The organism is Candidatus Melainabacteria bacterium, assembly GCA_003963305.1.
Lineage (GTDB): Bacteria > Cyanobacteriota > Vampirovibrionia > Obscuribacterales > Obscuribacteraceae > PALSA-1081.
On sequence record RXJR01000010.1, the window covers coordinates 1 to 57,671 of the forward strand.

Here is a 57,671-nt window from a genome sequence, read left to right on the forward strand (position 1 = left end):
GGCTCGACATCGCCCTCTACAACGAGGGTCTCGACCACCTCGCCGACATCGTCGCCGAAGGTCGCCTCCACTAGGCACCGTCTGCACAAGGCGAGCACGAGTCTCTGCGTAAGCAGAGCCTCATCCCCTATCCGCACCATCCTGCGGTGGGGCCGGTGAAATTCCGGTGCTGGTCAGACCAGGTACGGGGTCTGACTGGGGAAATCCCTTCCCAAACGAGCCAGAGGTCGACATTCAGTCGGCTGAGACTGGCTCGCATTTATCAACCCACCTGCAAAAGCAGGTCTTTCCGAAAGGAGTGTCTTGTCTATGAACGAGTCCAAACCCGGGGCCACGGCCCCACCCGACGATAGCGCCTCGGCGCTGTCGAGTCTCACGTCCGCAGTCGAACCCAACAACAACAACAACAACAACCCCGAAACCAGCAACATCAACCCGAAAGGAACCATGAACATGACCACCACCACCAACACCACCCCCGCCGCCACCACGCTCGTCGAGGGCGCCACCGTCACCGGTGTCGTCGAGAGCAAGAACCAGCACGGCGCCAGCGTCAACATCGACGGCACCTCGGCCTTCCTGCCGGTCGGTCTGCTCGGCGACACCTCGCTCAGCGACCTCGCCAAGGGCACCGAGATCGCGGTCAACGTCGTCGACACGAGCGGTGCCAAGCCGCGCGTCGCCATCGCCGACACCGCCCCCGCCGCCACGACCGAGGTCACCGAGGTCACCGAGGTCAACGCCGAGGTCGTCACCGAGACCGCGCAGGCGGAGACCGAGGTCGAGACCGGTGCCGACGACCTGCAGGACTCGATCGCCAGCCTCGCCGCGAAGTGGGGCGCCAGCGTCAAGTTCGAGAGCGGCAGCCGCAAGCCCAGCTCCAAGCCGGGCAAGCCCAAGGCGGCGCGTGTCGTCGAGGCGCCGGTCGCCAAGGTCGTCACCGAGACCGCTCCCGCGGTCGAGGAGAAGACGGTCGCGGTGGTCGAGCCCGAGACGGCGCCCGTCGTCGAGGTCAGCGAGCCGGTCTCCGAGAAGGCGGCCTTCTTCGGCACCGTCAAGGTCGGCGACGAGCTGACCGCGACCGTGAAGTTCAAGAAGGACTTCGGCGTCCACCTGGTCGTGGGCAAGCTGGGCTTCGGCCTGCTCCACGTCAGCGAGATGCCCGGCACCACCATGGAGGACCGCAAGGCCTTCCTGACCGGTCTGAAGTACAAGCAGGAGCTCAAGGTGCGCGTCATCAAGGTCGACGCCGCCGCGAACCGCCTGGGCTTCAGCATGGTCGCCGACGAGAAGGCCGAGTTCTTCGCGAGCCTGAAGGTCGGCACCGTGGTCGAGGGCACCGTCAGCGGCACCAAGGAGATCGGTGCCTTCATCAACCTCGGCAAGACGGTCGGCTTCCTGCACGTCAGCGAGGTCGACGGCAAGTCCCGCGAGGTGCGTGACGCGAAGCTGGCGGGCTTCAAGCGCGGCGACAAGCTGGAGCTGGTCGTCGTCGACGTGAACCGCGACAAGCAGGAGGTGCGGCTCAGCCAGCGCCGCCTGTCGCTGGCCACCCTCACCCCCGGCGCGTCGGTGACCGGCACCTTCTCGAGCGTGCGCGGCAACACCATCGTCGTGGACCTCGAGGTGGGCGGCCGCGGACTGCTGGCCAAGAAGGGCAGCAAGCGCTACGAGTACGGCGAGACCATCGTCGCCTCGGTCAAGTCGGTCAACGTCGCCCAGGGCACGGTCGAGCTGGTCTGACCAACCAGCGATAGTCGGGGCGATGAGGGCGCAAGCTCTCGTCGCTTCGGCTAGCGTCCGCGTCAAGAGATACGGCTGACGCCGTGAACACAGTGGTGCGGGCGGCGTCCTGGTCAGCTTGTGCAAGCAAGCGCCAGGCACGTCGCCTGCATCACTCCCTGTTCAAATTTGTTGCTATCACCTGCGGTGGCAGCAAATTTGAGCTGGGTGCAAAAACCACTGGCGTGTGCCAGGGGTTCTTTTTTCAAAACCGGAGCGCAAGCTCCCAAAAACAAAAAGGAGTCTTTATGAACACGACAAACTTGGAATTCAACCAGGGCAAACTCGCCCTCATCCAGTCCATCGCAAAGCAGTGCGCCGAGCCCGACGCGGAAAGCCGCATCTCCAACGAGTGGGCCGTCTTCGTCACCCTGCGCGACTGCTGCTCGGGCTTCACCGCCGACGAGCTGGTGGTTCTGCACCACATCGCCGAGGAGTGCCAGCGGCGCAACGCCGGTGCCCTGAAGGTGTACGAGTGCGCTGTCGAATTCGCGCGCCTCTACAGCGGCGAAGCCTTCGGCATGGAGCTCGTGGAAGTGATCGGCAACGCCATCAACAACTGCGTGCCGCTCAACCCTGACACCGCCCGCCCCGCAGGCATCATCCCCGGCTACCTCGGTGGTGCCATCGTGGACGCGCGCCGCCACCGCCAGACGACCGACGACGACCGCCCCGGCTTCTTCGGTCCGTTCAGCCTCAACTAGGCGCAAGCGCAGCACAAGAACCCGCAGTCGCTCTCACTTCCGAGGGCACTGCGGGTTCGGGCGTGAGGTTCACACCTCTGCCTTGTGGGTTCTCAAAACAAACAAAAACAAGAAGAGAGGAAACAATGCAGAAGCGCGAATTCTTCAACAACGGCCAGCTCACCCTGCTCGCCACCGCCGCAGTCGTCTGCGCCGAGCCCTACGACGGCGAGACGACGCTGTCTGATGAGATGGCGGTCTACGACATGATCGCCAATTACACCTCCGGGTGGACTGCCGAGCAGCTCGCCGTGCTCAAGTTCTGCGCCGAGGAGTGCGAGCGGCAGCGCAGTGGTGCCATCTCGGTGTACTGCATGGTCAACGCGTGGAACCACGCCATCGACTGTCAGCACGCCGGCGCGCGCCTCAACGACGAGATGGTTCTCAAGCTCGCCGAGATGGTGGAGCCGAACCTCAAGGCCGGCTGGCGCACCACCACCGTCACCATCGGCGGTATCGTCGCGGGCTCGCAGCCCGAGTACATCACGCGCGACATGACCGAGCTCGGGCTGATGCTGGATGCTCACGCTTCCGGCCAGAACCCCGAGCACTTCGGTCAGCCGCTGACGGCGCAGTGGCTCTACGAGCGCTTCGAAGACATCCACCCCCGGGAGGATGGCAACGGGCGCACCGGCAAGATCATCTTCAACTGGCTCACGGGCACGCTGGACGCCCCGCAGCTTCCCACGGAGCCCGACCGGTTCAGCAACTAGTACCAGTACCGAATGACGCGTGGGCGATCTGTAGTGCGATGGTGACATCGTTCTGCATATCGCCCCGGCGTTTCGCGGCGTTTCGACGCCAGTCCTTAACCCCGGCCCGCACTACTTCAAAGCGAGCCCTTTCCACATAAAGAGGTGGAATATGCTTTCTTCATCCCCAACCCAAACTGAAGGGATCCCAGTCGTTCTAGGCGGTGGCGGCATGAGGGGCGTTTCGCTTCTCGGCTTCCTCGACTTCCTGGAAGAAGAGTCGGTCATCTGCAGCGACTACACCGGTGTCAGCATCGGCAGCATCGTTGCGACGTTCTACACGAACGGCTACACGACCGCACAGATTCGGCAGGTCTTCCTCGAGGAGCTCTGCAAGCCGAGTCTGTCGCTCATGTGGCGGTCGCTCATCCCTCCGGTGTTCAACCCGCTGCGCATGTTCTGCGGCGGCTTCGTCAACCTCCTGCCCTTCATGACCTACCTGGTCGAGAAGTATCAGCTCGCGCATAAGCCCAACCTGCAGATCATCGCCTTCGACTTGCACACCCGCAAGCCGGTGATGATGAGCGACTTCCCTCTCGATGTCGCTCTTACGGCTTCGTGCGCAGTTCCCGGGCTGATGCGTCCCGTGCCGTTCGAGAAGGATGGGCAAAGCTACATGCTCGTCGACGGTGGGGCCTTCCATCCCCATCCCGGCAAGTTCTGTGCTACGCCCGCGATCATCGCCAAGCTGATCGACCTTCCCGGCATGCAGCTGCTCTTCCCCGACCGGCGCGAAGATTTCGTCGCCTCGGTCGGTGACCCGCTGTCGCGCTTCTTCACTCGTCTCAACGACAAGGACGTCGACAAGCTGCACCAGTACGGTTACCGCAAGGCGCAGGAAGCCCTGGCGGCGTTCATTCGCTGCGGCGAAATCCCCGTCGCCCAGGCAGTCTAGGTTCAGCGCAACCCGGCTGCCTGCGTTCACCACAGGCGGTGCCTCGAGTTTCGGCTCGAGACGCCGCCTGTACATCGCGCTGAAAGGAGCGCCAATTATGGCAAAAGACCCGATTGTTTTGTCGGGCAAGGTCTACGTTGGCGATTACCTTGCCCCTTACTACCCGGAGCGCAAGCTTCCGGCTCAACTGCAAGTCGGCGACATCAAGGTGGACAGCCACCTCGATGAGCGTGGACGAGCCAACCGCGAAGCGAAGACGGCAAAGGCGCGGAAACGCGGCTACTCCGGCTACTTCACCGGTTTGCTCTGGGACGGCACTGGCTGGCGACGGTTCTCCATTCGCGCCATCGTCGGTGCGGATGGTTGGTACACCAGCCAGAAGTGGAAGCGCGAAAAGATCTACGGTGTCTTCTGGAGTCTGGAAGGCATCGGCGGTCGCATCGCGGTTTTCGGTGACGGCACCTACGAACTGGCTCCGAAAGGAACGGTCATCGAGGCACCGCCGCCGGCACCACCCAGCACGCCCGAACCAGTCGTCGCAACGGTCGTCGAAGCAGTGCCCGAACCGGCAGTCATCCCGGTTGCAGAGCCTGCTTCCAAGAGCGACAAACGAGTCGATCCGGTCGCCAAGCCGGTGCAGCTCGAGCTGTTCTAACCAGCAATCGCTCGGCATTCGCTTCCGCGTCTGCCGAATTTCTCTATCTCCCAACCCGCTAAGCGGAAAGGAAGGCAGTGATGATTGACCTCACCGGTAAGGTTCTGGTTGTGGTGGACATGCAGCCCGGTTACGGGAAGAGCATGCTGCCCGGAGTGATCGAGTCGGTCGAGCTGCTCATCCGCGAAGCGCGGGAGGCAGACTCGCTGATCGTCTTCCTCGAGTTCTGCGACGAGCCGACGTTGCCGCGCCTGATGCGTTGGGTGCGCGCCTACGATCAATACGTCGTCGAGCAGAAGGATGGCTGCGATGGTTCCGACGAGGTTCTCGCCGCATGCGAGCGGGGACTCTACGACACCAGCGCCTTCGTCATCTGCGGCGTGGAGACTCATGCCTGTGTACGCGACACCGCCCGCGAACTCGCTGACAAGATGCCCGGCTCACAGGTCGAGGTGGTCAAGGAAGCGTGCGGTCAGGAGAGCGGCAACCACTGGCGGATGTTCCCGCGCGCTCGCAACCTGCACGTCGTCTCCATCGGAGAAGTCGAGCAGGAGACGGAGGGCGAACTCGAGACGGCGTGACGGTCGACCCCGGGGTCTGGATGTAACAATTCAGACCCCGGGCTGAGACCAGGGAAAGGTGATGAAGACGAGCTGCATAGCCCGTTTCCGCTGCTTTTTCCTTTGCTCAAGCCTACTAAGCTATATAGTGCCAAGGGTCAACCAGCCAAATACTCTCAACAACTATATGCATGAATAGATGCGACCAAAAATCAAACCCCTGAAGAGGGGTTTGATTTAAGTGAAGCGTCAGAGCGGAAGCGGAAACGGCCACTCCCGCGTTGCAGATTTGATTGCACCGAATTTGGTGCGGGCTTCGTCGACCTGCTTGTCGATTTCGCGCCGAGATGGCGGGAAGAGCACGTTCCACCCAGGCATGACGCCAATGTCGATGATGTCGTCGCCTTCGCTGTCGGGCCAACACCAGTCGCGTCCCGGAAATGTCATGCACTTCACGATCGCTGTCTTTCGCCCCTCCACTGTCGGATGGCAATGAGCAATGCCACCGTCGATGAGTAGATGGCGGGTGCCCTCCGCGTCGATCCAGAGAACCGGGGAAAAGACCAAAGGTACAGCCATCGTGGCGCTGAGTGCGATGTGCAGCGGCATGCCTGAATCCTTATCCGCGACGATGGGCTTGCGCGAGATCAAGTCGAACAGTCCAAACTGAGCATTGTTCCACTCGAGCCCTTTGCACCACTGTTCGATGTGCTTGGTCTGGTCCAACAAACCAAAGTAGGTTGAAAGCTTCTGCAACTCGCTCTCAGTGCCCTTCAGCAACTTGAACGGATTGATCAGCTTGGGCGCGATCGCATGGAGCGCACTACGCATACTGGGACGCCAAAGTTGATACATCGCGTTCTTCATCGCTTGTTCGGAAAAGCCATTGGCGATCAAAATTGCAATGAAGCCTCCGATCGACGTGCCCATCCAACAAGCGATATTCTTGTCGCGGTAATGCTCTGCCACTGGAATGTGACGACCAGCACCGCATCTACCGCCACCGCCGAAGCTGACAGCGGTAACTTCTGCTTGGTTCTTACTCACTTCGACCCCTCTTTGGGTCAGGCTCAAACAATCGAGCAGTTAACACTGGACGAAGCGATGACGCGCCTGCAAAAGCGCGTCATCACTCGTATTGGGGAAGCTGGTCGTTGAGCAAACGCGCGCTCTATCTCAAGCCTCTGCCCGAACTTGTTCAGTTGGGCCACTGCGAGATGGCGCGGGCGCGCGCACGGTGACCGTGATGTCCTGGCGTCACCGGCATGGGCTTGCATGCCGAGACACCTCCTTGCGCGTCGAGCACCATGCCCGGTCCGCAATGCTTGACACTGGCGTCGGCTATACCGCTTCCGGCACCAATGGCAATGGCGATCATGATCAATCCAGCGATGATTGAACGCTTCATTGGTATTCTCCTAATGGTCTGGTCAGGCGCTTTTCGCCTGAATCATTGTGCTGCAGCCGACGATCACATCGGAAAATTTAGCAATCAGATCGGGTAAATCATTCGCCGTAGAGTTCCCCGGTCGCATCGATCGACTTCGAGGGACGGAGGCTGGTCATCAGAGCTTCGAACTCGCTGTCGATCTGACTCTTCGACATCGTGGAAACAGGCAGAACAACATTCGCCCGAGCGCGCGCACGCGACTCAAACATGCTGTCAACGGTGCCGATGCGAGCACGCACTGCATCACTGCGCAGCCGCAAATTCGTCTGAACTTCCGGCGCCACACCTTGACCAACGGCGAAGAGTTCGAAATCAATGTCTTCTTGTTGAGAGACGAGATCTGCTCTCATTTGCACCAAATCTTGATCTTGCATGAAACTCACCTTTCACTTAAAAAGTTGGGTTGTCACCCGTGCGGTCCTATGTATGCTCGCGGACCAGCGCAGACAGTTCAGCGAGAAAGGCGTCCCGCAGTGGATACAAAGACCCGTCGTCGCGCAACGCTTGGCTGGTGCCGTCGTCTGCGACTCGCATGGCGTTGATGGCATTGCGGTATCGCTGGATAGCTGCAGAGTGGGCCTCGCTACGTGCGCCACCAGGTGCGCTAGCGACGTCGGTTACTGCGAAATTGATGTTGGCAGACATTGTTTCCCTTTCAAACATTAGAAGCTGGTGCGCATGATGACCAAACGATGCTTGCCGAGCAACACGAGAGTTACAGACGGCGATGCAATGTTTTGATCAATGCTGAATGGCTGGTTGAGACGACTCAAAAAAAAATGCGGATGAAACAGATACTTAACTATGCCAGCCACGCCTTATCAAGAGCAATGACAGAAGCCAGTCCATTCACCGAATTGGTCAAATCAAACACATTGTCAAGTAGCGAAGTCGGAATAGCGCGCCGGCGGCACTGAGACGGGAGCGATCCGCCCAACGGCATCTAACCCACTAGCTGAAGGAACTGTTCTTTGCAATGACAAGCGCGCCATACACAACTGAAGGGCGCAGCTAGCCGATTCCGGCAGTTGTCGAGTCATCGCTTATTTCATTAGCAACGAGCTGCTGAGCGGATTGATGATGAAATTATAAATTCGACGTTGGTCAATGCCGCCCCGTGCCAAAGATTAAGAGAACAGCCATAACGTCCGAAAACCCTGACTCCACGCTACTTTTCGAAACATTTCGACGGTAATTATTGATTTACTCATTCTCAATAAGCAAATCCAGGAGAACCCGTCAGGTGCTCGATTAAGAAACTTAACAGGGCAATTTCAGCCCACCTGTAATGATTTCGATAAAGTTGAGCCTGTTTTGCGCTGCGAAGCGTTCTCAACAAGGAAGATGGTGTAGTATTCTAGGCAGTTCAATCGCAGCAGGTGTGGACCGCCCGGTCCGGCACACTGCTTTACAGTCCACTGGAGGGAGTTAGAAACATGCGTTATTTGGGCTCGAAGTGCAAAAGATGCCGAGCTGTAGGTCAGAGCGTTTGCGGTCGAGTCAAATGCGCCATCCTGCGCAAGCCCTCTCCTCCCGGTCAGCACGGCGCCGCTCGCAAGAAGAAAAGCGATTTTGCTTTGCAACTTGCTGAGAAGCAAAAAATTCGTTGGACTTATGATGTATCTGAACGCCAGTTCTACAGCGTGTACGAAGAAGCTTCGCGCGCCAAAGGCGTCACCGGTACAATCATGTTGCAAATTTTGGAATCACGTCTCGACAACATCGTATTCCGTTCAAACCTGGCTGGCAGCCGCGCTCATGCCCGTCAATTGATCAGCCATGGTCATGTCCTCTTGAATGGCAATCGCGTCACAGTGCCTTCCATCCGCACCAAGCTGGGTGACAAGATAACAATTCGCGACAAGAGCAAGTCTCAATTGAAGGACGCTCACAAAGCTGCAGTTATCGTTCCAGAATGGATCGCTGCTGAAGAAAAGAGCATGGAAGCTTCCATCACAATGATTCCAACTCGCGAACAGCTCGATCAATCATTCAACGAACATCTCGTGATTGAGTACTACTCACGCTAACGAACAGATGCAGGAGTGGTCACCATCCTCTCTGGATGGTCAGAAAGCTCTTGTCGTGTTTGCGCATCCTGACGACTCCGATTTCTATGTCGGAGGCACGATTGCGCGCTTGACAGCGGCGGGCGTCAATGTCCACTACTTGTGCGCGAGCTACGGAGAGAAAGGCGATGCGCAGGGGTTCACGCCCGATCAGATTGCGCGCATCAGATTGGAAGAGCAACTGACTGCTGCCGAGATTCTGGGCGTATCTCGAGAAAACGTTGAATTTCTGGGGTTGCCGGATGGCGGCATTGTCTGCAATCGCGAACTTATTGATGCCATCGTCAAGGTAATTCGCCGAATCAAACCAGAAATCGTTATCGCTCTCGACATAAACACCCTGGACCCAGCCTGGGGAGTCAACCACGCTGACCATCGTGCGATAGGACAGGCAACCATCGACGCCGTTTACCCATACGCTCGGAACAAGAATGAATTGCCGGACCTGCCACCACATGAAGTGCGGACCCTGCTCGTTCTCAACTATCGCGACCCTAACTGTTTCGTCGAGATCTCAGGCACGGCCTGGCAGTCGAAAAAGGCAGCGCTGTCAGCACACAAAAGCCAATGGGGCGATGCCGAACACGTAATTGAAAAAGCAAATCAAAGATCGCGGGAAAGCTTTACGCGCATCGACTGGTAGGGTAAACCCTATTTCCGGAATATCACACCATTGGTTAGCATACTTCTTATGGGTGAAAAAATACGCCGTCTACCTCTGCTTTCAAACCAGCGCGCACGTATGTCGGCGTGCATACAGCTGTCGGTAATGTTTCATGCCTGGGTATTTTCAGGTTTCAGTGCAAACGCTCAAGCACAGGCGATACGCAGCGAGAAGGCTCAGCTGATGCAAGCCCTGGCCTACGCAAGACGTGCAGGAATAGATATTTCAACATACCAGAAAACGTTGAAAGAGCCTCCATTTGAAGCAGGATTCGAAAATCGTCCGGAGCTAGCCAGGGCGGCCCACAGCCTTCTCGAACAGATGCTGGATCAAGTCAGTCGCCAACTTTCAAATGGTGATCCTGACGTCGTAGCTGCCAATCGCGACGGTATCTTGATTGTAGACAGCGGCGACAGCAAGGTGGCAAGCCATTCTCTTCTTGTCAGACGAGATGGATCAGTGCAATACACTATCGACAACAACGTACCTGGTCTGAGAGCGTCAGGCCAACAGTATCGTTTCGGAGGCAAGACCGGTTCAATAAAGATTTCCACGGCACAGGCGGCACGCCTTTTCGAACTGACTGGCGACGGCGGCAAACTGTATAGGATTGCCGCTACAGCCCTGCTTCCCGATCGTGATGACGGAAATTTTCTGATACCACAGATGGTTTACGTCGACTATAACGATAACACCTCTCCTAATCTGCTTTGCGCCAGCAATGAGCACGGTAAGGAGCTGGCTGAGTGCTGCAAATCCATCCAGGCGTCCACCCAAATAAACAAACTTGCGCAAATCAAGAACCTCTAACGCTCAGACATCAGGGTCTCCGACAACCCTGTTCCTGACAAACTCCAGGCGCGGTGAGCGAAATTCCGGTATTCCTTCAAGCTCTTGAGAGAGCTTATTGTCCACCCAAAGTTTCTTTATCGACCGATTAGCTAGAATCCTTCGAACATCTTTAGCAGAAAGCGAACCGCAATCGATTGTCACTGTCTCAAGCTGATTACTTGCAGCAATCCAATCAATCAGTGCCGGCGGCGGTTTGAAATCATCCTTCCGCAGCCTCAAAGTTTTTAATCGCGGCAGTCGTCGCAGCCCCCTCAATACCTCTGGCGTGATAACGCAATCGACTGTCAGGACCTCGAGCTTTTTGAAACTTTCCGGCTTAGCCCACAAAAACTTCGGATTGTAGTCTTGAAATTCCATAATCACCAGTGAAGGTAAGCAGGACAGTGAAGGTAAGCGCTGTGAAACAAATTTATTCTGCTTCAGTTTTATGCACTCCAGCCCTTCCAACTGTTCCACGGCATTCAACATACCGTCGGTAACCTTTACCTTTTCAAAGCTTACCGATTTCAATTGCTTCCATTGGTTCAACTTGAGAAGACATTGCTCGAACCCTGTCAGCAACTCTTCCGGCTTCAATTTGACTTCAGGCAATTGCTTGCGATTCTCCGCCGCTTCAGCGTCGCGGACTGGTTTCCTTTCTTCTACTGAAAGAGTAAATTTACTGAGCCTGTCGGTATCCTCTATGATCTTGTCCAGCTCGAGCGCGTCGCCCAATACGGTGAAACTTGAAAACAAGTTTGGGTCGATTCGATTGATGATTTCCGGATGGGCAATTGTCAAATTATCGTAGGTTTGAGCGACGATAAAACCAAGCCTGGCGTCGGCTGGAACATCGACGTAATCCTTCGCATACAACACATCGCCAATGCGCTCATAGTGCGAGTTCATCGGAACAATACGCCCTATCTCTTGTGCCGGACATTTGATTCTTAGCAAACGCTTGCCGTCACGTCCTAACGTCGACGTCGTCAGTGGTACAACAGGCGGAATCGAATCAACAGAAAACGGTATCTGATTGCCTTGCCCAACTGTCGGCGCAACCTCCTCTTTTTTCTGAACAGGCTCTACCACTTCGTGAACCCGGTTCTGCTCTGGTGATACCAGCTGCCAGGCGAAATAGGTGGCAGCAGAACTGGCGGCCATGACACCAGCAACAAGAAATCCCAATTGCCCGACAGAGAGAGAGACATTAGCCGACTGTTTTTCCACACCACTGGAACTAGCGGCGCGTTTCCTTTGCTCGATCAACTGAGCGCCTGCACCGGGATTCAACTCGTCGATGATTTCTAGCGCATCCGAGTAACGCTGGGAGGGCTCTTTGGCAAGCATCGTGGACACCACGTGCTCCCACTGAGGTGAAAACTTCAAACCCAGACTTGCTTCAGACATCGGCACAATCGCGGTGCCTTTATGAAGCATCATCGTGCGCAGAGCATTGACGCCAACATGCGGTGGTGCGCCGGTAAGAGCCTCGTACGTAACGCACCCGAGCGAATAAATATCGGTACGCTGGTCAATAAGTCCACCTGCGCATTGCTCAGGGCTCATGTAGAGCGGGCTGCCGAAAATCTCACCGGTACGAGTCAACTCCTCCAACTGGCCTGCCTCTTCGTTGACGATTTTGGCGATACCAAAATCCAGAATTTTCACAGCCAGTTCCGGTGAAAACGAAATCATGATATTCCCCGGTTTCACATCACGATGAATAACCGAGTGCGCATGAGCGTAAGAAAGTGCATGGCAGACCCCTTCAAGAATAGGTTTATATTCTTCAGGCGTCAGCACAGTCTTGCGCTTGATCATATCTGCAAGCGTCTCTCCAGTGACAAGATCCATAACCAGGTATGGATCTCCAGACTCGAGGATGCCGAAGTCGTGCACTTTCACAAGGTTGGGGTGGCTAAGCGAGAATGCGGCTTTTGCCTCATTTTGGAAACGCTTGATTAGCACTGCATTTGGTGCACATTTCACATCAAGAACTTTAAGGGCAAATTGCTTTTCAAAAAATATGTTAGTCGCACGATAAACTGTGCCCATTCCGCCGGCACCAAGAACCGATTCGATACGGTATTTGCCGGCGACAATCTCGCCGGCAGATAGCCCACCGGAACCACTCGATGATATTGTCCGAAACTGCTCTTCTTCCATCAACTCGCCATCCTGATAGCTTTATGGACCATCGACAGCCGGCCTAAACGCTGACGAGCTACTACCGGACATGTAAGAAACGACACAGACGCCCGACAGACCGGGCTTCAGGGTTAAGAGCCAAGCGCCCGGGCTCCACATGTTGTACTATTGCCTATTGTCGTGGGCAAACCCTCGGCGCTTCGCCCAACAGTCTAGTCAATAGCAATCTGGGGCAGAAAAATACCAAGTACTTAGTGAAGGGTTAAAAATGAAACGTCTACTGCCAACCTTACTAATTTTGAGCGCGTTTTCCCTGCCCATGGCTGAGGCGCAATCATCGCAAGCCAACGATTACACAGAGCGCGCCACGACACTCGCTAAGCAAGGCGACTATGCCGGAGCGTTGAAGAACTACAACGCAGCCATCAAGGCCTCCCCAACAGAGTATGCAGGTTACCTGAACCGGGCCCAGTTCTATCGGGTTCTGAAAAAAACAGACCTGGCAATGGCCGACTTCAATCAGGCAGTAAGAATCAGCGGAAACGACCCACAGGTTATCTACGAGCGTGCCAAATTCAATCTCGACTTGAAGAAATATCCGCAGGCACTGGCTGACGTTAATCGCTCCATTCAATCAGACCCGAACGTTGCTGACCGTTACGCTACTCGCGCGGCAATCTATCAGGCCATGAAGCAATACAACAAAGCCATAGTTGACTGCAGCAAATTCCTGGCTACAAACCCTCGAGCCGGTCAAATCTACGATGCACGCGGCTCCGCGTTTTTAGGACTGAACCAGCTGGATAAAGCAATTGCAGATTATTCAGCCGCCATTGCCTGCAACAATAAAGATGCATTCGGTCTGGCTATGCGTGGAAGAATCTACGAGAAACAGAAAAAATACGATCTTGCACTGGCAGATTTAAATCGAGTCATTGTCCAGGTACCAGACGGTCCGAGCAAAGCAAAATACTATGAAGAGCGCCTCAAGCTGTACAAATCTCTCAATGAAAGCAACGAAGATTTGATCGCTTCAGACCTTGAAAGAATCGCCGCTCTCGAACCGAAAAACACAGAAGTACGCTATCGCTTCTCCAGCATGGCCTGGCGAAAACAGCCTCAAATGGCAATCAGATGCATGACAGAGGCAGTTGCGCTCGAGCCCACCAACGTGAAATTCCTTGCCCTGCTCGGCAAAGTACAGGCAGAAACAGGCAAAAACAAAGAAGCGCTCGAGAATTTAAACAAGGCACTTGCTGTTGACCCGAACAACTTCGAGAGTCTAACAGCTAGAGCCCAAGCCCTTCTTGGAGACTACAAATTTGCCGAAGCGCTGGCTGACTTAGATAAGGCAATCAGCTTGAATCCCAACGGAGTAGAGGTTTTCTACTTCAAAGGACAAGCCGAAGAAGGGCTGCGACACAGCAAAGCTGCAGTTGAAGCCTACGGCAAATTCGCGCACCTGAAAGCACAGGCGGCAAACCGCACTAATGAAGACGATCGCCGCATCGAGCAAGCAAAACGCAAAGTAGACCTTCTCACTGCCAACCTGAGCGAGGCAGAGAAAGCTGCTCTCAACGTCCCTGCTCCAATTTCGACACCACCTTCAACGGCCCCCGCCCCCAAACAAGAAAAAGAATCTCCCGGCGCCGCAGCGCCCGGCAAGTAGTGACGGCATCGTTCACCAACATTCATCTTCATACCGATGACGCGGCAGCCGTGCGCGCGGCACTTGACGCCGCCGAAATCACGCAGTCAAAAATGTTTGGTCGAGCGGGAACGCCCTGGGTAAGCGTCTATCCACGCGCCACCGAAGACGGTGCCCCCGATTTCGACCTGCTCAAGGCGTTTGCCTTTTCACTCTCCAGACATTTAGACACGATCGCGCTGGCAGTCATGGTTGAGAGAAGCGCAAATCTCAGATTCGCACTATACAAAAACGGAATCTTGCTCGATGAATACGCTCTTCATCCCGACTTCCCCGACTGTTCGCGGCCTCCAGTCGGAGGCAAAACGGAAGTGCTTCTGCCTTTAACGATAGAAGGAACAAGCAAGAAAGACCTCGACATTTTGCTCCATCCAGGCAAGAAAGATAAGGTGCAGCGTGATGCGGAGTCGATAGCCCAAGCCCTTGCCCATTTTCTAGCTTTGCCGAGAGCGCAGGTCAGCATGGGCTTCAATCATCTCAAAGAAGCGCAAGCAGGGCGCTGAAACCCGATGCAACCGACGTTCGGGATGCACAAACTTGCTTGACGGAATATGCCATGTCGGTGCGGTCAGCGCGCTTGATGCGCTGATGGCATGTAAGACTATACGCGAATCGTCCGCACAACGTAAACAGTGCGTTCGGCGCCGGCCAGAACGAGAACGGAGATGCTTTCTCCAGCCTTGCGTCCGGCAATTGATTGCACAAGCCAGCAGTTCGGACGGTAATCCTCCATCGGAATAAATACAGGCTCCGCTATCACACATCTGAAAAACCGCGCCACAGCCTGGGGATTGTCGTTGCTGACAAACTTCTGCTCGAACACCTTGTCTTTTATAAAGAGTCTGCCGTCAGGCACAGACTCGGCATAAAGCTCGACGCCAAGACGTTTTTCAAGATCCAGCAGTTGCTCAGTCTTTTTCACGTTGACCGGCTTATTGCTGACGTGTACGCGCTTCAATTGCAGAAACTGCTCGCCAGCTATGCCTTTACCCAAATGAACGGAGATCGTCTCAACCGGTTTGATCGCTTCGATGAAATATTGCGAGGAAGTAGCGGTGAGATAGCTGCTCTGTTTCAGCGCCGCCAAATAGAACAATGATACTTCTTGCAGCGAAGCACCGACGACGCTGAATAACTGCGACTGAGCGTGCGTTTCATTCAAGCAGGCGCCTACAGGTGTAAGCGCCTGGTGTATCGGCAAATTAAAAACCTGATTGAGATCGTCTGCATCGTTTATCGGAAGTGCGCTTCGCAGTTGAATCTCTGCTTCGGAGTGAGCTTTCTTGGAAAGAATAATGACGGTACCGTTGTGCTGAGCTCGAATCAGTGACACCGAGCGTGATATCGTCTGCGTCTCATCAAAAAGCACATAGGTGTCCGGAGTGGGCATGGCATTCATGACAGGGTCAGGCGCTCGCCCTTTGTAGTGAGCCGCCAGCATTTGATTCATCAAGTTCTGGCTAATTGGACTGTAGGGATCTACCACAACCGTTTTGCTGAGATGGAAATTGAAGACAGCCGTGGAAACAGACTTGTTGAGCGCATCGAAGTAGAATTTGCTGACCAGTGCAGTTTGATCGGTGCTGAGGAAATCCATGCTGTAACGTCCCTGGTACTCTCTGGAATCTCCCTTCGGGCGCGAGTTTGGATAAATCGGCAGAAGCAAAGTATCTTCCACAACTCTTTTGGGATCTGCGGCCGGCTCAATATATTTCTCGTAAGCCGATTTGAAGCCGTCCAACCCAATTGAACGCAGTTGCTTCTTGTCTGGAAACTTCTCCAGCCGACAGCGCTCAGGGTAGAGACCGGCCGCATGCAGCAGATCAGAGAGAGATTTTACACACTTGTCTAAATTGCCGTTGGCGACTCGCTTGAGCGGCATGTTTTCTTCCGCTTTGCGAAACTCGAGTGAATCGGCGAGGGGAATCAGTGCCGGCAAATCTTGCTCATTGATGATCGACTGGCTGAAATTGTATTCGCCATCGGACCGCTCCAGATAGTCGATAACGGAATAAGGAGTTTCGCTTCTGGCATAAATCTTCTGCAAAAAGGCCTTCTGCTCGGCATACATCGTCGACATCACGCTCAGCCGCATGCGGTCGAACTGGTCAAACAATTCATGGTCTCCGGGCAGACTGAACGGATACCAGTTGTTCTCAGACAGCACCATAGGCAGTGCCATCGATCCACCTGGAGCACTGGTCAAATCTTTTGAAATCTTCAAAAGCAACTTCAGTCCGAGAATGTCTTCAGAACCGCTTATTACTACTTGATTGGCATGAGGCACTATGGCAACAGGCATACCTTTTAAACGCAAATTTGCCACTTTGTCGGTGAGCAGAAGCTTAGCGGGGTTGTGATCCAACCCCGGTGGTGCCATGTAGACACCAGGTGCCACGAGTTCGAAGGGGTAGGAAGAGATTTCACTCAAGTTGGCAAATGCGATGCCCAGCGCTTCACTGAACTGCATATCCCACTTGTTGAGCAAATCCTGTCGAACAATAGATTCAGTCTGACCACGGTCATAAACCAAACCCAGTGCATAGTGTTCGGCAATCGGCACATATGGAACTTGCAAGGCCAGCTGGGTTTCCAGACCGTCGTCAAAACTCTCGTCCTCGAGAGCAGCTTCGACTTCTTCCGACTGACTGAAATCACCCGCAGAAAAGGCTTGCGCCTGAGCAGCCAGCTCATCTAAATCATCGAGATCGAGTGGATCGTCGCTTTCATCACGGTCATCATCACGGACAGTAACAGCCGCCACCGGACGCGGCAAAACCGGTCTGCGAGCCGCTCTCTCCAGCTGCAGCTCAAGATGCATTCGCTCGATTGCGAACCGGAACTTTAGAAATGGTGCTATTAGATCTGTGGCTATGTTTTTACGCTTCGTAGACGACTCGAGCACCACCGTGCACTTTAACCGTGCAGCCAACGCGAGCACGAATGGACGAGCCGCGATGAGCGATCACGTTTGAACCAGGCTCTGCATAAACATGTGAACCTTCATATGCGATCACTCTGGAACCTTCCTCGGCGATAACATGCGTGCCTGCCTTAGCAGAGACCAGCGAACCGGATTGCGCCGTAATCTTGGATTCCCCTTCCACCACCGCGTACATGCCTTCGGCAATGGCGGGCTGATTCTCAGGGTTGAAATCCATCAACGTGCCGTCAGCCACTCTGTTGAAAGATCCTTGTTTGAAAACAACTGGCATGAGGGCATCTCCACTGTCTATTTGATTGATCGCCACGGTTCAGACCTCTCTACTTTGCCGATATTCAAAGTCTGAACCATTTCAGTGACAATGTTATGACATGACTGTGGCAACAATGTGTCATCAGTGCAGGACTTATGTGAAAAAATTTCTTAGTTGACGAGACAACCCGGGTGCTCACTCAAACGTTGTATTTGCGCAGCCTAGGGACGCTCCCAACCGAGTTCTTCAAACGAGTGGTATAAATCGACCCTGCTGCGCTGACAATACAACAGAGCGATAATGGCCCTTTCTGTTGCCAACCTGTTGCGCTCGATCAAACTGAGACACTGCCTGGCCGCAATCAAAGTATCGCTGTCCAGCTTACCTACCGCCACAAGACGCTTGGCCAGGTTGGTTCTATCGGCTTCTTCAGAGCCCAGATCGTCGACGTCAGACTGTGAAACTATGCCGGCCCGCAAAATCAACTCCAGGATATCCTTGGGTACATCTGCAGCCTGTTGTTTCGACTCGGGGGCGGGCGTGGGCTCGGGTGTTGGCTCGGGAACCGGCACGACAACGGGTTTAGGGTGCTGCCGCCTGAACTCTTCCATCGCCTGCTCTTTAGTCAGCCGCTTCGTGCGCATCTCTTGCTGTAAGCGCAAAACTGTCTTCCAGACGCTGTTTTTGATCAATCCTGCTTCCACTAAAATGGCTTCCACAGGCGTCTCGATCCCCTTCAAATCAGCAGGAATGTCCCTGGTCAAGCCTTCCGTCACAATCAGCCCACCTTGCAAGTGAGCGCGATCTAGAGCGGCAGCCGCTTGAGTCAATGTCATGGAGCCGCTGCGCAAGAGCATCTGCACTTTCAGAGCGGCCTGATAAGTGCTGGCAGGCAAGTCGCCGACATCGACAAGGAAGTGAGTAGGAGCAGCCACTTCCGACTCGGCAGCAGGTGGTTTTTCGACATATTCATCCATGATTGCCTGCAGCTGATTCTGCAGCACATCAACATTGGCTTGCCGATCGTCAGGCTCCTTTTCGAGCGCCTTTAAAATGCAATTTTGCAAACTGACAGGGATATGCAGGTCTGGTCGCACGCCCATAAGCGGCAGAGGCGCTTCACAAATGTGCTTGCCTATCGTCTGCAGCGCATTGTCACCAGCCAGGGGCACAAAACCAGTCAGAGCCTGATACATCAAACAACCGAGGGCATAGATATCAGCCCTGGCATCAACCATTTCGCCTTTGCACTGCTCGGGACTCATGTAGTAGGGGCTGCCAATCAGCTGATCTTCTTGCGTCAGATCCTGATTAGTGATCTCTTTTTCGAGCATTTTGCTGACACCAAAATCTACTATCTTGATGAGCGTGCTCTCGCCATTTTTAACGAGCATCAGATTGCTCGGCTTCAGGTCACGATGAATAATGCGTTTCTGGTGAGCGTGCTTCAAACCGTTACAACACTGAATGAACAAATCGAGAAATGTGGGCAGATCCAACTGTCCAACTTCCTTGAGCTCATCATCCAGACCGTATCCGTCGATAAATTCCATGACGAGATAGGGAATGGTTGAATCGATGAATCCATAGCGGTAAACCGATATCAAGTTGGGATGGGCAAGACTCATCGCAGCCCGCGCTTCTTGCTCGAAGCGCTTCTTGCTGGTGGGCTCGCGCAGCAATCGCTTGTGCAAAACCTTGACGGCGACGAAACGATCAGTCTCGATGTCTCGCGCTTTGTAGACGATGCCCATGCCGCCCTCGCCCAGTTCAGCAATAATTTCATACTGATCGGCGAAAGTAGTACCGACAAGCTTGCTGGCAGACTCTTCCAACGCTTGCGGGTCAAATTCCTCATCGGCTAAAGCGGCATCACTGTGCGGATTTTGCACAGAAGCTTCAATCAAACTCTGAATGTATGAGACATCATAAGACTTATAGCTCCATGCCACTGTACGCTCAGCCCCTGTGCCGAACTGCAGAAGCCAGGCTGGAGCCGACTGGCTCTCGTCACAGGTGATACTGAGCACGAAGACAGTGTCACTCTGGGTCCATTGCAAGCCAAACGGCGTACCCGGTTTGTTGCGGGCCCGCTGCAGCGTGAAATCTATGTCCTCTCGGCTGGGAGGACGTGGCAATTTATTGGGCCGCGGAGTAGCACGAGCATTACTGTCTGGTTGTCGAAACGAATCCCGAAGCGGCATCTAACACCCACGCGGAGAATCCTACCTATGCAGCAAGCACCAGGACTCCTATTGGAATCATACCCAGCACTGACGCCCTCATTCATCTTTAAGAGAGGATTTTTGGCAATTTCAAAGCCGAAAGTCAAGAGGCGGGGTGTGCGCTGAAGCCCGACTGGTAAGCCTCAACGAGCGATCCAACCACCGTCGATAGGCAGGGCTATGCCGCTTATGTTGCAGGCCGATTCACTGCACAGGAAAACAGCCAGAGCGGCAATCTGGTCAGTCTCCACGAAACGCTTGCTGGGTTGCTTCTCCATGAGCAGCTTCATGGTTGCTTCATCGAGATTCAAGTTTGTATCGTTAGCCAGCGCTTCAATCTGCTTTTCAACGAGCGGCGTGCGCACCCAGCCCGGACAAATGGCATTGCAGGTGATATTCATCTCGGCTGTTTCCAGTGCCACAACTTTAGTTAGACCGACCATACCGTGTTTCGCTGCTACATAAGCAGATTTGTGTACTGAGGCGACAAGCCCGTGCACTGAGGCGATGTTGATAATACGCCCCCAGTTTCGCTTGCGCATTGAAGGAATAACCAGACGGGTTGTATGAAAAGACGATGTCAAATTGATGGCGAGAATTCTGTCCCACTGCTCGGCCGGAAATTCTTCAATTGGTGCAGTGTGTTGCACGCCGGCGTTGTTGACGAGGATGTCGACCGGACCCAGGCGCTCCTCGCAGTCTTTGATCAAATTTTCAATTTCGGCTGGCACTGCCATGTTGGACGAGTTATAAAGAACCTTGTTGTCATAAGCGGATAGCTCATTACAGAGCGTTTGAACGGTTGCTTCATCGGAAAACCCATTGAGCATAACGTTGCAGCCTTCCCGGGCGAAACCCGTGGCAATTGCCAAGCCTATACCGCTTGTGGAGCCCGTCACGATGGCGCATCTGTTTCGCATAAATCCTCCGCTGATAACCGCAAATTAGACTACCATCTTCGCAAAGGCGGCTCATGAACGACTCAAAGAAACCTGCGGCAAAAGGGCGACGCTTAAAACACTTTCTCGCCCAGTCACAGGCACCATATTTGATACCAATGCCGGACGACTGCAACACCAGAGTCAACCAAAACCCTCAGAAGAGGAAGAATTAGCGGCGCATAATTAAGACAGCGCTAATCTGTTCTTCTCAATCCTCATATTAGCAAAACCTGGCACATCGACCGCCTGATATGGTTTTCGGGACGATTGCATATACACTGCTACACCACTGTCTATGGTGCCGTCAGGACGGATATACAAGGCGCGTTTATCAGACATGCAAAGATCCGATTTTCGGTCAGGCATAGCAAGCCTCGCATATAAAGCCCTTCTACGATATCTGCCGCAACTATAAAAGATGCCATAGATGCCACCAAATTCGATGGCCAACTAGCAGTAAACATATACGCACAGCAGCGCGCCAGCGGATATACGCCTTTTTTGAAAGTCAAGCCAGTTGGCAGTTTGCAGCCCCGCTCTTCTCTTGGCAGGCGACACTAGATGTAGGTTAAGCACCGCACATGATGGCAGACAATCTCGACATTTTATCTTGCCCGAAACCAGGCACCTGTCAGGCAAAACAACTTTGAACAGCTTTTGTCACTAAATTTACACATTGCCTTAGTGACCCTACCGGTAGTATGTTATTCCCAACGAAATTTTGAGCGCGGAGTTCAACTCCAAATAACAATTAAACGGTCTGCCTGCGAAGTACGTTCGCAGCGTCTTTTGTTCGTGCCCGCACAATCTTTTCTCCCCGAAGCTCTGTTTCCCCGGAGCTATCTTCGAACGCACACAACCACAAGCATCCCATCTGGAAAGGAATTTTCTATATATGTTGACAGTCCAACAGAAGGAATTGTTATCACAGGCCAATAGCCAAAATTCGACTCCCGTACCTGCCGAGGCCGGGCTGCCGAATTTTACAAACCTATATTGGGAATCGACACAGGAAACACTGGTCGGTCTCTACGGTAAGAGAGATTCCTCCAGTGGGTTGCCAGTGGAAAATATCAACGAGATCATCCACCGCGTTGCCCTCTCAATCGCCATCGCCGAGTTGAAGTATGCCCTGACACCAACTGAATTGATAGATCTCGAACTGACAGAAGCTACAGCTCACCCGCGTGTCCAACAGTGGGCAGCTACTTTCGCTGACAACATCGGCAACCAGAGATACTGGGCCAACACGCCAGCCAATATCAATGCAGACCCTGAAGTCTCCCTGAAAGTATTGCAGTACTGGGCACACGGCAAGTTGGCCGGCATCAAAGAAGAAGACATCTGGCTTCGTTCAGAAGAATTGCGCCACGCTTTCTTGAACCGCAAAACTGAAAAAATGAGTACACACGAACAGTCCATGGGCAAACTGGCTTCAGAACTGCGTGGCTCAGGATGTCTGGCTGCATGCGGCGTTGCCTATGTGATCGACAGCCTGGAAGGCATTCAAGAAGCAGCTCGCATTGAAGCACTGGCCGCCAAAGCGGCTATGGGAATGGGCTTGAACACCTCCAGCCTGCGACCGTGGTCGTCGGTAATCTCAAACGGCGCAGCAGCTTCCGGTCCAGATCGCTTTTACGAAAAAACTATCGCCAAAGCTGTCGAAGCCGTTGCTCAAGGCGGTCGTCGCGGTGGCGCACTGATCGAACTGCGCAACACAGATCACCCCGACATTCTCTTCTTTATCGATAAGAAGAAACTTTATCCACCGCCAAGCCTGTCGAGCGTCTATCACTCGATGCTGAGCGAACTCAAGCAAAAACCGGGTGAAAACGGTCACAACTACAAGAAGCGCGTCCTCGCCGCTGCCGAAGCAAAATATGGCGAACTGTACGCACAGTACATCGAGCGTCAGAACTACCTCAAGAACACGAACGTTACTGTTCTTGCCATGCCGGGCTTTATGGAAGCAGTCGAACAGAAGCGCTTCTACGCCACTTCGTTCGATAAGAAGACCTGGACCGGACCGACTTACGATCCACGCAAACCCGTATACGATGCGAAGGGACAGATCATCGTCAACAAGTTGACGAAAGAACCGACATACGAAGAATACTCAGTTGAAATCGACAAATATCCGGAAGCGTTGGAAGCAGCACGTAAACTGCCGAATGCCGTTGTCGAGATCACAGACAAATATGTTCGAGTACGCGGTCACTTCTATGCGCCTGAAGTGTTTGCCCGAATCGTCGAAGGCATGAGAGACTCCGGCGAACCCGGTCTGGCGTTCTATGAGACAGTCAACGCCGGCAACGCCAACGATCACGCTTATGACCTGAACACCTGCAACCCGTGCGGCGAACAATTCCTGCCTGCCGGTCCCGGGCACGACGGACGCACCTACATGGGCAACTGCAACCTCTCATCGTTGCATGCCGCTCATCACGAGTTCTGGAACCCTGATGGCACCTACAACATGACCGCCATGAAAGCTGTCGCTCGCATTCAACAGCGCTTCATGGACAACGTCACCGACGTAAGCTGGTATCCGATTCCTGCTCAAAACATGACAGCCCGCCTTGAACGCCGAAATGGTGGTGGCTTTGCTGGTATCGCAGAATTTCTCTCGCGCCTTGGTGTTGAATTCGGCAGCCCCGAAGCACTGGCCGCGACAGAAGAACTGTTCCGCGAATACACCAGAGCTTCTTTCGACGCATCTACCGAACTGGCAAAAGAACGAGGTGTCTACCCACTCTGGGAAGGCAGCAAGTTCCACAAGAAAAATCAACGCGTTCGCAACAGTTGCATGACAAACAATGCACCGACAGGAACATTGGCTCAAGCACTGCAAACCAGCTGGGGTGTCGATCCGCATAACGGCATCGTCTTCTCCAGAAAAGTACGCTCACGCTTCGTTGATTTCGTCGCTCCAGGCTTCAAAGAAATGATGATCAAGCACGGCGCCTGGCCTGCCACAGAAGAAGAGCAGAACGCTCTGATGAAAGCAATTCGCGACAACAACAAATCGTGCCGCGGTCTCGCTCAAGTGCCTGAAGCAGTTCAGAAGGCCTTCCCTATTCGCGTGGAAATCGAGCCTGACGCCTACATCCGTCATCTCTCGGCTATTCACAAAGGTGCCGAAGAGTATCCGGAAACCTTCAACTCGGTCTCTAATACTTGCTCGATTCCGCTCGACTCAAGCACCGAAGCAGTTCATGATGCAGCCATGCTGGCATGGAAACTGGGTGTCAAAGACATCACGTTCTATCCGGACGGCAGTCGCTTGAGCCAACCAGTGGAAAAAATCGCCGCTCAAGATTATGCTCGCAACTCCGATCTGCTCACATTGCTCGGGCATCAAGAAAAGCGCTACATCGACGTAGAAGAAACTGTTGGTCAAACCTACAAAGTACGTGTCGGATCGCCTGAGGGTGGCTCAACACTGCACGTAAGCTTGAACCACGAATCGAATCGCCCCGGCGAATTGATCGAAGTCTACGCCAGAATGGGTAAACCAGGAGCAGTTGAAGCAGGCTTGTTCGAAGCAGTCGGCAGATTGGCATCATCGTTCTTGCAATATGCCGCCGAATTTGGTGAAGAAGAACGCGCCAAGGCTGAATCATCGATTGTCAGCCAGCTCGTCAACATTCAATCAGGCTATCCTGCCTTCTTCAAATTCAGCGATTCAGACAAAGCGATCACTATCCAATCGCCGTGCGACGGCTTAGCAAAAGCCATTCAGCAATATCGCAAACAACACGGCGGTGCAGTTGATCCAAACTTCGAACAGCTGACTTTCATGAGCAAATTGACTGAAACAGTGAGCATGCAAGCCCCTGAAGAAACGAAGGCAGCACAAGGCGGACGTGCACTACCATCGTGCGGCAAATGCGGAGCGGAAGCATTCGTAAAAATCGACGGCTGCCTGGTCTGCCAGGGCTGCGGGTTTTCGAAGTGCGGCTAAGTTTGGCGTCCAGGTAACCCGGTAACTCGGAATCAAGGCAACTCGGAATCAAAGAAAGGACGGTGTAAAAACCGTCCTTTTTTCATTGCCACTAATCAGACACAACTCGGATATACAAAAGACTGGTCTGATTCACCTTACCAGATTGCCCAGAACCCGATTCTTCTTACCTGAGAGGACCACAAACGTGGCGATTGAGGCTTTGCACGAAAAGCAGCCGGAACAGGCAAAACAGGCGCTGTTAGCCCACCCTGTCGATGAGCAGCAGTTTCTGCAAGCCAATGCCATCCACACGGCCGAGTCGCAACGCCAGCGTGATTCTGCTCACAGCCTGCCGGCTCTAGCCATTGTCTTAGATAGTCACAGCCACGCTAATGACCATCAAATCAAGAAAAACGAGACACTAAGTGAAATCGTCGCCAGAGAATTCAACTTACACGACTGGAATTCCATTCGTGCAAAAGTGCTTGAGATTGCGGCCATCAACCACATTGCCGATCCAGACAAAATCAGAGATGGACGAGCTCTGCATTTGACCGAGCCAGAGCACACGGAAAAGCAGGCTGAGCAAAAGCTCGTCGACAAAGATAGTAAAAGCCATCCAGACCAAGCGGACAAGCAGGTTCCAGCAAAGAAGCAAGAGCCGACAGACGCAACAGACAAGCAGGTTCCAGCAAAAAAACAAGAGCCGACAGACACAGCAGACAAACAGGTTCCAGTAAAGAAACAAGGGTCGACGGACACAGCAGACAAGATCCAGAATGCACCGCTGGAGCAGCACAAGACTGACGATGCAGGCACTGCAACAGAATCTCCGCGAGAAAAAGCACTGAGAGAGTGTCAGCAAGAACATGACCATCTGCTCGATCAAGCCTATCAAAAAATGACGACTAGCGAGCGCGAACAATTTGCTGCATCGGTCCGCCAGTTCGAGAGCCGCATGCCCGAACTCGCCAGGTCATACGAGATGCAAGGTATGAATCGTGAAGACGCTGAAATTCGCGCTTTCAAGGAAGCGCAGAAAACATATGAGCAGATCGGTCGACTGATCGAGGCAAAAGACAATCCGACTCTTCCTGTGACTGAGCATCAAAGAATCACACTGGCAGAACAGACCATGCAGCACGCAGCCAACCCGACATCAATCGATCAGGGGAAGCACAGAACATGCTCGGTCAATAGTGTAGAGACTCGCACTTACACTTCAACACCGTCTGAAGCAGCGCGCATGGTGGCAGACCTTGCCACTACAGGCGAGTACAGAACCACCAGAGATCATGTCAAAGTCGTTCTCAATAAAGACGATCTGACACCCGACCAAGAAGCAGCCAAAGCAGGAAAAGTCAATGGCATCCGTGACCACGCCAGCCAGCTTTTCCAAATTGGCGCAGTCAACATCTGGTATGCAGGAAACGAACCCAATCTGCGATACGAACAACGTAAGATCGATCCGACACTGACTCCACCAGACACTGGTGAAAGAATCGTCGACTATTCGTCAAACCCACCGCAAATTATGCGACCTGGCTTTTTCGCTAAGCTGACCGGCACCAGGGAAGACGAATTCAATCGCCCCAGACTGGACAACGACAAAGTTGTCTACACCGGTAACCAGATCGAGGGCAGCCAGTCAAAGGACTGGCACCTAAGTAGCAGCAACGTGAAGAGCGTGGATGAGCTGGAAGCGAAATTAAAAGACGCGAAAGAGCACGGCAAACTGCCACTGGTGGCTGTCGTTCACACCGGCAACGAACCCTTCTACACCGACTCTGGAGGAGGCACAGCCGGCGGATCAGGCGGTTGGCACGCCGTCACGATTACAGACTATGTTGCTGGACAACCAGCAAAAGTTGCAGTCGACAACCAGTGGGGAGCGACCCTAGATCATCTGGGACAAAACAAAATCAACATTCAAGACATGTATAACGCGCTGAATACGCCTGAAGTAGCCGCCGCCGAGATGGAAAAAAATCTCCCTAAAGACGGAACACCGCACAACCAGGAGCAACAGTTCGAGTCACTGGAAGTGGCACGCATCAAGCATGCCGCCGGCAAAATAACAGACGATCAGCTCGCTCAGACTATCACACACGAGCTGTCGGACATGCACGCAAACGGCTTCGACAAAAGAACAAAACAGAAAGTGACTCAGCTCCTGCAAAGTCTACCGTGTTCAAAACAGCTTGACTTACTGACTACAGCAAAGGCTGACGGCGTTTTCGATGACGGCAACGTCTCCTATCAGCTCGCGCGTATAGCACACAAGGTAAGGCAAGCCTTCAACGACGAAACCGTACCGCATACAGAAGAAAGACTCAAACAAATCAAGCATCTAACAACGAGAATAAACGAGATGAAGTCCCATCTTCCAGAAAAGGATCAGAGAGATTTGGAAGACTACATGTCCCAATGGCACAAGTTACAACCATAGCTAGAGGAATTGAAATGGCGAATTTTTGCGAACAAGTCGAAACTGCGCAACCGGTGTCAGTCGACAATCACGCCGCTCTGAAACTATCCCTGGAATCAACTGGGAGAATGCCGAATCCCAATCAAAGGAGAGAAACTGTTTCGTTCGGTCAGGTCGACAGCGTCATATTACGAGACGACTGGGAGAAAGGCATAACCGAAGCAAGTCCCGCTCCATTCAGCGAGTATCATTCGACCAAATTTCCGGAAACCAAACTGTGTTTCTTTTACCGCGGTCACCGCATGTCCGAGAGCGGCAGTAACAGCTTTACACAGACTCTGTCCCAGGCAGATCACGCCCTCTCGCAATCCGAGATCAAATCGCTGGATGAGGTGCTTGGCACCAAAGCAGACAAAGAGTCATACACGATGCTCGATGCAAGAACCCAGTCGCTGAACGGAAAGCGAGTGCTGATCGTACGGGGCGCCTACCTGGAAAATCACTACGAAAACGAAACAGTTTATGTCGACTCGGACGGTTCAGGCAGTGCGGTTCAGGAAATTTACTGGCAATCGCCACGCTCTGACTATGCAGCCCAGGGGCAAGTCAGAGCCGCCCTGCGTTCCATTTCCTGGAAGTGAGCGAATCGCGCACCACTGCTGCTGCTGAAGCACCTACGCACTGCAAAGTCTCGGGAAATAAGGGCTATATTCGGCTGACACATTTCAGCCACCATAAAATTCGATAATTGTTCAATTCAATGTGCAGTTGATTGACAGGCATTCCAGCCATTCATAACCGACTCGCGGTGTAAAAAAACGACCAGACTGCAGTAAAAAAACTTTCAAAAGAAGTGAGGTGCAACATGCAATTTGAGACGACCGAATCAGCCAATGCTCGCAACAGCAGTGAGTCACAGCAGGCGATTCTGAGCGCCGCGGAAATTTTCAGCATCGAAGACCGCAATGTCAGGCGAGTCGCGGCCACAACATGGGGCGCGCGCGCAAGCGGGATTCCAGAGCTCACTGATGTTCTTCTAACGGATCAGTCGGTTCAAGGACAGCACCAACTCACAGTTGAAGCATGCGGAACTTCACTGCCCAGCAGCAAGGATGAGACCCTCGCCAGAAGCCTCGTTCAAGTTGACAAAATGCATGACAAAAACTTGGCAAATGCCATTTTCCACGAGCTAAAGGGCGAGTTGTCAAAAATAGCTGACAATCCCCCCACTGCCTTACAGCGCTTCAATGAGCTAAAAAATTGCCAGGGCTCGCCGGAATAAGCAGCCGCTTTCAAAAGTTTCATCCAGTTTGCCACTGCCGCCACCATATACAGCATCACATTCAAAAGACGCCTTTTACTATGCACCATATGCAGTGCAACAAGAAGCGAAGTTTCGACTGCAAAAGTAGTCGATCATGACAATTCGCAACCCCTGTTAAAGCACTAAACTGGTGAGAAGTCGGTGTACAGTGACGCCTTTTACTGTGTATCATGGGGGCTGGAATCTAATCTAGAAGTGTTCTAGGAAAAACGGGCACCAGCTTTCCTCTCGGACCAGCTTTGCTGAAAAACCAAAGACAAGACCAAGATGCCAGACGACCGCAGCGGCGTATCTAAAACTCAGACCAGCAAGGATTATTACTACATCCTCGGTGTACGTCCCGATGCGACTTCAGAAGAGATTACAGAGGCCTATCATGACCTCTACGAAAAGTTCGGGCCGCACGTCAGCGTTCAGGGTATGGACCCTGACATTTTGATCAAGACATTCAAAGACATCTCCGATGCCTATGAAGTCCTGATCGATCCGGCTAAGCGTCGGGAATACGACAAAAACAGCGCCAACGCTCGCAACAGCAGCTCAGACCTGCGCGCCCTCTGGACGAAGCACGCGAGTGCCGCTCCCACTGCTGAGATGGACAAAGATCGGCAGCCCAAAGTGCAGGCGATGGCGATCGAAATGGAGCTGGAGGTGACACTTAAAGAAGCTATCAAAGGCACGCACCGGCAGATAAAAATCAGCGATCCAAAACCATGCTCCGAATGTTCAGGTCAGAGAGCCGTGAACAAGATGCAATGTCAAAATTGCCGCGGACTTGGCTATTTCAACGTAGAGAGAAACGAAGAAATAGACCTGCCGCCCGGCATGTACGACCAGATGGACATAAGAATCCCCGATAAAGGCCGCTACGACCTCCGCGCAGCGCGCAAAGGCGACCTGATTGTCAAAGTACATCTCAAACAACACCCGTTTCTGTCAGTACTTGGAAGAGACCTGGTTTGTACCGTACCTGTGACCATTTACGAAGCGATGCTAGGTGCTGATATCGAAGTGCCGTCCGCGACTGGAAAAGTTGTGATGAAGATTCAACCGCTAACTCAAACAGGTCGGGTCTACAGACTGAAAGGACTGGGACTGGCTGGCGCGGATCAGCTAGTTACTACAGAAGTCGTGATTCCGCAGCAATTGACTGGTGAGGAAGTGGCCCTCTACAGGAAGCTCAAAGAGCTATCCAGGGAGCCAAACCCACGAGATGCCATCTTTAGCAAATTGTGAGGCTCGCGTAAGCCGCATACGATGCAGGTTTAAGAGCAACCACATGACAACCGCAATCCTATCCAAGAGCCTGAAAACCCTGGCCAGGATTGATGCATCAGCTCCGCTAGACATCACATTTTGCAATTTCTTTCGTTTTTAAAGACTGTTGCGCCTGCGCCAGCCAGTTAACAGTCCAACGTAATACACCCCGAGGCGCCAGCACGCCCAAATATTAAAATTGTCAAGAGGCTGGTCCTGTGAGGCTTTCAGATGATACGGGGCTAAGGCGAAGTTGTAACTGTTCTTCAAAGAAACTACGCTGAGGGTACATTTCTCCGTTTCCTCCGCCTAGGTCCCGAATCCCCCTGTTCTAACCTAGTACTTCATCTTCAGCCTTCCCTCCTTGCCCTGAGCAAGCTGGAATTCTGACCGTGAGTGGATCTGGATGAAATGACCGTTTACTCGAGCTGCGGTTTTCACAACACCACCCCGGCTCAATCACACGCACCTCGCGAAAACCGTGTTGAGGTGTCAAGGGCGATGGTTGTCATCGGCTCCGTTTCATCACGAACATCTCCTCAGCGAGTGATGGTGTTCGAGCGATGGCAACTCCCAAAGTCCATTCATCAACCAACACCTCACTTCCGAGGTGCCTATTTCCGTGCCTCCAACTCCATAAGTTGGTCGCAGGAAGGAGAACAAGATCATGAGTACCAAAGCAAGCAGGTCTGTCGAAGACGTCGCTGCTAAGGTCGCCGCCGTGGCAAAGGTCGACGAGACCGCAGTCCGTGAAGCGATCTACAACGCGATTCGTATCGGCAGCCTCAAGCACTCCGAATTCGGTTTCTTGACCTTCAATGGCGTGCTGCCGTTGCAGCTGCCTGACGGTCTTCGTCTCGCCATCCTCCCCGACATCCACGCCCCTGCTCACCACGAGCAGATCATGTGGGCGGTCAAGGAGTTCCTGGCGGACTACCAGCCCCACATCCTCGTCCTGATCGGCGACGTCGGCGATGTGTTCGGTCTTTCGGCCTGGCCGAAGAACGCGCGCATCCCGGAGAACCTGGCATGGGAGGTCGGCGAGACTCGTGAGCTCATCGACGAGCTCATCGAGTGCTCCGGCGCCATGCACACGTTCATCACCATGGGCAACCATGAGGACCGCAACCGTCGCTGGCTGATGAACGTCGGCTCGAAGATCGCCGGTCTCGTCGGCATGGGCTCCCGTGAGCCGATCATGTCGTTCCACGAGCTGCTCGGCTACAAGCCCGGTGACCCCGTCACCTTCATCTACGACCTCCAGAACGCCGGCGGTTTCGGCGGCGGTCTGAAGCTCAATGGCGACCTCAAGCTGATTCACGGCTACGTCGTGCGTCCGCGTCCCGGCGCCAGCCCGCGTGCGGTGTCCGACAAGGACCTGCAGTCTGTCGCGCACGGTCACACCCACCGTCTCGGTTCGAACATGCGTGAGATCACCAAGGGCGTCATTCGCTCCTACGAGCTCGGCATGCTGGTCAACCCGAACCACTCCATGATGGGCTACGCCAACCTGCTCAACAACTGGCACCCCGGCCTCGCCGTTGCCACCGTTGTGAACGGCAAGGTCCACATGAACATGATCCCGATCATCGAGGTCGAGATCGACGGTCGGCCGCGCCACGTCTTCCAGTGGAACGGCAAGCTGTACACCTCGACGGACCGCTAACCCGCCCGTCTTCACAGGTAATCAGGCAGCAGAGCCAGTCGCAATTCCGCGGCTGGCTTTGACGCGCCTATATCTTCGAATCTAAGGAGAAGTTATGAGTACTTCAAGAAAGAAGGCGGGCCCGCAGCTCAGCAAGCCGCGGAACTGGCCGCCCAAGAGTGTCCTGGAGCCCGGCACTAGCCACAAGTGGGTTCCCGTCGTGGCGTTCGACTTCCACGAGGTCGTCGTCAGTTTCATGGAGCAGTTCGCCCGCGTGGCCAACGCTTCATACCCTGGTGCCAACCTGGATGCGTCCAAGGCTGGTTTCTACAACTTCGGGTACGACCCGGAGGTGGGAATCAACCCGGTCGAGTTCCAGCACCTGTTCAAGCACTTCTGCATGCTCTCGTCCGGCGGCTACGGCGACCTGCCGATGATCCCCGGCATCAAGGAGCAGATGGAAGCGATCAAGGCTGCCGGCATCGGCATCACCATCCTCACCTGGGTCCCGGGCGCAACGGACGTTGTCGGCGACGACAAGAACCCGCTGCACTCGGGCATCGCCCAGCGTGAGACGATCAGGCTGATCGAGAAGCTCGGTCTGCCCGTCGACGTCGACCGTGACGTCAAGTTCATCTCGCCGAACCAGAAGCCGGGCTACCTGGGCAAGAAGCACATTCCGCTGCTTGTCGAGGACAACCGCACGACCGCTGTCGCCGTGGCTGACATGGCACACGCGGCAATTCTGGTGCCGACGAGCTACAACCAGGTGACCTGCCCGAACGTTCTCCGGCTGAAGAGCCGCGACGAGCTGAGCGCACGGGTCATCGGCTTCTACGAGGAGCTGCGTTCGCGCGGTCTCCTTCTCGAAGGGAGGCGATAACCATGGCTAAGCGAAACAACACCCTGAAGCCGGTGGTCGTCAAGGAGCACGCCGTTCAGTCTCTGGCTGAGGCGGGCATCTACGACCTCGAGCTTCCCAACGGCACCAAGATCGTGGCCCTGGCGAACACCCTGTTCCCCAACCACGACGAGAACGCCGTCAAGCTCATTCTCGACCACATCGAGCGCACTCGCCCGGAGGTCGTGTTCCTGCTCGGTCACATCGCTGACGAGGACTCGTTCCGAGCGCTGGCCGACACCGAGGTCAACTTCCTCCACCGTCTGAAGGACGCCCAGGCGCTCGCAGACGCGATGGCCAACGATGGCTTCGAAGAGCGCGTTCTGGCGCTCGGCAAGGCCAACGGCGACTTCATCAAGCGCTTCGCCCAGTTCGGCGCGTCGGTGTTCTACATCCCTTCGTGGACGAACATCGGTCTGCCCAACGAGCTCTCCATCATGGACTACGTCCAGATGAAGAAGCGCTTCCTCGACACCTGGGCGGCCAACCACCCCGACGCTTCGGACATCCCGTCTGACCCGTCGGTGAAGCTGCCCACCGAGATCGACGAGCTGTTCGGCATCGACGGTCTGGAGAACATCCAGGTCCTGCCCTACGGCGCCGGCGTGCTCGTGAACGGCACCACGCTGTTCATGGTCGGCTCCTTCCGTCGCCGTGCCGCTGGTGACTCCTCGCAGGAGGAGTGGCTGCAGCGCGGTTACGACATCGTCAAGAGCGTCGACGGCAAGTCGGGCTCTGCCTGGTGGACCGACATCGAGCACACGCTGCCCGAGCCGGTGAACAACAGCCACCAGTCGCACGAGGTCGGCTACCTCTGGCAGGCGAACCGGAACGGTCACCTCGGTGACTACCACCGTCGCAGCCAGAGCATCGGTGTCTTCACGATGTACCACGACCACCTCTTCGGCGAGGTCGTTCCCTTCGTGCCGGGCAGCGACGGTCGTCGTTCGCTCGTCATCGAGGGTCACTCCTACACCGAGGAGACCGCGGGCGCCAAGAAGAACGGCGGCACCCTGAAGCTGGCGCACTCGAAGAGTGAGCCGCTCAAGGTCAATGCCCCGACCCGCCGCGGTGCCGCTGCTCGCTCGACCCGGTCGCGCAAGCGGTAATCGCAAACGACTCTAAAAGCGGCGCTGTATGCCGGCTCGAATGAGTCGTCTCTCTTCGGAGAGCTGGGAAGAGTCTGCATCCGGAGTGTCACGTAGCAAGCGAAAGCTTGTGAAATGGCACTCCGGCTCTGCAGATTTTTTCTGGCTCGCCGTTTATTATAATCGATAGTATTATCCGGTTTGCCACCAAAAATGGTGACGGTGTAACATACTCACTTCAAACAGGAGAGACCAGATGAAAAACCGGGGCGTGTGCCGGAAATGCAAATCTCGCGACATCATTCGCATCGACGCAAAACTGGAAGGCGGCACCGTAATTTATCTGGGTCTGGTAGAAACAGTGGCATTGACTCGTTACATCTGCGGCAGTTGTGGATTTACCGAAGAGTGGGTGGATGAGCCAGAAGACATCGACAGATTGAAACGCCGCTTTCAATCACGCTTCAGAACGGATCTGCCCGAAACTAAAGACGACAAGGGACCAAATCCTTCTCGCTGGGACAAATTCAAAACCTAGACTAAAACGGGCTGCTGGGTCTATCCGAGATGCTGTCTACAAGCGCTCTTGTTAAACCTGAACGCTGCAACTCACCGAAAGTCTTGCTGGAAACGATTGGAAAAGTGCGCTGTAAATTTTGCACGAAACCGGCACCATCAAAGGTATTCCCGACCTGCAAAAATGTAATTCTGATTTCATCGGGGCGTCGCATTTGACTCATTGTCTGCCCGATCACTTGCACGACTGAACCTTTGTCGGTTGGCTCACCATCGGTGATTATAGCGACGATAAGCGGCTTGACGTTGCCGTTTGTAAGGTCTTTCCTGCTGAAATAATCGCCAAGGGTCTGTCTCAGCGCAGTCGCCTCATTGGTCAGACCACCAGGACGAAATTCGGTGAAAATTTTCGGAATGTCCTGCACTTTCACATTCGGAAAAATTCTTGTGCCGGTGGAAAAGAGAACCACACTCAGACCAGCAGGAGCAGCACTCTGATATTGCTGGGTGAGTGCGGCGATTTGCGCTCCACACCAATCCCAGCGGGTCATGCCGCCGAAGCCGCCACCACCACCGAGACTGATACCGCCGAAAGCAGCCAATATGTGCATCAAACTGCTGCTGTTATTTCCCAGACCAAGGCTAGCCAAACCGCTGCCAGAGCCGACCCCAGGGCAGTCAGGAGTGTTCATCGATCCACTTTTGTCGATGACCAACACCACATCATGCTGTGCCAGTTTCTTCAGCTCGAGCTGTGTGATTCCACCGGCAAGTGGTCTTTGTTCTGCTTGACCGCGCATCATGTAATCCTGACTTCCACCGTTGAGCGGGCGCAGATTAGACGAGGCTTGATCGGCAAAAGCCTGCATGTCGTTACGTTGCACGCCGCCGGCAAGCGGTGCGCGCCCCATCGAGGCTTGCTGATTTAGGCCATTGTCGTCGGCAAAGCCCTGCATGTCGTTGCGTTGAACACCGCCCTGTATGACATTTCCAGGTCCAACAAGACTGGATGAACCATTGCTGCTGTCTCTGAAATTAGGCGCCGGTGCGGGACCGTCATCTGGATTGCTGTAGGATGGCGCTTGCGGTGCGGCTCCACGTTGAATACGAAAGGACTCTTGCGCAGTAACGCTGCCCATCGAGAAAGTGGAGAAAGTGACCAAACTCAGCCCGATAGCAAGCAGCTTCTTCATTGGAGCCGTAAAACCTCTGTCCCAACCTTATTTTTGAGACGACGCGCAAACTGTCATGTTCCTCATAATGCTAGCGCCTATTTGTCAAACAAGCGACAGTTCAAGCTAAAACAGCAATTCAATTCTCCTTAGTAGACGCTTCGTTTATCGCTTTCAGTTTAAATACTAAAACAAATAGTACTCAGGAAGCAAAAAATTCCGGCACCATATATGACACTACCCGCTACGCCTTCAGAGGGGGCGATGTGCCCCCTCTGAAGCGTGACTGACTCGCCTGCGACGCTGTACTAGCGCATGGAGCTCCAGCAGTTGCGGTGGTAGTACAGCTTGCGGCGCTTGGGCGCGGTGACGGCGGTGACGAGGTCCTTGAGGAGGATGCTCGCGCCGGGCGTCGGGCAGTTCGCCGACATGCAGACGTGCTTGGTGGGGCGGTTCTCCAGAGCGGCCTTCTCGGCGGCACGAACGCCGGCGGTCTGGTTCTTGCTCGTCTTCTTCGGAGCGGCCATTTCAGATCCTTTCTCGCCCTGGTGGGCTGTTTGGACAAACGCGTCGGTGCGTTCGCCAGGGAACGGGTGTACGAAACTCGGTGATCAAAAGTCCATGCACAAGATGCTCAACAAAATCTGTGCACGAAACGGCTGGACAAAAGTCCGTCATCAGAAACAACGGGACTTAAAATTAAAACAGTGAGCAGCAGTGACCAGGAAATCGAACATCCAAATGGCGGATGTGGCGAAGCAACTTCGATGTTCGATTTCCTGGCAGGCCACTTCTGCAATGTAATGCCCTGAGACGACGAATTTGCTGGTCGAACCAGAACTGCACACTGGTGTGTGCTGTGGTGCGACGCAAACTCGGCACTGGGCAAATGTTTGGTGTTTGACGGCTATGGAGAGGTTTGGGCAAGAGGAGCGGTTGTACCAACACCCTAACAATGACTGAAATTCAAATACAACATCGGGGGTTGTGGCCTTGTTTGAATTTAATCAACCCGGCGGCGATGGGGGTAAGTGTTCTCGCTGCAAGAGTTTTTGCAGCTGCACCTTTCCCTGCGGCGATCGTTCGCCGATGATGTATAACTGCCTGAGCGCGCGCTTAGCCAACTTGGGCTCCTGGGCCGCAGCGAAAGATCTATAAAGATGCAACGCCCCACGCATCTCTCGGAACCCAGTCAGCGAACTCTCGTGCTCCAGGTGCGTCAGCCCGTTAATCTGGGTCTGCCTGGCGAGCGCAGTTTGACCAACCAGGTTTTGTACATTGGAGAGCATTACGAAGTCTAGTGACGTGACGGGAATAGCCTTGAAACCCGGATCTTGATACAAAAAAGCGACCCGGCTACGCACCCGATTAGCTTCGGCAGGATGACCCGACTTAAGTAGTGCATCGCTGGTCTGAATCAACAAGTTCATCTGAAGAAATGGATCGATGGAAAATGCCTTTCGATAAAATTCGATACCAGATTTAGTATCACCCTGCAACTCTCGAGCCAAACCCCAAAGTGCATATGAATGACAAATTTCACCCATGTATTCCTGACGTCGAGGCAACATATTGATTGAATCGCGCAAGGTAACTTCCGCCTGATCCGGAGCGTTGCGCGCAATCTGCATGAAGCCCAAATAGCTTTCCACCTTACCTAAGCGAGCCGTATCTCCGATGAATTTGCGCGACGCCCTCTGCAGACGCTCCAGTTGCTTCTCGGCATTTGCATACTGACCACGCAAGATCGCTGCCACAACTGTGTTGTAACGCTCGTCGAACTCAATCACAGTAGAAGAAGATGAATCGATATCAGCTTGAAGTTCAGCGGCGAGGGCATGATCGCCAGTCTTTTCAAGCACGTTGACATAATTTTGGTTCACAACTTCGGCAATCGATGGGGGTTCGACTATTTTGCTGCCCAACGCGATTGCCCTGGCGTAAGCATGCTTGGCTTCCATGTCTTTATGCTGCTGCACAAGAACGTCACCCAGTGACGCAAGAGCCTCATACTCCCTTTCATTCACTACAGACTGATCGAAACGCGGACTCGCTGATTTTCCAGGCAGTCCATCATAATAATCGACAGCAAGCTGCAAGTTTTGCGCCGCAGTGTCCAATTTGCCCTGAGCGATCTGCGCTCTCGACAATTCCCGCAGCATCAGTGGATATTGAAGTGCATTGGCACTATTTTTTGCCAGGTCAGCAGCCGCCTGGTAGAAATGCTCTGCTTGAGAAAATTGATTCGATTGCAAACTCTTCGATCCCAATTGAGCCTGCTCTTTGCACTTCTGCTCGTAATCCGTAGAGCATGAGCACAAAATCGTCGCCACAACAGCGGTACCGATACACGTCCTGAGCATCGTGAAGCATTTAATAGGCTTGGAAGTGGTGAACATTGCTACTTGCGACGTTTTGATTTCTTCGGCGCAGCGCTGTTTTTCACCCCACCCCGGACTTTTGCTTTCGAAGTGCGGGGCTTCTTTTTAGAGTCTTCATCAGCCGGCTCTTCTTCCGCAGCATCGAGATCCTCTGCAACCGCTTCTGATGTTTTCTTGCCGGTTTTCTTCTTCGAATCCTTCTTGACCGATACAGGCTCTTCTTTTTCTTCTTCCTGTACTTCCGCTTCGGCTTCTTCCACCTTCTCTTCTTCTTTCAGCGCCTCTGCTTGCTCGGCTTCTTCTACCTTCTCTTCTTCTTTCAGCGCCTCTGCTTTCTCGACTTCTTCCACCTTCTCTTCTTCTTTCAGCGCCTCTGCTTGCTCGGCTTCTTCCACCTTCTCTTCTTCTTTCAGCGCCTCGGCTTGCTCGGCTTCTTCCGCCTTCTCTTCTTCTTTCAGCGCCTCTGCTTGCTCGGCTTCTTCCGCCTTCTCTTCTTTCAGCGCTTCCGCTTTCTCAGCTTCATCCGCTTTCTCTTCTTTCGGCACTTCCGCTTGGGTTTTCGAAGTGTAAGCGGCATACTCGCTGCTTGCCTCAGCTGAAACAACAGCAATATTCTGGGCACTAGAGTCCTCAGTCGCCGCAGGGCTTTCGACAGCTTCCTCTTTGTCGCTCATGACTGCCAGCTCTCCGGTTGACGGAACAAAGACAGCCTGCAGAGAATTAAAAGTAGTCGAATTACGCTTCCGAGCAGCCTTCTTATCTATCTCAATAGCAGCCGCGGAGCTATCAGCAGCGGTGGTCAAGTCGGACGAAGGTCCTGTACTTGCAGCCAAGTTTGCATCCGCATGGTTCTCCGCAACGGGACCCGACCAGGCGGAAGACGTTTGATTATCGGATGATGGGTTCTCCTGATTTGCCGCGTTAACAGGAAAAACGGGCTGGTTGGGACTGGACGATTTAGCAACCGCAGGCGTACCAGTTCTTGAGGGCGGCGAAAAACCAGTCGAGGGAGAGACTTCTCGATTCTGGGGTGGGGTCGGAGCCGCCAGTGGTGTCACAGGCGGTGCAGCAACCGGAGCGGGCGTCGCGGCGGTAGTCGTATTTTCGACCCCCGAAAGTTTCTCAAACACCTCGCTCAAGGAAGAAACCTTTTTACCACCGATTACTGTCTGTGGACGGTCAGCCTCAACCGGCTGCGACTGAGCCATCGCAGCTGGTTCAACTGTCGGGGTTACCGCCGGAGCTGGTGAAGCCGCGGGTATGTCCTTCGGTGTCTCCATTTGCGGGTCAGTGCGCTTGGCTATCTTAAGACGCTCTCGTCCATAGCCAAAGGCAATAGGCGGAGTATCATCCTGCGCCACCGCTGCCGGCGGTGCATTTACAACCGGAGCAGCGTCTTTCTGCGTAGACTTGGGCTCTTCCGCGAAATCGTCAGGTTCGAAAATATCCACGGTGCGAGAGACATCGCCAACATAAAAGCTCTCGTCCACTTCGTCATCAAACATCATCTGCAGATTGGCCGACACGGTCACGGCTAACTCCAGATTGACGGATTCAAGCGCCTCATGAATCTCGGCACCATCTTTGATATCACCAAGAACGGCCAGTGCCTCTCCCGAAGTCAATTCGTTAGAGCCCAGAGCATCCGCGCAAATAGAGGCGGCCATAATTGTTCGGGCATCCGCCAGACCCAACATTTTCAACAATTTAACGGCCTTAGATTCATCCTTCAGGGCGTTGCTGATTGATTCAATAATGTCTTCTCGATCGAAATACGATGCTTCAATCAACAGCTCTACTAAAAGATGGAACTGCTCGTTTTCGCTGGAGGAATCATCACGCTCTGGCTCTTGCTGAGATTCCTTCTCTTTTTCCGGCTCCTTCTCAGCGCGAGGTTCTTTGGAAGTCTTTTCTCCTGCTGCGATCACTTCAGCAGCAGGTTCGAAGTCCGGAACCGGCTGTTCAAATGTCTCAGCGAGAAGCTCGGCAGATTTCTTACCATCGAATGTTTTAGCGTAAGTTCCCTGCACAACCTCTTCGGGATGACGCAATCTAGCCTCGTCAGCAGCCACAGAAAGGGGCGGCGTAGTGGGCTCGACATCGTTAGGGTCGAAGCTTTGCGACTGCACGAACGCAGACCAGGATGCCGCCTGCTGCTCCTTAGGTACAGCCTGAGTGGAACTTTCCGACACAGGATTGCGCTGTTGAAACATCGACAAAACATCGTGAATGGAAAGGGGCGCAGGAGACGGAGACGCCTGCGGGGTCTGAGAAGACGGCTGTGATGGCGACGATGGAGCTTGAAGTTGCGGGTAGCCCGCCGGCGGAGAAGATTGGGTTTGCTGCGGATAACCGGTCGGTTGAGACTGCTGCGGGTATGGTTGTGGAGTTTGTGGAGGCTGCGGATAGCCCTGCGGCGGCGTGGGCTGCGGAGACTGCTGGTAGCCCTGCGGCGGCGTCTGGGGAGGCTGCTGGTAACCCGGCGGTGGGGTGGGCGGCGCAGGCTGTTGGTAGCCCTGAAGCGGCGCCGGAGAAGGCTGCGGAAATCCCTGCGGAGCCGACGGCGCATTCTGATACGCCTGTGGTGGAACTGGTTGCAGGTGAGGCGCCGAAGCCCCCGATTGCGTAGCCTGTTGCTGATAGGCCGGGGGCGAAGCCGGTTGCGAAGGCTGCTGATATTGCTGCTGCGATGCTGGTTGCGGTTGCGAAGGCTGCTGATATTGCTGCTGCGATGCTGGTTGCGGTTGCGGAGGCAGATGATTCTGCTGAGGAGGCTGAGCCTGCTGCTGAGGCTGATAACTCTCATAAGCATGCATCAATTCCTGTGATACGAATACCGGTGACGGCTCTTGCGCCCGAACCGGAGCTGGTGAGACGGGCACGTCGGTACCAGACTGCAGCCCCCGCTGCCAGTTGTGATGATTCTTGCGAATCTCATTGATGGCTTGTTCTTGCTGAACGTTTCCGGCGCTTATATCGGCCAACATAACGTTTAAAACGGGAATAAGCGATGACGAAATAGCATGTTCACGCACCAACAACTCGCCCAGTGAGACACTGGTGGCCAGGCTGGTCATCAAAGCCTGTTCAAGCAACTCGCCTGGAATGATGGCGGCATCGGCCAGAAGTTCAGCCATCTCAACACTTGCAGTTCCATATTTAGGAACCACGTTGAGCGCTTCCAGAGCATTTTCGAAGGGCATCTGATGTTGAGAAGCCAGCGCCAGTGCCCGACACGCGACATCTACAGTCAACAACTCCTCGCGAATCAGCTGTTGAGCCACAAGCGCACAGTCTAGGTCGTGCTCGGACAGACAACCAGACATGATCAAAACCTGCCCGAATTGCAGATTCATATGTTTGGCCAGCTTCTCGGCTTCGGACAGATCGACTCCTGTAACTATGCCGGCACGAACAAGCAATTCGCCTATTTTGATGACAATATCGTTCACGGTTCCCACAAACTCCCAGCAGCTATAGACCATATACACCGCAATCACAAAAATTGAACGTGCAGAAAAAATTTCTGCGCAATGGCGCACAGCTTGATTCTCAACCCGACCCAAACGCAGCTACTAATGCTGATAGGTGCAGGATTTGCCGGGTGAGATTAATAAATCTACTGGGTAAGTCAAAATTGACTCTACAATATCGAGTCTGCATATCCAGGACGAGTCCGCATGTCGTTATACGATTCCTTCGAGCAAACACAACCGGGTCAGGCCGCAACAACGGTGACCCTGCAGAAAATGTCAGCCGTTCCCTCTGTCACAGATCTTATGTTGGCGCTATCAACAGCGCAGCAAAACCAAACCAACATCGTCGAACTTCCCTGGAAATCAAACAATAATCCAAACAATTACATAATCAAAGTGACATGCAGCATAAACGCTGAGGAACCCACGTGGTTCCTGCACCTTGGCGGTGACGAAGATCAACCCGTGCTCTGGAACTACGAAACAGTCGACGCCACTCTAATCCACACTCTCGTATTGGCAGAATGCGAGCGCACCAAATATACAGCACCGATTGAACAAGAACCTGCAGGCTTGGAGCTGCCGCTGCCCGATCTGAGCGCTAACAACGCTCCCTACCTGCCGCGCGAGCACGAACAACACCTTCCCACGACTCATGGCAGGACGGAAGTGAACACCAGTCTCGAGTGGAGCGATCAAATGGCGCCGTCAGCAAGTGGATACAGCCTACCTCCAGGTAACACAGGTCAGCCGGCGGCGAACTATCAAGCCGGGCCGCCGCCACCGACGGTTGCACTTCAACCAGCGCCCGGCCCAGCCAATCTGCAATACACAGCCAATACACAAACTCCATCAAGTGAATTTCCGATGACAAATGAAGAGCTTTCCAGACAGAGTGTAGCGACAGCACCAAGACCACTTCCCGCTCCAGTCGATCTGGACCGCTCGGCTGTAGACAGCATTTACAAGAGTTTCACCAATCCGGATACCGGCTTCATTTCGCACGGTGCCTTCCTCTTCTTCCTGGTCAATGAATTCAACCGGTTTCAAAAAGATCCCAAGCCACTATCAGTAGTGCGCTTGGATCTTTGCATCAGGCCGATGAGCCCGGAAAGTACAATCACGCCGGTGCCACAAAAGACTTTGCAAGAAGCCGGAAAGCGAATTTTTTCAGTAATGCGCCCGCTTGACTGGGCCGCCCATTACGAACAGGAATTTGCCCTCCTGATGCCATTCACAACGCGAGCTGAAGCCGGTCAACTAGCACAGCGCATCGCCCACGCTCTCACCCAGTCACCGCTCGTGCCAGGGCTCGACCCAAAAATGCTGGGAATCTCGATGGGTGTGGCTTCTATGCCTGAAGATTGCACACACCCGGGCATTCTGCTGGCAGCCGCTCAGGAGGCAAAAACCAGAGCTCGTAAAGCTGGCGTACCTGTTATGCTCTTTAATGACGGCATCTGAACAGAGTACACAAATTCTGCACATCACCAGGATAAGATGCCCTTGAGCTTGTCATGGCATCACTGAACTCTCATTCCTATTCTTGCCCGGGACAAATCAGCCCGAGGTCTATCAAGGTCCCATGTTTCCCATCGCCCGGAATTTCGTCGTCGCCCTGAGCATCGGCATTTTGCCCTGTTTTCTTAGCGGCTGCGAGACCAGTCAATCGCACCCGATTGCCGCAGCACAACCTCCGGCGCAAGTACTGAAAAATGGCGACGAAATCATCGACCTCTCCACCGACGCCCAAAAGCTCGCGGGCATGGAGTACGGCACAACCGAAAACCAAATTCTCAATCTGTCAGTCAAATGCAACGGAGAAGTTCTTGCCGACTCGAACCTGATGCGACATGTGACAACGCCTGTGACCGGGCGCGTAGAAGAAGTACTGGTGCGCACAGGCGACCATATAGAGGAGGGCAAGCCGCTTCTCAATATTCGCAGTACTGACATCGAGCAACTGGAATCAGATTTATTGCAAAATGAGGGGCAAGTGCGCGCCGACTTGAAGCGAGACCTTCTGCAGATAGATTCCGATCTGGCTACCACTCAAGAGGGTCTGAAACTTTCAGAAAGCACCTTCAATCGTTTGAAAAACCTCGTGGAAGAAAAAATTGCCTCCCAGGCGGATTTCGAGGCCGCACGGACGGCGCTGGAAAAAGATCGCATCAATCTGGAATCACTGAAACGAAAGCGCGATGCCACCATTACTCTGTCAAACGAGCGCATGCGCTTGATCACCGAGCCCATCAAACAAAAGCTGCGCTTACTGGGAGTGACTCTATCCGAGCTCGATAAGCTGCTGAAAACCCGCCAGATCGACCCGGTCGTGCCGGTACTGGCGCCGGAAAGCGGAATCATCTCGGAGCGACTGGTCAACGTTGGCGAGCTTGTCGATCCTACCAAACCCTTGTTTACGATCGGCGACTTCCACGATGTCTGGCTCAAGGCCGATGTCTACGAACAAGATGTTTCCAAAGTACACGAGGGGCAACCGATCGAACTGGAAGTCGACAGCTTTCCCGGACATAAATTTGCCGGTCGCTTGAATTTCGTGGCCGATTCGCTGACGCCCGAAAACCGCACACTGGCGGTGCGGGCAGAAGTGCCAAACCCGGGGCTGATGCTCAAACCTAAGATGTTTGCCCGTATGCGCATTTTAATCGGCGACCACCGAGTTTTAACTATCCCCAAAGACGCAGTCCAGGATGCGGGCACCGAAAAGGTTGTTTATCTGCCACTTTCGCAAGGTAAATTCGAAGAGCGAAAAGTTAAACTGGGCGTCGAATGCGGTAAATTCGTTGAAGTGCTCTCCGGTATTAGACCGGGCGAAAAGGTTGTAACGAAAGGAAGCTTCGACCTGCGAGCCGAATCACTAAGGGAATCGGGATAACTTGAGCGCCTTTCTCCATCAGATCCTCCATAAAAGACATCTAGTTGTTTTTATGGCTTTGATTTTGTTGGCCGCCGGAGTCGTCGCCTATCAGCATCTGCCGCTCGAGGCATATCCCGACGTTGCGAACATGCAGGTGCGCGTGATCACGCAAGTGCCAGGCAAAGCAGCTGAAGAAGTAGAAAAGTTAGTCACCATTCCAATTGAAAAGGAGTTGAATGGAATTCCGCATTCCGACCCGCCTCGCTCCATTTCAATATTCGGATTGTCGGTCGTTACAGTCGTATTCGACGACGAAGTAGATCCCTACGTCGCTCGCCAGCAGGTGCTGGAGCGGCTTGCAAATGCCGACGTTCCGGACAATGTCAAACCGGCATTGGATCCCAACGCCTCTCCGGTGGGCGAAGTCTTTCGCTACACGGTGGAAGGCAAGCGGCTTTGGTCATCGATGGATAGAAAAGAAGCACAAGACTGGATTCTCAATCGCAAATTCAAGTCGGTGCCTGGCATCGTCGACTCGACGGGATTTGGCGGACCAACCAAAATTTTTCAAGTAGAACTCGACCCCGGTCGATTGCGAGCGACCGGTCTTACGCAGTCGCAGGTGGCAGATGCCATATCGAGCTCCAACGGGTCCACCGGTGGAAGCTACATTGTACGCAACGACCAGAACTACATGGTGCGCGGCATGGGACTGTTGCGCTCAGTCAGCGATATTGAAAATGTTGTCGTCTCATCAAGCGACACGGGCATTCCAATTCGTGTCAGCGATGTAGCAAAAGTCAGCATTGGTGCGGCTATTCGCAAGGGACAGGTAGGCAAGAACGACGATGATGACGTTGTCGAAGGCATTTTGCTGATGCGACGCGGCGAAAATCCCTCCGATGCAGTGGCCAATATAAGCGAACGCTGGGACGAAATCTCAAAATCGCTACCTCCAGGCATGCATATGGAGCCGCTTTACGACAGAACTGCGCTGGTCAAACGAACCATCAACACAATCAGTCATAACGTGGCTGAAGGTATTGTGCTCGTCATCGTGCTGCTCATGCTTTTCCTCTTTCAGGTGCGCAGCGCTCTGATTTGCGCAGTCGTAATTCCGCTGGCGTTGCTCTTTGCTTTCGTCATGCTCACCCTGTTCAAAGTGCCGGCCAACCTGCTTTCGCTCGGTGCCATCGACTTTGGCATCATCGTGGACGGGGCGGTTGTGATGGTTGAAAACATTGTTCGCCACCTGTCGCATTTAAGTGAATCGGACAGATATGGTCACGTTGAAGTACTGCATACCATCTTGAAAGCAGCGCAGGAAGTGGCCAAACCGATTCTCTTTTCGACGGCAATTATCGTCATGACCTTTCTGCCAATTCTCAGCTTTGAACGCGTAGAAGGTAAACTTTTCCGCCCGCTTGCCATCACCATGAATTTCAATTTGATTGGCGCGGTCTTCATAACAATGACTGTTGTGCCGGTACTCTGCCTCTTCATCTTCGGCAGGAAATTGCCGTCTGATAAAGAAAGCCCGATCACGACCTTTCTGGAAAAGCTGTACAGACCGATACTCAAATTTTCCATCAATCACCGCATCGTTATTTCGCTCATCGCCTTAGGTTCGTTGCTCTCATCTCTAGCTCTGACGCCGTTTCTAGGATCGGAGTTTTTGCCTGAATTAGAAGAAGGCAATATCTGGTTGCGCGTCACTATACTGCCCACCAGCGTTTCGCTCGACAAAGCAGTGCAGGTAGCTGGTGAAATCAGACGAACAATCAAGGAATACCCTGAAGTAATAAACGTAGTGTCGCAGGTAGGATCGCCTGACGACGGCACAGATCCCAACACCTATTCAACTATTGAAGTACTGGTCGATCTAAAGCTGCAAGACGAATGGCGCAAACAATTCAAGACAAAAGAAGAACTGGTCGACTCGATGGAGTCTGACCTGAACCGCAAAATGCCCGGCTTCCTCTATAACTTTTCGCAATACATCAAAGACAACATGGACGAAGCTATAGGCGGCGTAAAAGGCGAATTTGGTATCAAAATTTTTGGCTCAGACCTGCAGGTTCTGACCGACCTGGGAACCCAGATCCGCAAAATAGTATCCGCTGTGCCAGGCATGGTAGACGTGGCAAACGACCAATTGCTTGGACAACCGCAGTTGATGGTCGCAATTGATCGCGAGCGAGCGGCTCGCTATGGCATCAATTCCAATCAAATTCTCGACGTTGTGGAAACATCCGTCGGCGGTCGCAATGTCACTGAAATGATCGATGGAGAGAAGCGCTTCGGTCTGGTTTTGAGATTTCAGAAAAACTATCGCGACAAGCCTGAAGAACTTCAGAACATACTGGTTGCCACCCCCTCCGGGCAGCGCATCCCCCTTGGACAGCTGGCACAGATCACTGAAGCGCATGGAGCGACTGCCATTTTACGAGACCGAAACGAACGCCGCATCGCGGTCAAAGCCAACATCCGCGGCCGAGACCTCGGTTCTGCGGTAATCGAGGCGCAAAAGCAGATTCGCGATCAGGTGAAGATTCCGGAGGGCTATCGCCTGGAATTCAGCGGGCAGTTCGACCGTGCACAGGAAGCTATGGCTCGCCTGGCGGTTGTCGTACCCGTGACGCTGGGACTGATTTTTCTGCTTCTTTACGGAGCATTCGGCAGCGCCACCATAGCCGCTCTCGTTATGGTTACGGTGCCGCTGGCAGCAACTGGCGGTATCATCGCCCTCTTCCTCACAGGCACTCACTTCAGCATCTCGGCCGGCGTCGGGTTTATAGCACTGTTTGGAGTAGCAATTCAAAATGGCGTAATCCTCGTTTCAAAAATTCGTGAAACTTGCGGAGACGACGCGACAGACGTTAGTTCACTGATGTCGGCTTGCGTGATCAGAATGCGCCCGGTCATGATTGCCACACTGGTAGCGCTGGCTGGTCTCGTACCGGCGGCTATTTCGACTGGTATCGGTTCGCAAAGTCAAAAGCCGTTCGCAATCGTAATCGTGGGCGGTATTCTCCCGGCCACGCTTCTCACACTCGTTGTCTTACCGGCGCTATACAGCTGGTTCGCTCAGGGATGCAAATTCAATTTCAAATTTCTACGTCGCGATAACAGTCGCGATTACATCGTGCCGCCCGAACTGGGGCTTGATGAAGTAGTGCAATCAACGATAGATGACGGTTATTAATCCGAAACACGTTTTAGCAGCGCCATCAGGTGGGACAAGAATGTAAGTCTACCGGCCGGCAGGAGTGGCTAATGTACTTACCAATCAACAAAAGCATTGCACGCAATCACCCCCATAGAAGAAACCGCATCAAATGCGCGCTGGGGCTGACGATGTTGATACTATATACGATACCATCAACAAATATTCCAACTCTCGCGAAAAAACATGTCACAGCCAAATCGCAAGCGAACGATGAGCAGCTTTTACGCAAACAAGCTCAAGATTATGCTGCCGCCTTCGCAGCGGGCGACTCGAAAGGGCTGGCTAATATGTGGTCTCCCGAGGGCTCGTTTATCGACGTGAACGGGCAGGAGTACAAGGGCAGAGCAGCCATACAGTCGATGTTCGACAGCCTCTTCAAACAGATCGGCAATCAGCCCTTGACTGTGAAGGTTGACTCAATTCGTTTTCCCAGCCCCGGTGTAGCAATAGAAGAAGGCACCTCAGAGATTGTAAAAGGCGCAACTCCAGCCTCCACAGGGCGCTACACCGTCACGCACGTTAAGAACGACGGCGTCTGGTACATGGAGATGGTGGTTGAATCAGCCGAAAAGACACCCGACAAAGCACCGGAAAACCGACTGCCACGCATGAGCTGGCTTCTGGGCAACTGGTCTGCACAAAACACGCACCTGCACGTCGATTGGATGCCTAATCACGACAAAACCTTTATTACATGCACTTTTACAACTGATCCAGGCACCGCCGGTACGGAACGAAATGACGATTTGCAGATTATTGGATGGAATCCTCGCTCCTCTCAAGTAAACGTCTGGCATTACGCGGCCAATGGTGGTTTCGGCTATGGCCGAATGATCAACACAGACGCACAGACGTGGATAGAACGAGCCAGCAGCATGACTCCCGACGGCACCATATACAGTGCAGATTATATTTTCAAGAAAATAGACGATAATACATTTACCTGGCAATCAATCAATCGCAGTCGCGGACACACCTCATTGCCCGATTTACCGGCAGTGACAATAAAACGCGATGGAACAGCCTCAAGTAAGTAGGATTCATATGAAAAATAGAACCAAAAAACTATTTGCCTTAACAGCAGCAGCTTCAATGTTATCGGCCGCAGCAATCGCACCAGCCCTGGCCCGCGGAGGCGGCGGCGGTGGGAGGGGCTTCGGCGGAGGGTTCGACCGGGGATTCGGCGACGATGCAGCACGCTTCGACCGGGGATTTGATGATGGACCGAGAGATTTCGGCGGACGCACAGACGATTCGGCGTTCCAGAACTCCAGACCAATTGTAGATCACCCTCCCGTGTCGGAATCAGATTTAAGAGCCGGCGCCGACCATGAATACGGTTCATCATCGATTGACAGAAGCACCGGGTTCAACCCCGGCGCAACCTACAGCCATGGACCACTGGCTTCGGATGGCGGATTTGGCAGAATCGCTATGCAGGCAACAGCTCGCAACGAGGGCATTCCAACGACGTCTAGAGTTTCAGGAGCCGACCTGGCCTCGCGGGCGGTGGCGGTTCGGGACGGTTACAGATACGACGCCTTTGACCGGAACTGGTGGGACAGACATCCAGACGCATGGTACTACCCCGGCTGGGGCTATGGCTGGGCCTGGGGTGGCGTAGGCTGGGGCGATCTGGGCGGCTGGTGGGGTATGTCCAACGAACCAGTCGAATACGACTATGGCAACAACATCACTTATCAAAACAATCAGGTCTATTACGGCAGCCAGCCGACAGCGTCAGCTGAGACGTATTACGATCAGGCGCAGAGCCTGGCAGCGACAACACCTGCAGTGGCTCCCACCCCTACCAAAGCCACACAGGGAGATTGGAAACCGCTGGGAGTTTACTCACTGACGCAAGGATCGCAGACCAATACAACTGTCATGTTTCAACTGGCAGTGAACAAAGCCGGCACCATTCGCGGCAACTACTACAACGCTCTGACACAGGAGACAAAACCCGTCCACGGAGCTGTCGACAAAAAAGACATGCGCGCCTCATGGTTCGTAGGCAGCAACAAAACAGTTGTTTACGACACAGGTTTAGCTAATCTTCTCAAACCTCAAAGCACCTGCCTCGTGCATTTAAGCAAAACGCAGACACAACAGTGGAATCTAATTAAACTAAACCAGCCGGCAGCGAAGACCTGAACAGGGACGATATTGTGGGACAATTGCTCAGTTAAATTGGAGCATTCCTGCAGTGACGTTTTTCTACGGATTTTTATTTATCGCTCTGGCAATCTGGTCTGCGATCTTTTGCATGCTGATGGTACGCAAAAGAGCAGACTTGAACGAATTACGGATGAACCATGCGGTAGCCGATCCGCTTCTCTCTGTAATCGGGACGCTATTTTCTGTGCTCCTGGGATTTCTTGTCGCAGGAGCAATACAACGTTTTGATGAAGCACGCATCAATGTTCAGGAAGAGGCCGGTGCACTGGCTGATGTATTCAGGGCTTCGGCAGGATTTCCTGAGCCTCTTCGCAGCGAATTACAAAACAAGTGCACCAGTTATGCAGACGTCCTGATCAACAAAGAATGGGAGATGATGGAGCAGAAAAAATCATCTCCTGAAGCCTGGGAAATTTACAGCGATATCTGGCGTCTCTGTGTTGAATTCGTACCAGCAAACAACGGACAGAGCAATGTGCATCAAGCAGTGCTGTCCGCAATCTCACATCTCGGAAACTATCGAACTCTGCGCTTTGCCGCAATGGTCAATCAACTGCCACTCGGCATGTGGGTTGTCGTCTTTGCCGGTGGTGGCGCTACAATCGCCTTCACCTATTTTTTCGAAGTCCAGAACGAAAAAACGCAAGTGCTCATGACGGGGCTGGTAGCAACAGTTATGGCACTGAACATTTTTTTGTTAGCCAACTACGACTATCCGTTTTCTGGAGACGTTCGTGTCAGCTCCGCCGCCTTTCAACTGGATCTGGATTTGTTCAAAAAATTCCTGGCTAAATCAAAAGTCACTCCACCGGAAACGCAAAGGCTCAACGCTGGCATATAGTATAAATGGAAATTTTTAAAACCCGCCCAGATACAAATGTTTCGAAGGGTGTCTGGTGAAAACAAATCGGTGGTGCCAGGCCAAGCCAGGCTATTGACACCACCGAAAAGCGCAGGGGTTTAATTCGTGACCATCTGCCCGGCGATAAAGAGCCTATGCAAGTTTGTGTAAGATTGCGCTGCCTCCAGGCATCGAGTCAAAAGTTCGCCAGAAAGCAGACCTGATTTGGCCAGCCGCTCCACAGCCGCACTAAAACCGGAAAGCACAGCGGCTTCCTTCTGCTCACGAGTCAAACTAAACTCCAGAGAGTGACTGAGATGATCGACCCTGGGTGCAATAAATATCTCGTCAGCGCGGCTGTGAACATGTAGCCTCTGTGAAATACGACCGGTGATGAGCCGTCCCAGAATCAACCAGGCCTTGCGCTTCCGTGTCATGCCTCCCGAAACGTCACAGGCGACGATCTTCCTGGAAGAAGCCCCGAAGTGACGCCGTACAATTTCGGTGGGGCAATCTCCGAAATCGCTCAGCGCTCCGTCAAAGAGCTGACGCCCTGAAAATTCAATCGACTCGAGTATGCCCGGAACTGCGCAACTGGCTCTAATGGCAACGCCCAATGGAGCAGGTACATCGGAAATGCAGACCACAGCACCTTTATTGACCTGAAAGACACCATTGGCGGTGAAAAGAAACTGGTATTTACCGCTCACAGCCATCGTCCAGAAATTCGCCGGCCAGGTTGATACATGCTGCTCGACGATTGCACCGAGACCGTCTGAAGTCATGATGCCCTTGCGAATCGGCAGCCGCTCCATATTCTTCGGACGACGAGGGAACTGACTGCGAATCAGCCGATAAATCGTACCAGTCTGGCGAAAGAGCTTGCTGAAGTCATATCCGATTACCTCCTCGACGAGCACTGGAGCCGGAACTCCCCCAGCGTAGAGAGCACTGATGATCGAGCCACCACTAACGCCACCAATAGATTTCCAGTTCTTAACACCAGCAACGTCGCAAGCAAGAATCGTACCCGCACCAGCAAGGAAGGCGCGAGTGCCGCCACTGCCCAGCACCAGATGCAGATCTGAGAAGCTCGCCGCATTCGTGTCTAACGATGCATTCATGACGCCTTCCTCCAGTTTTCCCAGAAGCGTTGAAACTTGCACAACTATGTGTTCAGAAGGTGTATGTGTCCTCGCGACCGCAGATTAACAGTGAATAGATAATGCAATCTTGATTTCGGTGGCAAACAAAAGCAATTGTTTTGCACTGCCGCACCAAGAAATTATCTTTGCCAAGTAGTGCTGGTAAGGCATAATAAATAACTTCTGGACTGGCTAAGCGCACGGACCAGCCCTGACCGCTGCTTTCACACAAGCTCGCGCGAGCCCCTCGCATGGCCAGAACTCAATTCGGCTCTAGCTTTACTCGATAACGTGGTATGGGATAATATGCAGTTTTGGTCTGGCACTGTATCCGGTAAATAAAATGCTCGCACTCATTGATTTAGAAGCTTTTGAAGGAAAACATCTGGGTTATCTGGAGATCGCTGAATCGATAATCGAAGCCATAAAGTCAGGGCGATTGTCCGTCAATTCGACTTTGCCCACCAGCCGCTCCCTGGCCGAGAGCCTGGGAGTTTCACGAGACACCGTTGTACGGTGCTATGACCACCTTAAAAGCCTCGGGTGGATAGAAAGCCATGGGCGCAAAGGAATGTTCGTTTCAAGCACCGCCAAGGTGCCTGTGAAAGAGAGACTTGAGAAGTCGCTGAACAAAAATCGACTATCTGATTATGCAAGGGGGTTGCTGGACGAAAGCGGTGAAGACATCGGAACCCAGGTCGACAGTTACGAACCGATCCGATTCGGAGTTGTTCCAAAAACGTATAGACCAACGGCAAGATGGAAGAAAGCCCTACAGAATTTCGCGGCACCCTCAATGATTGGTGAACGCGGCTATGTTGCCAACGTTCTTGGACGTCCTGAGTTACGCACTCAATTTTCCTCATACATTTGCTCCAATCGCGGTGCGCTGTGTTCACCAGAAGACGTAGTCATTTTCAACGGTTCTTTCAGCGCACTTTCTTTGATTTTTCGCATCTTCCTCGACCCGGGCGACTCCATCGCCATTGAAGATCCCGGATTTGGTGGTCCGGCGAGCACGGCTGCCTACCTCGGGCTAAATGTCGTGCCAATTCCCATTGACAGCGATGGACTCTCGGTAGAGAGGCTGGCGAATTGCCAGGAGAGAATCAAACTTGTCTACGTCACACCGAATCACCATGAACCATCAGGCATAACGATGACATTGACGAGGAGGAAGCAGCTGCTTGCCTGGGCGCAGAAGAACGACGCTTTGATTATCGAGGATGAACATGATGGAATGTTCCATTACGGCAAGATGATGCCACCATCATTGAAGTCAATGGACACGCAGGATAACGTCATCTATCTGACTAGTTTCTGGCAAATTCTCTACCCTCTAACATCTCTTTGTCTGACTGTTGTGCCTTCATCGTTATGCGAGGTTCTGAACATCGCCAAAATACGCACCGCCAATCTAGCCGAAAACCAACCGCAATTAGCACTCTCCGAGTTACTAGAAACAGGCTACCTGCAAAGGCACATAAGCAAACTACAGCATGACTTCGGCCCGCGGCGAAGAGCTCTGATTTACGAACTGAAGCGGGCATTCGGCGCGCGGGCGCAAGTACCGCTGCATACAGGTGGGCTCAAGGTGATGGTGCAATTTTGCGATTATTCAGACGAGGCAATTCTGAACGCAGCGAACCGGGCCAATCTAGCTTTAGCCTCCACAGCACCGTTTTATCAAAACGCAAAACGCAACGAGGGTGAATGCGTTATCTACTTCCCAGATCTTGAAGAGTCGTCTACGCGCAAAAAGATCGATGTCTTTAAACAACATTTGAATGGCTGACCGGCAGCGAATCGGCGCGCGCCTCAGTGCGCAAAAAAATCACTTCGAAACTTTCTCGTCATGCTCGCCTTTACCGCTTGTGCGGAAGCCCACGTTGCCAAAAATCTCAACGAACTGGTCTTTCTTATTAGCCGAATAGGTCACTTGAATGACGTCAGTCACGCGCTTGTAGCCTCTGGGAGCTTCGAATTTCAGCCTGTCGAAAGGCAGCTGACGGCACGAATTGGTCTGCAATTTGACAGACAGCCCTGATCTCAAATCGTTGCCGACATCAAGACCGATCACCTCCGTTTTTAGCCGGCGACCACTTCCTTTATCGGAGCATCGGTAAAGCGGAACCCCGTTCATGTTCGGCAAATAGTAAAGTCGAGACAGAAACTCTGACACCTTCGGTGAGGCAGGAATATCTCTGGCAGTGTAGAGCACATTCTTCGCAGCTTGCCGGGTCGAATATTTCGCGCAGTGCAACCCGTTATACTCACCATTTCCAACAAAATCTAAGTTAGCGAGCGCCGATGGTTTTGCCACAGCGAAAGGATTAGCCATCACAACGCCGCTAAACTGGCTCATAGCGCCTACCCACTCGATCCTTTCTTTATCTCGAAAACAATGAACTTTCCAATCAGGTGCACATGCTAAAACCTGACAGTCCATTTTTGTCACTGTCACTTTCACACCGTCTCGCCATACATAGACAAGAAAATCGCCGCTATCTTCTTCCTTCTGGCTAAGCAGCCACATCTTCGGCTCGTCCTTCGACAACGCCGGGGACTGGCTCAGAAACAGTGCCGCTATTAGACTCAGAACAAGAGATTCTTTTGAGGGCGCTCGCTTTGAAATCGGCTCGATTTTTTTCTTCACGGTTAGTGCCCGCACTGAACTGAAATGCCCGATAGTAACGTTCCCCAGCAGGTCGAATTTCAGCGCTTCGGGAGCGACAAAGCGTTCTATCAACTATATGGATTAATAGTAAAATCCAAAAGAACAAACTCCTGAAAACAAAGTGCGCCAGGATGCTGCCGCGATAGAATCCGACGCCGACGCAGACCGGATTGAAGATGCAGGCAGTCACAGAATCAAGCGAAGATTCATGTGACTGCCCGCTCTTCAGAACCAGGCCTTATCCTACTGGTAGAGGATCTGTTTCTTTCTTTTCCGGCAAAGGCGGAGTCGATGTATCCTTCGATTCCGTCGCAGGCGGCGCCGATGTGCCCGCATCCTTCGACGCAGTCGCAGGCGGCTGCGAAGGAACGCTGCCGTCACCAGCATCGCTCGTTGAGCCAGCTGCCGACGACGACGCAGGAACGACGATCGGATCCTCAGGTACAGCGCATACAGCAGGGCTGACAGGCAAGTTCGCAGCCCACTGAGAAATGATGGCAAGCACGTTGGGATCATTCGAGGGAAGCCCGTAACCCTTCTGAAAAATCTCAGTGATTACCTTGGGCAAATCAGCCTCGAACACACAAGCGTTGCTAAGTTCAATCCACAGCAGTTCGCCTGCCGCCTTTGAACCCTTCTTCGCATAACTGGGCATACCGTACTTCTGCTTCAGCCGCTTGGCGCCCAAACGCTGATAGAAAGCCAGCCTGCGCTTGCGCATCTTGAGAGTCTCAGCATCGAGACCGACCTCTTTGGTCGATTCGATTTCGAGAAACAAGGCAGTGAAAGTCGGATACTGCGCACGCAGCGTCTGCACCAGCTGCTTCATGTGCTTCGACCCGAATCCGCCTGAGCGCTTTGTCGTATCGGTGGCGATGTAGGCGAGGAGCGCGAAGTTGCTCATCACATTGACCAGGGAAAAACACAGTAGCTCGTCGCTTTTGTTGACTGTCCTGTGCAGCAACAACGAGCCGCCAGCAATCAACTTGCGCAGTTCCTCAACCGGTGAGCGCTCATCGGCAGGAAACGCTGATTCGTAAAGCTTAGTCCAGTCATCCTCTTGACCGGCACTCTGTTGACATAGTTTTGAGCCGTCCATTTGCGTGGCTCCTTATAGTTTTGATTCTGCCGCGCAGTTGCAGCAGAACAGTATGCAAACACATAGAGACAACGAGCCATAATTCATCCTCTCGCTGGAGAAGAGAAAAAGGGCTTGTACAGGTTGTTTCGATGGGTTCGCAGTAGTTAGTGTGGATTTGTAAAAATGAAAAGCGTCTGTAATTTACAAATTGATCTATGCAAAAAGAAATATCACACGCGCATCGAAGCTCGCGCCAGCGCCGGTTTCCAAGCGCCCGAGAAGCCGGAATTAGGCGCGGCCGCAACGCTTGGCGACCACCAGTGGTGGCACCAGCGTATGAAACTTAATCGTGCAATCGAGCGTTCGTACATAGCGTAAGCTCGCACCAGGAGCTACGAGCTCGCACGAGCCAAACACAGCTTCGTGCTAGCGCGCACAGATCGAAGTTCAGTGAATGGCGGCACTGAGGACAAGTTTCTTGATTTCCTCACCGTCAGGCAAAGAAGGTTCAGCACCCATCTTCGTAGTAGCCAGTGCGCCCCCGGCACAAGCCCAACGAACAGCTGTGCGCAGATCTTCACCGCGAGCAAGTGCCGCTGCAAGACTGCCGCAAAAGGCATCTCCTGCAGCAGTTGTATCAATTGCATGGACGGGGAAGGAAGGAATCAACTCGCATATCGTTTCGTCATAGACAAAAGCGCCTTGCTCACCCATCGTAATGATGACAATCTTCGGTCCACACGCCTTGAGCTTCCTCGCCGCTTCCGTGGCGGATGTAATATCCGACACGACAATTCCAGTTAATTGCTGCGCCTCTGTTTGATTGGGAGTGATGATATCGACATTGTGCAAAAGCTCGCTCGGCAAGACGCCATCGTCAGGAGCTGGAGCGGGATTGAAAGCGACAATGGTGCCGGCGGCGCGAGCCACTTTAGCGGCAGCGATGTCAGTCTCGAGTGGCACCTCTAACTGCAGCAACAGAACCTTAGCAGCAGAAATGGTTGCCCTGGCGGCCTCCACATCAGCCGGAGATAAACGCAAGTTCGCTTGCTGCACAATTACGATTGCATTTTCGCCCTCAGCAGTGACGGTAATGTGTGCGATACCTGTTCCAACCTCAGGGTCTTGAATTACACGCTGAGCATCGACGTGATTTCTCCGCAACGTATCAATCAACATCTGCCCAAAACTATCGTTACCGACTCTGCCGACAAGCGACACTTCCGCACCGGCCCTGGCAGCAGCCATGGACTGATTGTTACCCTTGCCACCGGCAAACATGCCGAATTCCAGACCACGCAAGGTTTCGCCCTTCTGAGGAAAGCGCGGCGCCTTGGCTACTAAATCCTGACTGAGACTGCCTACAACGACGACTTTCCCCATCGAAACCTCCACAAACGTTGCTATCTCAAAGAATGCCAATACTTGGATAGATGCTTTCTGATGTCAACCACACGTTCGTCGACGAGAAGCAAGTTCCTGTCAGCACTTATAGACTCCTGCCCTGTCGTCGTCGGCATCAGATACGACATATGCACGCGGGCGCTGTCATCAGCAGTGGTGGCATTCAAAACACGCATTGTGGCAACAGCAGACGCCGACAAAGACGTCGTGTTATAGCCGCCCTCGAGGAAACAAACGACTTTACAGCCAATCTGCCTGGCAATATCCTGCAAACGCTGAGACATCATTGCATAACCGGCCGTAGTCACTCTCTGCTGCCCGAGCGGATCGTCTTGATGTGCATCGTAGCCGGCGGAAAGAAAGATCATCTCGGGTTGATACTCGAGACAAACCGGTTTGACAATTTCGTCCCAGGCTTTGAAATAACCCCGATCGCCAGTACCTGCAGGTAAAGGAATGTTGATATTGAATCCCTTTCCCTCCCGGGCACCATCTTCTGCATACCATCCCGTCTCAGGCGGCCAGAATGGATATTGATGAAACGAGATAAAGCAGACGGAGGGATCATCATAGAATAAATCCTGGGTGCCATTGCCGTGATGAACATCCCAGTCGATAATCAAAACACGCTTCAAATCAAGCTTCCGCTGGGCATACCTGACAGCAATGGCAACATTATTGAACAAACAAAAGCCCATTGGAGCTGCATAGAGTGCATGATGACCAGGGGGACGCACGGCCACAAAGGAACTCAAGAAACCGTGTTCCGCCACCGCGTCCACACCGGTCAAACCAGCACCAGCCGCCAACTTTGCCGTATCATAAGTTTCCGGACTCATAAAAGTATCGCCGTCGAGCTGGAAGAACTCGCCTTTCTTCACTTTCAACGACCCCTTGTACAAATCCTCTATGTAGGCGGGATTGTGCACGGCTGCAATCTCATCTTCTTCAGCGAGACGAGGCTTCATCTCATCTATGTTGTGCTCTACAGAGCTTTTATGAAAGGCCGTATCAATCGCCGCAAGACGCTGCGGCGACTCCGGATGCAGTTCTGGCGTAAGGTGTTGCTGAAACTTTGGATCTCGAACCAAGACAAGATTTGACATCGACTTACCCGAATCGCGAAGTGGTGTGTATGCCAAACATTTTCACACACTGATCAGATGATAGTCTACGAGGCACAACCGCCTGACTTCAAGCAAACCCACACAAGTGAGCTGAATTAACCTTGAGCGCTGGTTTGAGAATGGTCTCGATGAAAGCGAGAAAACAATTTTGCCAGAATCGACTGCCGCCCCTGAGGCGCATCAACAGCCGGTGTCGAGAAGACAACCGGCTCAACCGGAATATCGCCATGGCTGACATGTTCGTCTAAACTAGACTTCGCCTGCTTATAGCCATAATCGATCAAGTCGTTTATTTTCACGTCCGGCAGATTCATATCAAGGGCATTCACTGTCGTATCACCGACAGAGACTACA

46 protein-coding genes and 2 pseudogenes (1 of these 48 running past the window's edge) are annotated in these 57,671 nt (G+C 53.3%); 28 read left to right on the top strand and 20 right to left on the bottom strand.

The features are described from left to right. Positions 1–309: 309 nt before the first annotated feature. The 6 genes from EKK48_12460 (at position 310) to EKK48_12485 (ending at position 5,408) form a co-directional block, all read left to right on the top strand. Positions 310–1,743, top strand: coding sequence for a S1 RNA-binding domain-containing protein (locus tag EKK48_12460; GenBank protein ID RTL41727.1), 1,434 nt, complete (start codon positions 310–312; stop codon positions 1,741–1,743). Positions 1,744–2,030: 287 nt separating this feature from the next. Continuing rightward, a complete protein-coding gene (locus EKK48_12465) occupies positions 2,031–2,486 on the top strand; it encodes a hypothetical protein (GenBank protein RTL41728.1) in 456 nt (151 codons plus the stop codon). A 125-nt stretch (positions 2,487–2,611) separates the two neighbouring features. Beyond that, positions 2,612–3,238, top strand: a complete 627-nt coding sequence (locus EKK48_12470) for a Fic family protein (GenBank protein ID RTL41729.1) — start codon at positions 2,612–2,614, stop codon at positions 3,236–3,238. A gap of 151 nt (positions 3,239–3,389) precedes the next feature. After that, positions 3,390–4,172 (top strand): hypothetical protein, encoded by a 783-nt coding sequence (locus EKK48_12475; GenBank protein RTL41730.1) that lies wholly within the window; start codon positions 3,390–3,392, stop codon positions 4,170–4,172. Positions 4,173–4,269: 97 nt separating this feature from the next. Further along, positions 4,270–4,827 carry a hypothetical protein gene (locus tag EKK48_12480; GenBank protein RTL41731.1) on the top strand — a complete coding sequence of 186 codons (558 nt, stop codon included), beginning with the start codon at positions 4,270–4,272 and terminating at the stop codon, positions 4,825–4,827. 80 nt (positions 4,828–4,907) lie between these two features. Continuing rightward, positions 4,908–5,408 (top strand): isochorismatase family protein, encoded by a 501-nt coding sequence (locus EKK48_12485; protein ID RTL41732.1) that lies wholly within the window; start codon positions 4,908–4,910, stop codon positions 5,406–5,408. A gap of 228 nt (positions 5,409–5,636) precedes the next feature. On the opposite strand, the gene EKK48_12490 is transcribed toward EKK48_12485, so the two are convergent. From EKK48_12490 to EKK48_12505, 4 genes are all read right to left on the bottom strand, one after another. Then, positions 5,637–6,434, bottom strand: coding sequence for a patatin-like phospholipase family protein (locus tag EKK48_12490; protein RTL41733.1), 798 nt, complete (start codon positions 6,432–6,434; stop codon positions 5,637–5,639). A 151-nt stretch (positions 6,435–6,585) separates the two neighbouring features. Next, on the bottom strand, positions 6,586–6,795 hold the full coding sequence (locus tag EKK48_12495; protein ID RTL41734.1) for a hypothetical protein: 210 nt from the start codon (positions 6,793–6,795) through the stop codon (positions 6,586–6,588). A gap of 98 nt (positions 6,796–6,893) precedes the next feature. After that, positions 6,894–7,211 (bottom strand): hypothetical protein, encoded by a 318-nt coding sequence (locus tag EKK48_12500; protein RTL41735.1) that lies wholly within the window; start codon positions 7,209–7,211, stop codon positions 6,894–6,896. Positions 7,212–7,257: 46 nt separating this feature from the next. Next, positions 7,258–7,482, bottom strand: a complete 225-nt coding sequence (locus tag EKK48_12505) for a hypothetical protein (GenBank protein RTL41736.1) — start codon at positions 7,480–7,482, stop codon at positions 7,258–7,260. A 791-nt stretch (positions 7,483–8,273) separates the two neighbouring features. Here EKK48_12505 and EKK48_12510 point away from each other — a divergent pair. Genes EKK48_12510 through EKK48_12520 form a run of 3 tightly spaced genes read left to right on the top strand, consistent with a single transcriptional unit; the run spans position 8,274 to position 10,380 of the window. After that, entirely contained in the window at positions 8,274–8,867 is a 594-nt protein-coding gene (locus EKK48_12510; GenBank protein ID RTL41737.1) for a 30S ribosomal protein S4, read from the top strand. After that, on the top strand, positions 8,848–9,549 hold the full coding sequence (locus EKK48_12515; GenBank protein ID RTL41738.1) for a PIG-L family deacetylase: 702 nt from the start codon (positions 8,848–8,850) through the stop codon (positions 9,547–9,549). The genes EKK48_12510 and EKK48_12515 overlap by 20 nt, the downstream gene beginning before the upstream one ends. 48 nt (positions 9,550–9,597) lie before the next feature. Further along, a complete protein-coding gene (locus EKK48_12520; GenBank protein ID RTL41739.1) occupies positions 9,598–10,380 on the top strand; it encodes a hypothetical protein in 783 nt (260 codons plus the stop codon). Positions 10,381–10,383: 3 nt separating this feature from the next. On the opposite strand, the gene EKK48_12525 is transcribed toward EKK48_12520, so the two are convergent. Next, positions 10,384–12,570: a serine/threonine protein kinase gene (locus EKK48_12525; GenBank protein ID RTL41740.1), complete on the bottom strand. Its 2,187-nt coding sequence runs from the start codon at positions 12,568–12,570 to the stop codon at positions 10,384–10,386. Between the two features lie 250 nt (positions 12,571–12,820). Here EKK48_12525 and EKK48_12530 point away from each other — a divergent pair, with 250 nt between their 5' ends. Both EKK48_12530 and EKK48_12535 read left to right on the top strand, forming a co-directional pair. Continuing rightward, complete coding sequence (locus tag EKK48_12530) at positions 12,821–14,221, top strand: tetratricopeptide repeat protein (protein ID RTL41741.1); 1,401 nt, start codon at positions 12,821–12,823, stop codon at positions 14,219–14,221. Then, the gene (locus EKK48_12535; GenBank protein RTL41742.1) at positions 14,221–14,763 is read left to right on the top strand and encodes a hypothetical protein; all 543 of its coding nucleotides are present in this window, start codon (positions 14,221–14,223) and stop codon (positions 14,761–14,763) included. The genes EKK48_12530 and EKK48_12535 overlap by 1 nt, the downstream gene beginning before the upstream one ends. Positions 14,764–14,861: 98 nt before the next feature. Here the strand turns inward: EKK48_12535 and EKK48_12540 are convergent, their stop codons facing one another. The 4 genes from EKK48_12540 to EKK48_12555 all read right to left on the bottom strand — a co-directional run bounded on the left by EKK48_12540 (position 14,862) and on the right by EKK48_12555 (position 20,602). Beyond that, positions 14,862–17,081 (bottom strand): hypothetical protein, encoded by a 2,220-nt coding sequence (locus tag EKK48_12540; protein RTL41743.1) that lies wholly within the window; start codon positions 17,079–17,081, stop codon positions 14,862–14,864. A gap of 58 nt (positions 17,082–17,139) precedes the next feature. Beyond that, on the bottom strand, positions 17,140–17,475 hold the full coding sequence (locus EKK48_12545; protein ID RTL41744.1) for a hypothetical protein: 336 nt from the start codon (positions 17,473–17,475) through the stop codon (positions 17,140–17,142). A gap of 203 nt (positions 17,476–17,678) precedes the next feature. Continuing rightward, entirely contained in the window at positions 17,679–19,661 is a 1,983-nt protein-coding gene (locus tag EKK48_12550; protein ID RTL41745.1) for a serine/threonine protein kinase, read from the bottom strand. Between the two features lie 164 nt (positions 19,662–19,825). Continuing rightward, on the bottom strand, positions 19,826–20,602 hold the full coding sequence (locus EKK48_12555) for a 3-hydroxybutyrate dehydrogenase (GenBank protein ID RTL41746.1): 777 nt from the start codon (positions 20,600–20,602) through the stop codon (positions 19,826–19,828). 916 nt (positions 20,603–21,518) lie between these two features. On the opposite strand from EKK48_12555, the gene EKK48_12560 reads away from it, so the two are divergent. The 9 genes and pseudogenes from EKK48_12560 to EKK48_12600 all read left to right on the top strand — a co-directional run bounded on the left by EKK48_12560 (position 21,519) and on the right by EKK48_12600 (position 33,660). After that, the gene (locus EKK48_12560; GenBank protein ID RTL41747.1) at positions 21,519–24,587 is read left to right on the top strand and encodes a hypothetical protein; all 3,069 of its coding nucleotides are present in this window, start codon (positions 21,519–21,521) and stop codon (positions 24,585–24,587) included. Between the two features lie 187 nt (positions 24,588–24,774). Next, positions 24,775–27,018 carry a hypothetical protein gene (locus EKK48_12565; protein ID RTL41748.1) on the top strand — a complete coding sequence of 748 codons (2,244 nt, stop codon included), beginning with the start codon at positions 24,775–24,777 and terminating at the stop codon, positions 27,016–27,018. 14 nt (positions 27,019–27,032) lie between these two features. After that, positions 27,033–27,638 carry a hypothetical protein gene (locus EKK48_12570; protein RTL41749.1) on the top strand — a complete coding sequence of 202 codons (606 nt, stop codon included), beginning with the start codon at positions 27,033–27,035 and terminating at the stop codon, positions 27,636–27,638. A gap of 224 nt (positions 27,639–27,862) precedes the next feature. Then, a complete protein-coding gene (locus EKK48_12575; GenBank protein RTL41750.1) occupies positions 27,863–28,279 on the top strand; it encodes a hypothetical protein in 417 nt (138 codons plus the stop codon). A gap of 309 nt (positions 28,280–28,588) precedes the next feature. After that, positions 28,589–29,557: a hypothetical protein gene (locus EKK48_12580; protein RTL41751.1), complete on the top strand. Its 969-nt coding sequence runs from the start codon at positions 28,589–28,591 to the stop codon at positions 29,555–29,557. A 688-nt stretch (positions 29,558–30,245) separates the two neighbouring features. Further along, positions 30,246–31,244, top strand: coding sequence for a metallophosphoesterase (locus tag EKK48_12585; protein ID RTL41752.1), 999 nt, complete (start codon positions 30,246–30,248; stop codon positions 31,242–31,244). 94 nt (positions 31,245–31,338) lie between these two features. Further along, positions 31,339–32,106, top strand: a complete 768-nt coding sequence (locus EKK48_12590) for a hypothetical protein (protein ID RTL41753.1) — start codon at positions 31,339–31,341, stop codon at positions 32,104–32,106. Between the two features lie 2 nt (positions 32,107–32,108). Then, positions 32,109–33,233: a hypothetical protein gene (locus tag EKK48_12595; GenBank protein RTL41754.1), complete on the top strand. Its 1,125-nt coding sequence runs from the start codon at positions 32,109–32,111 to the stop codon at positions 33,231–33,233. A 235-nt stretch (positions 33,234–33,468) separates the two neighbouring features. After that, positions 33,469–33,660: pseudogene (locus tag EKK48_12600) on the top strand (hypothetical protein). 91 nt (positions 33,661–33,751) lie between these two features. On the opposite strand, the gene EKK48_12605 reads toward EKK48_12600, so the two are convergent. The 5 genes and pseudogenes from EKK48_12605 to EKK48_12625 form a co-directional block, all read right to left on the bottom strand. Beyond that, positions 33,752–34,921, bottom strand: a complete 1,170-nt coding sequence (locus EKK48_12605) for a hypothetical protein (protein ID RTL41755.1) — start codon at positions 34,919–34,921, stop codon at positions 33,752–33,754. A 287-nt stretch (positions 34,922–35,208) separates the two neighbouring features. Next, entirely contained in the window at positions 35,209–35,427 is a 219-nt protein-coding gene (locus tag EKK48_12610; protein ID RTL41756.1) for a hypothetical protein, read from the bottom strand. Positions 35,428–35,907: 480 nt separating this feature from the next. Next, positions 35,908–37,299, bottom strand: a complete 1,392-nt coding sequence (locus EKK48_12615) for a hypothetical protein (protein ID RTL41757.1) — start codon at positions 37,297–37,299, stop codon at positions 35,908–35,910. 2 nt (positions 37,300–37,301) lie between these two features. Beyond that, the gene (locus tag EKK48_12620; GenBank protein RTL41758.1) at positions 37,302–40,097 is read right to left on the bottom strand and encodes a hypothetical protein; all 2,796 of its coding nucleotides are present in this window, start codon (positions 40,095–40,097) and stop codon (positions 37,302–37,304) included. Continuing rightward, positions 40,097–40,237, bottom strand: a pseudogene (locus EKK48_12625) (hypothetical protein). The gene EKK48_12620 and the pseudogene EKK48_12625 overlap by 1 nt, the downstream one beginning before the upstream one ends. A 724-nt stretch (positions 40,238–40,961) precedes the next feature. Here EKK48_12625 and EKK48_12630 point away from each other — a divergent pair. The 6 genes from EKK48_12630 to EKK48_12655 all read left to right on the top strand — a co-directional run bounded on the left by EKK48_12630 (position 40,962) and on the right by EKK48_12655 (position 49,883). After that, positions 40,962–42,221 carry a diguanylate cyclase gene (locus EKK48_12630; GenBank protein RTL41759.1) on the top strand — a complete coding sequence of 420 codons (1,260 nt, stop codon included), beginning with the start codon at positions 40,962–40,964 and terminating at the stop codon, positions 42,219–42,221. Positions 42,222–42,342: 121 nt separating this feature from the next. After that, complete coding sequence (locus EKK48_12635) at positions 42,343–43,653, top strand: efflux RND transporter periplasmic adaptor subunit (GenBank protein ID RTL41760.1); 1,311 nt, start codon at positions 42,343–42,345, stop codon at positions 43,651–43,653. A gap of 1 nt (position 43,654) precedes the next feature. Continuing rightward, on the top strand, positions 43,655–46,840 hold the full coding sequence (locus EKK48_12640) for an efflux RND transporter permease subunit (protein ID RTL41761.1): 3,186 nt from the start codon (positions 43,655–43,657) through the stop codon (positions 46,838–46,840). Positions 46,841–46,911: 71 nt separating this feature from the next. Further along, positions 46,912–47,901 carry an SgcJ/EcaC family oxidoreductase gene (locus EKK48_12645; GenBank protein ID RTL41762.1) on the top strand — a complete coding sequence of 330 codons (990 nt, stop codon included), beginning with the start codon at positions 46,912–46,914 and terminating at the stop codon, positions 47,899–47,901. A gap of 7 nt (positions 47,902–47,908) precedes the next feature. Further along, positions 47,909–49,018 carry a hypothetical protein gene (locus EKK48_12650; GenBank protein ID RTL41763.1) on the top strand — a complete coding sequence of 370 codons (1,110 nt, stop codon included), beginning with the start codon at positions 47,909–47,911 and terminating at the stop codon, positions 49,016–49,018. A 52-nt stretch (positions 49,019–49,070) separates the two neighbouring features. Beyond that, entirely contained in the window at positions 49,071–49,883 is an 813-nt protein-coding gene (locus EKK48_12655; protein RTL41764.1) for a DUF4239 domain-containing protein, read from the top strand. Positions 49,884–50,002: 119 nt separating this feature from the next. Here EKK48_12655 and EKK48_12660 read toward each other — a convergent pair whose 3' ends face one another. After that, positions 50,003–51,007, bottom strand: a complete 1,005-nt coding sequence (locus EKK48_12660) for a hypothetical protein (GenBank protein ID RTL41765.1) — start codon at positions 51,005–51,007, stop codon at positions 50,003–50,005. Positions 51,008–51,371: 364 nt separating this feature from the next. On the opposite strand from EKK48_12660, the gene EKK48_12665 reads away from it, so the two are divergent. After that, the gene (locus tag EKK48_12665) at positions 51,372–52,823 is read left to right on the top strand and encodes a PLP-dependent aminotransferase family protein (GenBank protein RTL41766.1); all 1,452 of its coding nucleotides are present in this window, start codon (positions 51,372–51,374) and stop codon (positions 52,821–52,823) included. Positions 52,824–52,862: 39 nt separating this feature from the next. On the opposite strand, the gene EKK48_12670 is transcribed toward EKK48_12665, so the two are convergent. Both EKK48_12670 and EKK48_12675 read right to left on the bottom strand, forming a co-directional pair. Beyond that, a complete protein-coding gene (locus EKK48_12670) occupies positions 52,863–53,684 on the bottom strand; it encodes a hypothetical protein (protein RTL41767.1) in 822 nt (273 codons plus the stop codon). Between the two features lie 259 nt (positions 53,685–53,943). Then, the gene (locus EKK48_12675) at positions 53,944–54,804 is read right to left on the bottom strand and encodes a hypothetical protein (protein ID RTL41768.1); all 861 of its coding nucleotides are present in this window, start codon (positions 54,802–54,804) and stop codon (positions 53,944–53,946) included. Positions 54,805–54,969: 165 nt separating this feature from the next. On the opposite strand from EKK48_12675, the gene EKK48_12680 reads away from it, so the two are divergent. After that, on the top strand, positions 54,970–55,164 hold the full coding sequence (locus EKK48_12680) for a hypothetical protein (protein RTL41769.1): 195 nt from the start codon (positions 54,970–54,972) through the stop codon (positions 55,162–55,164). Between the two features lie 69 nt (positions 55,165–55,233). Here the strand turns inward: EKK48_12680 and rbsK are convergent, their stop codons facing one another. The 3 genes from rbsK to EKK48_12695 all read right to left on the bottom strand — a co-directional run. Further along, a complete protein-coding gene (rbsK, locus tag EKK48_12685) occupies positions 55,234–56,169 on the bottom strand; it encodes a ribokinase (protein ID RTL41770.1) in 936 nt (311 codons plus the stop codon). A gap of 20 nt (positions 56,170–56,189) precedes the next feature. Next, entirely contained in the window at positions 56,190–57,296 is a 1,107-nt protein-coding gene (locus tag EKK48_12690; GenBank protein ID RTL41771.1) for a histone deacetylase, read from the bottom strand. 116 nt (positions 57,297–57,412) lie between these two features. Beyond that, positions 57,413–57,671, bottom strand: the final stretch of a protein-coding gene (locus EKK48_12695; protein RTL41772.1) for a hypothetical protein. 1,550 nt of this gene lie beyond the right edge of the window; 259 of the gene's 1,809 nt are visible here — the last part of the coding sequence; its start codon lies off the right edge, out of view — the gene reads right to left on this strand; it ends in the stop codon at positions 57,413–57,415.

Coding starts and splice junctions, on each gene's coding strand:
- EKK48_12540 (RTL41743.1), bottom strand. CDS start 17,081: ATGCATCTTGAGCTGCAGCTGGAGAGAGCGGCTCGCAGACCGGTTTTG.
- EKK48_12545 (RTL41744.1), bottom strand. CDS start 17,475: ATGCCAGTTGTTTTCAAACAAGGATCTTTCAACAGAGTGGCTGACGGC.
- EKK48_12610 (RTL41756.1), bottom strand. CDS start 35,427: ATGGCCGCTCCGAAGAAGACGAGCAAGAACCAGACCGCCGGCGTTCGT.
- EKK48_12570 (RTL41749.1), top strand. CDS start 27,033: ATGGCGAATTTTTGCGAACAAGTCGAAACTGCGCAACCGGTGTCAGTC.
- EKK48_12675 (RTL41768.1), bottom strand. CDS start 54,804: ATGGACGGCTCAAAACTATGTCAACAGAGTGCCGGTCAAGAGGATGAC.
- EKK48_12630 (RTL41759.1), top strand. CDS start 40,962: ATGTCGTTATACGATTCCTTCGAGCAAACACAACCGGGTCAGGCCGCA.
- EKK48_12575 (RTL41750.1), top strand. CDS start 27,863: ATGCAATTTGAGACGACCGAATCAGCCAATGCTCGCAACAGCAGTGAG.
- EKK48_12595 (RTL41754.1), top strand. CDS start 32,109: ATGGCTAAGCGAAACAACACCCTGAAGCCGGTGGTCGTCAAGGAGCAC.
- EKK48_12480 (RTL41731.1), top strand. CDS start 4,270: ATGGCAAAAGACCCGATTGTTTTGTCGGGCAAGGTCTACGTTGGCGAT.
- rbsK (RTL41770.1), bottom strand. CDS start 56,169: ATGGGGAAAGTCGTCGTTGTAGGCAGTCTCAGTCAGGATTTAGTAGCC.
- EKK48_12650 (RTL41763.1), top strand. CDS start 47,909: ATGAAAAATAGAACCAAAAAACTATTTGCCTTAACAGCAGCAGCTTCA.
- EKK48_12665 (RTL41766.1), top strand. CDS start 51,372: ATGCTCGCACTCATTGATTTAGAAGCTTTTGAAGGAAAACATCTGGGT.
- EKK48_12460 (RTL41727.1), top strand. CDS start 310: ATGAACGAGTCCAAACCCGGGGCCACGGCCCCACCCGACGATAGCGCC.
- EKK48_12560 (RTL41747.1), top strand. CDS start 21,519: ATGTTGACAGTCCAACAGAAGGAATTGTTATCACAGGCCAATAGCCAA.
- EKK48_12475 (RTL41730.1), top strand. CDS start 3,390: ATGCTTTCTTCATCCCCAACCCAAACTGAAGGGATCCCAGTCGTTCTA.
- EKK48_12485 (RTL41732.1), top strand. CDS start 4,908: ATGATTGACCTCACCGGTAAGGTTCTGGTTGTGGTGGACATGCAGCCC.
- EKK48_12645 (RTL41762.1), top strand. CDS start 46,912: ATGTACTTACCAATCAACAAAAGCATTGCACGCAATCACCCCCATAGA.
- EKK48_12580 (RTL41751.1), top strand. CDS start 28,589: ATGCCAGACGACCGCAGCGGCGTATCTAAAACTCAGACCAGCAAGGAT.
- EKK48_12555 (RTL41746.1), bottom strand. CDS start 20,602: ATGCGAAACAGATGCGCCATCGTGACGGGCTCCACAAGCGGTATAGGC.
- EKK48_12635 (RTL41760.1), top strand. CDS start 42,343: ATGTTTCCCATCGCCCGGAATTTCGTCGTCGCCCTGAGCATCGGCATT.
- EKK48_12505 (RTL41736.1), bottom strand. CDS start 7,482: ATGTCTGCCAACATCAATTTCGCAGTAACCGACGTCGCTAGCGCACCT.
- EKK48_12465 (RTL41728.1), top strand. CDS start 2,031: ATGAACACGACAAACTTGGAATTCAACCAGGGCAAACTCGCCCTCATC.
- EKK48_12590 (RTL41753.1), top strand. CDS start 31,339: ATGAGTACTTCAAGAAAGAAGGCGGGCCCGCAGCTCAGCAAGCCGCGG.
- EKK48_12620 (RTL41758.1), bottom strand. CDS start 40,097: ATGCATGCTTATGAGAGTTATCAGCCTCAGCAGCAGGCTCAGCCTCCT.
- EKK48_12680 (RTL41769.1), top strand. CDS start 54,970: ATGAAAAGCGTCTGTAATTTACAAATTGATCTATGCAAAAAGAAATAT.
- EKK48_12530 (RTL41741.1), top strand. CDS start 12,821: ATGAAACGTCTACTGCCAACCTTACTAATTTTGAGCGCGTTTTCCCTG.
- EKK48_12605 (RTL41755.1), bottom strand. CDS start 34,921: ATGAAGAAGCTGCTTGCTATCGGGCTGAGTTTGGTCACTTTCTCCACT.
- EKK48_12495 (RTL41734.1), bottom strand. CDS start 6,795: ATGAAGCGTTCAATCATCGCTGGATTGATCATGATCGCCATTGCCATT.
- EKK48_12470 (RTL41729.1), top strand. CDS start 2,612: ATGCAGAAGCGCGAATTCTTCAACAACGGCCAGCTCACCCTGCTCGCC.
- EKK48_12660 (RTL41765.1), bottom strand. CDS start 51,007: ATGAATGCATCGTTAGACACGAATGCGGCGAGCTTCTCAGATCTGCAT.
- EKK48_12520 (RTL41739.1), top strand. CDS start 9,598: ATGGGTGAAAAAATACGCCGTCTACCTCTGCTTTCAAACCAGCGCGCA.
- EKK48_12525 (RTL41740.1), bottom strand. CDS start 12,570: ATGGAAGAAGAGCAGTTTCGGACAATATCATCGAGTGGTTCCGGTGGG.
- EKK48_12550 (RTL41745.1), bottom strand. CDS start 19,661: ATGCCGCTTCGGGATTCGTTTCGACAACCAGACAGTAATGCTCGTGCT.
- EKK48_12615 (RTL41757.1), bottom strand. CDS start 37,299: ATGTTCACCACTTCCAAGCCTATTAAATGCTTCACGATGCTCAGGACG.
- EKK48_12510 (RTL41737.1), top strand. CDS start 8,274: ATGCGTTATTTGGGCTCGAAGTGCAAAAGATGCCGAGCTGTAGGTCAG.
- EKK48_12585 (RTL41752.1), top strand. CDS start 30,246: ATGAGTACCAAAGCAAGCAGGTCTGTCGAAGACGTCGCTGCTAAGGTC.
- EKK48_12690 (RTL41771.1), bottom strand. CDS start 57,296: ATGTCAAATCTTGTCTTGGTTCGAGATCCAAAGTTTCAGCAACACCTT.
- EKK48_12500 (RTL41735.1), bottom strand. CDS start 7,211: ATGCAAGATCAAGATTTGGTGCAAATGAGAGCAGATCTCGTCTCTCAA.